This window comes from Burkholderia sp. SR8, from assembly GCF_052851275.1.
On sequence record NZ_JAULUC010000013.1, the window covers coordinates 114413 to 169510 of the forward strand.

Genomic DNA, 55098 nt, shown 5'->3' on the forward strand with positions numbered 1-55098 from the left:
CGACGGCACGACCGCCCACACGACGACGGCAACGATGGCTGCGAACGGAATCGCCGTGTAGCGGAGGACGAACTTGATCGGGGTCATGGCGCGGATATCGAGGTGGCGGCGAGGTGGCGGCACGCGTGCGCCGTGTTGAACCGGAAGCAGCCGGCAAGCGGTTGCGCGGACGATGCCGCCAACCGGCAGCATCGGACGACATTGTACTCAAAGCGCAATACGACTAACAGAGTATGATAATGTCGTTATCATGATTCGCAGACGATGCGAGCCCGCCCGGCCCCGTTTCCGCCGGTCGATGCACGTGCGCGGCCCGGGCGTCTGCCGTCCTCCCGTGCCTGAAGTCCGGCGATCCGGCAATCCGGCAATCCGGCGATTGAGCGAAACCGAGACCCTATGCCAGCGCAGTATTTTCGAAGCCTGACGGGAAAACACCGCAGCGCGACCGCGAACCGTCAGCTCGGCTTCTCGCTGGCGTTCGTCGCCGGCGCTGCCAACGCCGGCGGCTTCCTCGCGGTCCGGCAATACACGTCGCACATGAGCGGCATCGTGTCGGCGATCGCCGACCAGACGGCGCTCGGCGAGCTTCCGCTCGCGCTGGCCGGCATCAGTTCGCTCGCGTCGTTCCTGATCGGCGCCGGCTGCTCGGCGATTCTCGTCAACTGGGGGCGCCGGCGCGCGCTGCAGAGCCAGTTCGTGCTGCCGCTGCTGGTCGAAGCGGTGCTGCTGCTTCTGTTCGGGCTGCTCGGCAGCCATCTCGCGCTGTGGGAGGCGTTCTTCGTGCCGGTCACGGTCACGCTGCTGTGCTTCATCATGGGGCTGCAGAACGCGACGATCACCAAGCTGTCGGGCGCGGAAATCCGCACGACGCACGTGACCGGCATCGTGACCGACCTCGGCATCGAGCTCGGCAAGCTGTTCTACTGGAACCGGACGGCCATCGACGTGGACGCGCACGCGGTGATCGCGAACCGTTCGAAACTGAGGATTCACGCGACGATGCTCGCATCGTTCTTCGTCGGCGGGCTCGCCGGCGCGATCGGCTTCAAGCATGTCGGCTACGTGTCGACCGTGCCGCTCGCCGCGCTGCTCGTGATGCTCGCGGCGATACCGGTGATCGACGACCTGCTCGCGTGGCTCGAACGCCGGCATTGAGCCGGCACCCGCACCGCTCGAACGCCGGCATTGAGCCGGCACCCGCACCGCCACGGCGCTGCGCCAGAAGCCGATGGATTATAATTTGATTAACATATCGACCACCCCCGCCTGACGATGGAAACGAAAACCGCCCGCCTGACCGTCCTGATCGATCCCGCGAAGAAGGAAGCGTTCGAAATGCTCTGCGCGGAGCAGGATCTCACGCCGTCGCAGGTCGTGCGTCAGCTGATCCGCGAATACCTGGACAAGCACGGCGTCACCTACAAGACGAAGAGCGCACTCGGCAAGCGCGTGAAATAACGATTCAGGCAAGCGCGTGCGCCTCGCGGCGCCATCACGCGCAGATTTCCCATCGTGCATGTTCGCGCGCGCGCCAGACGAGCCGCGCGGGATCGATGCCCTCTCCCGCCTTCATGCGTCGCGCCGTGGACGCGAGCTTGAGCTCGCCGGCCGACCCGAACCCGAGCGCACGCTCGAGCAGGATGCGCAACGACGGCAACGGATTGCCGTTCTTCCACGCGAACGCGATGAAGTTGTTGTCGTCGCCGCACGGCACGAGCGCATACGAATCGTCGAATACCGCGCGCAACTGCGCGAGATGCCGCGGCAGCGCCGGATCGTCGTCCATGAAATTGATCGCGAGCACGCCCGTCTCGCTCAACCGGGCGCGGCACGCGTCGAGGAATTCGGTGCCCGTGCAGCGGCCGGGCGTGCCGTCGGCGACGAATGCATCGTGCAGGATCACGTCCGCCTGCACGTCGGGCCTGGCGACGTAGTCCGCGCCGTCCGCGCACACCACCGCGAAGTGCGCATCGTCACGCGGAATCCGGAACACGTCGCGCAGCGCGATCACGTCCGGGTTGATCTCGACGGCGTCGATCGCGGTGCCGGCCAGATGCCGATAGCAGTACTTCGCGAGCGATCCGCCGCCGAGCCCGATCATGCAGATGCGCGCGGGCGCCGGCTGCAGCAGCAGGAAACCCATCATCACGCGCGTGTAGCCGAGCTCGAGCCGCACCGGATCCTTCAGCGACATGAAGCTCTGCGTGCCGAAGTGATCGAAATGCAGCGACACCGCGTGCTTCGTCTCGAGCACGAACGGACGGCCGTCGTTCAACGGCATCGCCAGGAAACGCAGGAATGCATCATAGGATGTCCGATCCTCGCTCATGTTCGGCAGTCCGGTTGGTCGGAGAACGGTGAAACCGCGCGTCAGACCTTCTTCAGGTAGCAGGCCTTCAGCATGAAGCCGCCCATGTCGGTCTTGCAATCGACTTCGTGATCGCCGCCGACGAGCCGGATGCTCTTGACCTTCGTGCCCATCTTCAACGTGATCGACGAGCCCTTCACGCGCAGATCCTTGATCAGCACGACCGAATCGCCGTCCGACAGCACATTGCCGTTCGCGTCCTTCACGACGTCGCCCGCCGGTTCGTCGCCCGCTTCGGCGCCGGCGCCGGCCGACCATTCGTGGCCGCAGTCCGCGCACACGGTCAGCGTGCCGTCCGGGTAAGTGTTTTCCATCGCGCATTGCGGGCAGGCGGGGGCGGCGTTCATTGCAGCTTCCATTCGGTGGGGGTTCGGGTCAATCGATAAAAAAATGCCGGGCGCGCAAGCGCGTCGCCCGGATCGCGTGCCGCGCCGCCCCGGCGAAATGGCCGGATCGAGCGTCATGCACACAACATTATAATGCAATACACATAACCTGGCTCTCGTATTATAATCGTCCACTTTCGGTCGTTCGCCGGACTTGATGGCGGTTTCGCTGAGGATGTCGACATGTTCGTGATGAATGATGCGCCGGCGCCGTCCGGTCAAGGCCGGGCACCCTATCGGGAAGCCGCCCGCCGTGCGTTTGCGGCGGGTTGGTCGTCGGCCGGCGCACGCCGTTCCGGCGACTTGCCGCGAGGCTGACGCGCATCGTGGCAACCGTCGTCTACGTCGAAATCGGCGCCGCGTGGAACCGCAGCCGCGCCAGCGCGGCCCGCGAGGCGCTCGTCGCGGCGGCACGCCGCTTCGACAGCGACATCCTGCTGATCGCCAACGGTCTCAGCGGCAGCGCGAAGGACGCGAGCGCCGTCGCGACGCTGCAGTTGCACGGCGGCACGTCCGCGCAGATGCTCGCCAGCGGCCCCGACGAAGGCATCGCGCTGCAGGCGCTGTTGCCGTTGCTGCAAGCGGGCTGACCCTGCGTCGCCGCCCGATCCCGCGGTCTCGTGCCGTTCACCCTGAATCACCACTCCCGGAGGAAGCAATGAACGACAACGTCACGTCCAACACCCCCAACCTGTCGGCCTCCGCACTCTGGGCGCTCGAGCGGCTCGCCGACGTGCGCTATGGCCGCGATGCGCCGGCGCTCGGCTGGTCGGTCCAGCAGGAACTCGTCGGCGCGGGCTTCGTCAGCCATGCGGCGCACGGCCGCTCCGGCGCGTCGATCACCGCGCACGGGCGCAGCTTCCTGAAAAGCCGCAAGTAGCAACCGGCCGGCACGAACGCAATGCCGCCGGATGCGACGGACGCAGCCGGGCGGGACGCGTCCATGACGAAATCCGCCGGCAGCCCGCAGTGCGTCCCTTTCCCGATATCTTGCAGGCCTGCGTACCGCATCCGGCGAACGCATGTGCGTCCATCGGGACGATGCGGTTCAAGCGCCGCGGCGGCATGTATCGATCCGCTCGTACGGCGGCAGCGGCCACCGGCGCGACCGTATCCCCCGACGCACGCGGGGCTTTCCGGCGCACCGCGATTTCCGCGGTATCGTACGGCACCGTTGGCGCGGCGCCGTGCGTCGCATTCGCTCCCCTTCCCGATGGAACGCCCGATGACCTCCAGCGCGCTGCCGCCCGTCACGTCCCCGCCCGTTCTCGACACCCCGCGCCTGGTGCTCGAAGGCCACCCGCTCGGCGACTTCGACGCGCTCGCGGCGATGTGGACCGAACCGACCGTCGTCGCGCACATCCTCAACGGCAAGCCGTCCGCGCCGCGCGACTCGTGGATGCGCATGCTCGCGTATCGCGGACTGTGGCCGCTGCTCGGCTACGGCTACTGGGCGATCCGCGAGAAGGCGACGGGCCGCTACGTCGGCGATCTCGGCTTCGCCGATTTCCACCGCGCGGTCGAGCCGTCGATTCGCGGCGTGCCCGAAGCCGGTTGGGCGCTCGCGAGCTGGGCGCACGGCAAAGGCTATGCGACCGAAGCGCTGGCGCACGCACTCGAATGGCTCGATGCGCAGAACCGGTTCGAACGCAGCGTATGCCTGATCGCGCCGACCAACGTCGCATCGATCCGCGTCGCGGAGAAGGCCGGCTATGCCGATCCGGTGCGCATCCGCTTCAACGACGCCGATTCGCTGCTGTTTTCGCGCGCGTGCCGGTCGGCATGACCGCGCACGGCCGCTGCCGTCGCGGCACGCTCGCTATGGCGCGCGGGTCGTTGCGTCAGCCGATGCCGATGCCGATGCCGACGGTGATGGCGATGGCGCGCTGACCGCATCCGCATTCGCGCCAGGAGCCGCGCCGGTCTGCCATCCGCCGCCGAGCGCCTTGTACAGCGCGACGAGATCGGTCGTCGTCTGCAATGCGCCCTGCACCGCCTGCTGCCGCCCCTCCGACCATTGCCGTTGCGCATCGAGCACGTCGAGGAACGGCGACAGCCCCTTCCGGTAACGATCTCGCGCGAGTTCCAGCGCGCCCTGCTCGGCCTTCACGGCATCGTCGAGCGCGGCCGCGCGCGTCTGGTCGGTGCGGTACACGGCCAGCGCGTTGTCGACGTCGCGCAGCGCGACGAGCACGGCCTGCCGGTACGCGAGCGCCGCTTCGGCCTGGCGCGCCTGCGACAGCCGCAGGTTCGACACGAGTTGCCCGCCCGAGAAGATCGGCAGCGATACGGCCGGCCCGAACGAATAGAACAGATGCGACCAGTGCGCGAGCTCGCGCACGTGCGACGCGCGCAGCCCGACCTGGCCGGTCAGCGAGATGTCCGGATAGAACTGTGCGACCGCGACGCCGACGTCGGCCGTCGCCGCATGCAGTTCGGCTTCCGCGCGGCGAATGTCCGGCCGGCGGCGTGCAAGCGTCGACGGCAGGCCGACCGGCACGGTCGGCGGCACGCCCGGCAATGCGTGCGGCGCGTCGAGCCAGTCGTCGAGCGCGCCCGGCGCACCGCCGACGAGATACGCGAGGCCGTTGCGCAGCAGCACGATCTGCTGGTCGAACTGCGGCAGCTGCGCGCGGATCTGCGCGAGCCGCGCGTCGGCGCTGCGCACGTCGAGGTCGCTCGCGAGCCCGTGCGCGGCCTGCTCGCGCGTGAGATCGAGCAGGTCGCGCTGCGCGCGCTGCAGGTCGTCCGCGAGCGCGCGCTGAGCTTCGGCACCGCGCAGTTGCAGGTACGTCTGCGCGACTTCGGCCTCGAGCGACAGCAGCGCATCGTCGCGGCTCGCGACCGCGGCGCTCGCCTGCGCACCGGCCGATTCGACCGAGCGGCGCACGCGGCCGAACAGGTCGAGCTCCCATGACGCGTCGAAGCCGGCCTGCCACAGGTTGACCGGCGCTTCGAGCGCATCGATCGCGCCGCGCGCGCCCTGCTGCACGCTCGCGCCGGTGCCCGGCCCGAAGCGATCGAGCGGCGAGCCCGGCGCACCGAGACGATCGACGCGCTGGTCGAGGCCCTGATCCTCGATGATGCCTTTCAGGCCGAGCTGCTCGCGCTGGTAGCTCGCGCTCGCGCGCACGTTCGGCAAACCCTGCGCAGCGGCCGCGCGCACCTGCGCCCGCGCCTGCGCGATGCGCAGCACGGCGGCCTGCACGTCGAGGTTGTCGTGCGCCGCGCGCTCGACGAGACGATCGAGCAGCGGATCGCCGAACGCGCGCCACCAGCGCGGGTCGGGATCGGCGCTCGTCACGGGCGACGAGCGCGTCTGCGCGGCGGCGGCCGATGCGGCTGATCCTGCCGATGCCACCGATACTGCCGATGCCGCCGATGCCGCGGTCTGCATGTCATGCCAGTTCGCCGGCACGTCGGCATGCGGCGGCTTGAAATCCGGCCCGACGGTACAGCCGGCGCACACTACGAGCACCGCGCTCGCCGCGAGCGCCGCCGCGATCCCGCGCGCCGGCATCCGATGTCGGCGCACGCCATGCCGTCGATGCATCGTCGTCATCGTCAATGCCCTCCCGTGCCGCGTGCGGCCTTCACCGGCGAGAACAGGAACGTCAGCGGAATGCTGAACGCGCAGAACACCGCGAGGATCGCGAACACGTCGATATACGCGAGGATCGTCGCCTGCGAGATGAAGGTTTCGTAGAGCCGGCCGGTCGCCGTCTGCAGCGCGGCCGGCGGCGGCACGCCCGACAGCGCGCCGATCGTGCGCGCGTTTTCGTGCAGCGCATCCTGGAAGTTCTGCGACAGCGGCGACATGTGCGTGGACAGATGCGCCATCCGCGCCTGCGTGCGCTCGCGGATCAGCGCGGTCGACACCGAAATGCCGATCGAGCCCGCGACGTTGCGGAACATCGTGAACAGCGCCGATGCATCATCGTTGAGCCGCTGCGGGATGGTCAGGTACGCGAGCGTCGTGATCGGCACGAACATGAAACCGATCGCGAGCGACTGCGCGCAGCGGATCATCACCAGGTGCTTGTAGTCGATGTCCGGCACCAGCATGCGCGAATAGATCAGCGCGCCCGACAGCAGCACGAAGCCGAACCCGACGAGGTAACGCGTCTGCACGTGCGGCATCAGCCGGCTCACGAGCGGGATTTCCATCGTGATCAGCAGCGCGCCGGGCGACAGCACGAGGCCCGCGAGCGTCGCCGTGTAGCCGAGATGCTGCTGCGCGAGTTGCGGCACGATCACCGCACTGCCGTACAGCACGGCCGCGAACGTCGCGATCGTCACGCAGCCCAGCGCGAAATTGCGGTCGCGCAGGCACGACAGGTCGACGACCGGTTTCTTCGTGCGCAGCAGCCACAACGTCGCGCCGATCAGCCCGAGCGCGGACAGCACCGCGAAGATGCGGATGAAGTTCGAGCCGAACCAGTCTTCGTCCTCGCCGCGATCGAGCATCACCTGCAGGCAGCCGAGCCCGATCGCGATCAGCCCGATGCCGACATAGTCGACCGAAATCCCGCGCTCGGCGCCGCGCCGCCACGGCGGATCCTCGACGAGCTGCATCACCGCGAGCACGGTCAGCGCGCCGATCGGCACGTTCAGCAGAAACACCCAGCGCCACGAGAAATGATCGGTGATCCAGCCGCCAAGCGTCGGCCCGAGCACCGGCGCGACGACGATCGCGACGGCCGAGATCGAGAACGCGCGATTGCGCTGCTCGGGCGGGAACGTGTCGAGGATGATCGATTGCTGGTTCGGCTGCAGCCCGCCGCCGAACAGCCCCTGCAGTATGCGGAACACGATCAGTTCGCCGAGGTTGGTCGCGATGCCGCAGAGGAACGAACACACGGTGAATGCGGCGATGCACAGCACGAAGTAGCGCTTGCGGCCGAGCAGGCGCCCGAGGAAACCCGAGATCGGCAGCACGATGCCGTTCGCGACGAGGTACGACGTGAGCGTCCAGGTCGCCTCGTCGTAGCTCGCGGACATCGTGCCCGCGATGTGCGGCAGCGCGACGTTGACGATCGTCGTGTCGAGCACCTCCATGAACGCGGCGAGCGTGACGACGATCGCGATGACCCACGGGTTCGCGGCCGGCCGCCATGCGCCGCCGGACGCGCGCGACCGATCGGCCGGCCGGTTCATCGGCGGCCCTCGCGCAACGTGTCGGGCATGCGGAGGTCGGGCATCGGTTCGCTCCGGTGAAGGCGGGCCGCCGCGCGGCGGCCGGTCATTTCAAGTGCACGGTCGGTTCGGCCGACAAACCGAGACCGAGCGGCGGATTGTTCGGCAGCGGGCCGTCGAGCACGATCTTCACGGGCACGCGCTGCACGATCTTCACGAAATTGCCGGTCGCGTTTTCGGTCGGAAACGCGGAGAAGCGCGCGCCGCTGCCGAGCTGGATGCTGTCGACGTGGCCGTGCAGGTCGAGATCGGGATACGCGTCGACCGACACGTCGACGCGATCGCCGATCCGCATTCGTTCGAGTTGCGACTCCTTGAAGTTCGCGGTGATCCACACGCGCGGCGTGACGATCGAGAAGACCGACGCGCCGGCCTGCAGGTACGACCCGAGCTGCACGTTGCGCCGCGTGACCCAGCCGTCGGACGGCGCACGCAGTTCGCAGTACGACAGGTTCAGGTTCGCGGTATCGAGTTGCGCGCGCGCCTGCAGCACCTGCTGGCGGCGCTCCTCGACGGCCGTTTCGGCCTGGCGGATCTGCTGCGGCACGAGGCTCGCGGTGCGCGCCTGCGCCTGGGCCATCGCGACGTTCGCATCGGCGCTCGCGCGCTGCGCGTCGGCCGCGTCGATCGCCTGCTGCGACGTCGCGCGCGCATCGACCGCGCGCTGCCGCTCCTGCGCGGCGAGCGCCTGGCGGTACGCGGCTTCCGCCGATTCGATCTGCGCGCGCGCCTGCCGGTACTGCGCCGGATACTGCACGCGCGCGATGTCGAGTTGCACGCGCGATGCGTCGAGCTGCGCCTGCGCGAGACCGAGCTGCGCACGTGCCGCGTCGACCTGCGCACGGTAGTCGCGCGGATCGATCTCGACCAGCACGTCGCCGCGATGCACGAACGTGTTGTCGTCGACCGCGAGCCGCGTCACGTAGCCGGACACGTGCGGCGCGACGGCCACCGCGTTGCCGTCGGTATACGCGTCGTCGGTGCTTTCCTGGTTGCGCGTCATGAGCCACCAGACGAGCCCCGCGATCACCAGCACGATCACCACCGCGCCGAGGACGATCAACGGTTTCTTGCCCGGCCGCTTGCGTTCGCCCTCGCCGTCGTCGCCGTCGCCATCGCCGCCGGTGCGGCCGCCGCGATCGTCGTGCGGATGGCCGTCGCCTCCGCCGCCGCCCGGCGCGTCGGTGTCGTGTTCGTCGTGGCGGCCTTGTGCGGTGCCGCCGCCGCGGTTGCCGTCGGCGTTGCCGTCGCCGGCGCGGGCGAGTGTCACGAGCGCCGCGAGTTCGGCGGGCGCTTCGCAGAGCGGCGACGCCGGCTCGGCAACCGCGGACGAGAACGTCGCAAAACTGCGCGCCTGCACCTGTGTCCGCCTGCCGCGCCGCCCGGGCGTGAACGCGCGCGCGAGCACGTCGCGCAATCGCTCACTCATGGGCAACGGGAACAGGGTCGCATCGGGCATCGGGTCGCTCTCCAGGCGGGGGCCGCGTGCGGCATTGCACGCGCCGGCCTCAGCCGCGCGTGCAAGCAAACGGCGCGCCCGGCCCGCGTCGTGGTCCCGGCCCGGCACGAATGGCCACGCATCGCCCCGCAAGTTCGGCCGGCACGCGCGATGCGCCACACGAGATCCGATCATCACGACAGGAAACCGGCTCCGATGACACGCTCGAGCTCGCTGGACACCGATTCGCAAGGACAAGACCGCGGCGACAGCACGCCCGGCCCCGAAGGCAAGCGGCACGGCACGGACACGCCGCCGCCGCGCAGTGCGCGCGATCCCGCCGAAGGCAAACCGCCCGAACCCGACGACCATGGGCCGGCACAGCAATCCGGCGAACCGCAGAAGCGGCCGCCGGGACGCGAACGCGAACGCGGCGAACCGCGCTGAGCACGCGTGTTCGGCGTGCAGGCCGGGAGCGGCGGCGTGCGCCCCGCGGCAGAAATGACAACGCGTTGAAAAATCGCGGACGATCGCGCGGCGCGCGGCACGGCCGATGCGCGAGGCCGGTGTAGCCGCGCGACCGGCCATTGGCATCAGCCATCAGCCGTCAGCGGTCAGCGGTCAGCGGTCAGCGGTCAGCCGTCGGACTCTCCGCGCGCCGCGAATACCCGCACCGCACCCCGCACCGCACCGCACCGCACCGCACCGCACCGCACCACCACTATAGGCGCGCCCTGTGCTCAGCCCCCGTCGCAGGTGCCGTCCACTTCTTCACACGGAGGTTTCATGTTCATCCACAACACACGGCTTCAGTACACGGTGCGCGTCGCCGCGCCGAATCCGGGCCTCGCAAACCTGCTGCTCGAACAGTTCGGCGGACCGCAGGGAGAACTCGCCGCCGCGATGCGCTACTTCACGCAGGCGATCACCGAAGAGGATCCCGGCCGCAAGGACATGCTGCTCGACATCGCGACCGAGGAACTGAGCCACCTCGAGGTGATCGGCTCGATCGCCGCGATGCTGAACCGCGGCGCGAAGGGCGAACTCGCCGAAGCGGTCGACGAACAGGCCGATCTGTACCGCAAGCTGCACGGCGCGGGCAACGACAGTCACGTGACGCAGGTGCTGTACGGTGCCGGTTCGCCGCTGACGAATTCGGGCGGCGTGCCGTGGTCGGCCGCGTACATCGACACGATCGGCGAACCGACGGCCGACTTGCGCTCGAACATCGCGGCCGAAGCGCGCGCGAAGATCATCTACGAGCGGCTGATCAACGTGTCCGACGATCCGGGCGTGCGCGACGCGCTCGGTTTCCTGATGACGCGCGAGGTGTCGCACCAGATGTCGTTCGAGAAGGCGCTGTATGCGATCACCGCGAATTTCCCGCCGGGCAAGCTGCCGCCGAAGGCGCCGTACGACCGCGTGTACTTCCGGATGCAGGACGGCGAACCGGTGCCGGGCCCGTGGAATCGCGGCGATTCGCTGTCGCTGCGGCGCGGCGAGCCGGCGGTCGACGGCGGCGACGGTGCGGCGAAGGGCGCGGTCGAGCCGCAGCAGTCGCAGGCGCTCGAAGCGATGACGCGCCGGCTGACCTCCGATCCGCGCTGCGATCCGGTCACGGGCGCCGAGCTGGGCGCGGGCGCACCGCGCGACAGCAGCGCTTCTGCGCCGGGCACCACGCCGCCCGCAAAGCCTTGAGCTCCGCACCGCGCCGCGCGCGGCGGCGCGGCGCGGCGGCCGTGCCGGCCGGGCCTCTCGCGCGATGCCGCGACCGGGCGCCGGCCGCGGCCCACGCGGGCACACCGGTTGCTGCAGGTCGTCATGGATCTCGCCCTTCTCTGCCGCCTTCCGGGCATGACACTCCCAGACCCGTCCGATTTTCCCGTGCGCACCGTGCCGCTGGCTCCGCTGGCGAAGGAACGCGCGACGATCGTCTGCCATCGCAACAACCGCGTGCTGCTGGTCGCGCGCCGGCCGTCGGCCCGCTGGACGCTGCCGGGCGGCGTGATCCGGCGCGGCGAATCGGCGCTCGACGCCGCGCATCGCGAACTGCACGAGGAAACCGGGCTCGTCGACCTCGAACTCGCGTATTTCTTCTACGTCGACGGCAGCGTGAAGCGCCATCACGTGTTCGTCGCGATGCTGCCGCCCGGCCAGCATGCGTGCCCGGGGCGCGAGATCGCGCTGTGCCGCTGGGTCCATCTCGACGCGGTGCCGCGCTGGCCGGCAAGCGCGCCGACGCAGCGCATCGTGCAGCGGATCGCGAGCCTGATCCGCGCGCAGGACACGCGCGGCACCGATCCGGTCACGCGTCCGTCGGCTTCCCGCTGAACGTCGCGCTCGGCTGCCCGGGTTCGCGCGCGAGGCCCTGAGCGAATACCTTCAACCCTTCGAGCAACGGCGTCAGCGCGTCCCACAGCGCTTCGTCGTGCAGCAGCCGGTACACGCCGCGCACGCCGGGCGCCGCATGCTCGTGCTCGGACGGCTGCCACGCGCCGACGTGCCGCAGCGCGTCGGCGGCCGCGAACATGGTCTTGCCGAACTGCTCGGGCGGGATGCTCGACAGCGCCATCACGAGCGCCGCGAGATTTTGCACGCCGGTTTGCGTGCCGGGCTTGTCGAACGCGCCGACGAACGTCTCGGCCATTCGCGCGTTCGCGCTGACGACTTCGTTCGCAAAACGCAGAAAGCCGTGCCGGTGCAGGCTGCCGAGCAGGTTTTCGAGCGCGTGATGCGCATCGGGCGACGGCGCCGGAGGCGTCGTGTCTGGGAGTGGGCGATCGGTCATCAGTTGTTCTCCGGATGGGGCGTCGCACGGCGCTCGTTGCGGCCGCCACGTGCGCGCCGCATTCGTGTCCCGGTTCGTTCTCCGCGCCCGCCGGCGCGACGCCGGTTTCGCCGTCAGTGCATCGGGCCGCCGGGCGGCGCCTTGTACTCGCTGCGCGCGCCCATCGCGTCCTCGACGGCCTTTACGCCGTGCAGCGCGGCCACGCCGTCGACGACCGCATGCCGTTCCGTTTCTTCCACCTGTCCGCTCAGGCGCACGTTACCGTGCTCGACCGTCACGTCGACGTCGCGCGGATGGGAAACCAGATGGCCCAGCGCGGCGCGTACGCGCTCGGTGACCTGCGCGTCGTTCGCGTCGCCCGCCAGCCAGTCGGCGCGCAGTCCCGCGATCGCGCCCCGCGCATGGTCGGCCGCGCGCTTCGCCTGCGTGGTCGCGTAGTCGGCGACACCGTGCCGGCCGGCGATCGCCTTGTCGCGCAGGTAGGCGCGCCGACGCTTGCCGGACGCCGGGTCGAAGAAGTACATCGCCGCCGCGCCGCACGCGACGGCCACCGCCAGATTCAACAGCGGATTGTTCGAACGAGTTCTGGAAGTCATGGGAGCACCGTAGTCGATACCCGGAACCGCCGGGCTTCGTCGGTGGGTGCAGCACGTGACGTTCCTCCTCCGTACCGCCAGACGGCACGGCGCGCGCGCGCCGTGCCACGTACGACGGGCGGAGCGCGTTGCGCGGCAGCCGTGCAAGCGAAATGACAAGCGGTTGAAAAATCCGCGGTACGGATGCTGCACGTGCGAAAGCGCCGGACGTGCCGGCATGTACCGGATGGGCCGCGCGGCTCGCCGGCGGCTTGCGGCCAGCGTCCTCCGTCGTTCCGGCGTGGCACGCGTCGGCACGCCGCGCCAGCCCGGCGTGTCGCGAAGCGGACGCCAACGCGCATGCCAACGCGACCGCCCCCATGCCGGCACGCCAGCCAGGCCCGCCCCCGCTCACCGCGGCGCATGCGTATCCTCGTCGTCGGGAAAAAAGCGGATGTCCGTTAGTTGCGCAATGCCGTCGAGGTCCGGAAAGATCGTCCCGATGCTGACGCCGACGCCCGCCAGTTCCCGGCGGATCGCGGCAAAGCGGTCGCACGGCACGACGATCCTGGTCAGACGGCCGGCGAGATCCGGATCCTCGTCGAGCGGCGCGAAACCCTGCGAATCGGCGTCGTAGCGGTGGATGGTGAACCAGCCGTCCTGCGCGGTGATTCTCGGCATCACGTGGCGCGGCCGGAACACCTTCGTGCGGTCGACCTGCAGCGGCGCGCGCCGCTCGGCGGCCGTCGCGATGTCGTCGGCGTCGTGCGACAGGCACCATACCGCGCCGTCGGCGCCGGTGCCGTTGTCGGTCCTCACCGCGAACCACAGTGCGGCCAGCGCATTGCCCGACCAGTCGAGCAGTCGCGTGCGCATCCCGTGCTGCTGCGCGAGCGCGAGCCAGTCGCACGCGTCGAGGTTCGGCGCCGGGTCGAGGTGCGGCAGCGCACGCCGCGTGAATTCGTCGAGCATCCGCGCCTCGACGTCGGGCGATGCGCATTGCCGCGCGATGCTCGGCACGAGCGGCCAGCCCGCGTTGCATTGTCCGCGGAACAGCCGCGCGGCCGTCGCGCCGTTCGCCGCGCCGATCGCGGTCATGTAGTCGGCGATGCTGCCGATCGACTCGTTCGTCGCGCCGCGTTCACGTCCCATCGTCGCCGCCTCCCCGGTTCGCCGCCGTCACATGTGCTCGTAGCCGATATCGCCGCGCACCTTGCCGCGAAACACCCAGTACGACCAGCACACGTACAGCAGCAGCACGGGCAGCATGAACGCGGTGCCGATCATCAGGAATTCCTGCGACATCTGCGCGGATGCGGCCGACCACAGCGTGATCGACGGCGGCGCGACGTGCGGCCACAGGCTGATCGTCAGGCCGGTGAAGCCGAGAAAGAACAGTCCGATCGACGCGATGAACGGCAGCACGTCGCGGTCCCGCCGCAGCGCCCACTCGGCGAGCCACGCGAGCACGGCGGTCAGCACTGGCACCGGCGAGAAGAACAGCAGGTTCGGCCACGCGAACCAGCGCGCGGCGATGGCGCGGTCGGCCAGCGGCGTCCATACGCTGACCACGACGATGAACACGATCACGCCGACGAGCGCGTAACGCGCGCTGCGTTGCGCGGCCGCGCGCAGCGGCCCTTCGGCCTTCATCACGAGCCATGCCGAACCGAGCAGCAGATAGCCGACGACGAGCCCGGCCGCGGTCACCAGCGGGAACGGCGCGACCCAGTCCCAGCTGGTGCCGGCGAACCGGCCGTCGACGACCTTGAAGCCCTGCACGAACATGCCGAGCACCGCGCCCTGCCCGGCGGTCGCGACCAGCGACCCGCACGCGAATGCGCCGCTCCACAGCCGCTTGCGCGCACCGGTCACGCCGCGAAACTCGAACGCGACGCCGCGAAACAGCAGCCCGAGCAGCATCAGCAGCACCGGGAAATACACGCCCGGCACGACCACCGAGAATGCGCCGGGAAACGCCGCGAGCAGCAGCGTGCCGCCGAGCACGAGCCACGTCTCGTTGAAGTCCCATACCGGCGACACCGACGCGATCATCCGGTCGCGCTCGGCTTCGTCGGTGCGCCAGAAGAACAGCATCCCGACGCCGAGATCGAAGCCGTCGAGCAGCACGTACATCAGCACCGACAGCGCGAGCACGCCGGCCCACAGCGGGACGAGGTCAAGTGCGGTCATCGTTCGCCTCCTGTTGTGCGGCGCCGCTGGCCGATACGGCCGACAGCGGTCGCGCCGAGCGCGCGGACGCGTCGCTCTCCGGCTCGCCCGCATGCGGGCGCACCGGCGCGGTCGGCCCGATCCGCACGAGCCGGCGCAGCAGCACGAAGCCCGAGCCGAAGATCACGATGTAGCTGATCACGTACAGCGCGAGCGACAGCGCGACGTCGCCGGTCGTCAGCGACGGCGTGACCGAATCCGCGGTCCGCATCAGTCCGTACACGGTCCACGGCTGCCGTCCGGCCTCGGTCGTCGTCCAGCCGGCCAGCACCGCGAAGAAGCCGATCGGGATCGCGACGCGGCACGCGGCGAGCCAGCCGCGCCTTTCGTACAGCCGCCGGCCGCGCCACAGCGTGAGCCCGCGCACGATGATCAGCAGCATCACCACGCCGAGCCCGACCATCAGGTGGAACGCGAAGAACACGACTGCGACGGGCGGGCGCCTGTCGCGCGGCCAGTCCTTCAGCCCGTGCACGAGGCCGTTCCAGTCGTGCGTCAGATACAGGCTGCCGAGCTTCGGGATCGACACCTCGAAGCGGTTCGTCTCGCTCGTCTCGTCCGGCAGCGCGAACAGCGTCGCGCGCACGCCGCGCCCGGTATCCCACAGCCCTTCCATCGCCGCGAGCTTGGTCGGCTGGTGTTCGAGTGTGTTCAGCCCGTGTGCGTCGCCGAGCGCGATCTGCACCGGCACCGCGATCGTCAGGAAGAACAGCGCCATCTTCACCATCACCCGGCTTTCCTCCAGCGCGCGCCGCTGCAGCAGGTAATGCGCGCCGACGCCGAGTATCACGAACGCGGTTGTCACGAGGAACGCGGTGACGGTGTGCGTGAGGCGAAACGGAAACGACGGGCTCAGCAGCACCGACAGCATGCTGTCCGGATAGAAGCGGCCGTCGACGATCCGGTAGCCGGTCGGCGTCTGCATCCAGCTGTTGACCGCGAGGATCCAGAACGACGACAGCAGCGTGCCGAGCGCGACCATCACGGCCGACATCGCATGCGCCCACCGCGGCACGCGCGTGCGGCCGAACAGCAGCACGCCGAGGAACGCCGATTCGAGGAAGAACGCGGTCAGCACCTCGTAGGCCATGAAGCCGCCGACGACGTTCGACGTCGCCGCGACGAAGCGGCTCCAGTTCGTGCCGAACTGGAACGGCATCACGATGCCCGACACGACGCCCATCCCGAACGACACCGCGAAGATCCGCAGCCAGAACCGCGACAGCCGCGCATACACGTCGCGTCCGGTCGCCCAGTGCAGCACCTCGAGCGTCGCGATGTAACACGACAGTCCGACCGTGAACGCGGGCAGCAGGATATGCAGCGCGATCACCCATGCGAACTGGAACCGCGACAACAGCAATGCATCGATTTCCATACGGTGCTCCCTCCGGTCTCGATGCGCGGCATCGAGCAAGCGCGATACCGCATCGGCACGCAGCGGCGCAATCGCTGCTCCGCGATCACCGCCGCGCGATCGGCATGGTTCCGTTCACGGCGTCGCGCCATGCTCCTTCTGCCAGCGCTCCATCAACGCGATCTCGTCGCGCTGCGCGGCGATGATGCGGCTCGCGAGCTTGCGCAGCGTCGGATCCTTGCCGTACTTCAGTTCGACCTGCGCCATGTCGATCGCGCCTTGATGATGCGGCGCCATGTGCGACACGAAATCGCGATCGGCGTCGCCGGTGTAGCGCGCGCCTTCCATCGCATCCATCATCCTGCGGTCGGCGCGCTTGTACGCCTGCGTCGACGAGTCCGGAACGGTCGCCGGGGCGGGCGGGCGCAACTGCGCCCACCCGGGCGATGCGACGACGGTGGCGGCCAGCAGTGCGCACGCGGCGCAATAGCGGGTCGCGCGCGCTGGGCAGCGGGTGAAAACGGCCATGTCTTAACTCCTCGAGGTTGATTGCAGGGACGCTGCGTGCGGCACACGGCGCGCAGCGCAACGGCCGCACCTACCGCCACCGCGCGCGCGCATGCGCTTCACCGCGCGCGACGAGCGTGCGGATGCGGTCGGCCGTGCGGCACGCGATCGCCTGGATCGTCAGCGACGGGTTCACGCCGCCGACGGTCGGAAACACCGAGCCGTCGCAGACCCACAGGTTCGGGATGTCCCAACTGCGGCAGTCGGCATCGACGACGCTCGTCGCCGGGTCGTCGCCCATCCGCACGGTGCCCGCGAGGTGGCACGTGTCGTCTTCCTCGTGCCAGATGTCGCGCGCGCCGGCGAGTTCCAGCGAACGGTCCATCTGCGCGAACGCATGGCGCAGCATCCGGCGGTCGTTGTCGTCGTACGAATAGGTGACGCGTGCAACCGGCAGCCCGAACGCGTCGCGCTCGTCCGCGAGCGTCACGCGGTTGTCGTCGCGCGGCAGCGTCTCGCCGACGATCTTCAGCCCGGCCTGGAAGTTGTAGCGCGCCATCTCGCGCTTTAGCGCGTCGCCCCACAGCCCGCGCCCGGCAATCTTGCGCGCCCATTCGATCGGCAGCGGCCCCTGGCTCATCCAGCAGTAGCCGCCGAAGAAATCCTTGCCGTCGTCCGCGTAGTTCCAGTGCTCGGTGATCGACAGCGACGGCGGCCCCTTGTACCAGCGCACCTCGTCGTCCATCGTCCCCCACGACGCCTGGTTCAGCTGCGCCATCATGTAGCGGCCGACGAGGCCCGAGCTGTTCGCGAGTCCCTGCGGATGACGCCCGTTCGCGGACAGCAGCAGCAATCGCGGCGTCTCGATCGCGTAGCCCGCGACGACGACGTTGCGCGCGCGCTGGAAATGCGTGCGGCCGTCGCGCCGGTAGTGGACGCCCGTCACGCGATCGCCTTCGGCTTCGATCCGCAACGCCATCGCGAGATCGCGCACTTCGGCGCCGGCCGCGACCGCGCGCGGGATCCACGTGATGAGCGCGCTCTGCTTCGCGTTGGTCGCGCAGCCGGCGATGCAGAAGCCGCGATATACGCACGGATGCGCACGGCCGCGCGGCGCGGACAGCGTCGCGAGCGGGGTCGGCGTCCAGCCGATGCCGAGCGCGTCGGCGCCGCGCGCAAGCACGAGCGCGGCCGCATTGAGTTCGTGTGCGCGGTACGGATAGCGCGGGCGCGGCGGCCCCCACGGATAGTTCACCGGCCCGCTGATCTTCAGCGCCTGCTCGACCTCGCGGTAGTAGCGCCACATCTCGCGCCAGTCGAGCGGCCAGTCGACGCCGTAGCCGAGCAGCGTGCGCGAGCGGAACCATTCGGGCCGGAAGCGCAGCGACACCATCGCGAAGTGCACGGTGCTGCCGCCGATCGCGCGGCCGCTGTTGTTGGTGCCGAGCGTCAGCGGGTTCGCGCCGTCGCAGATCCGCTCGTCGGTCCAGAACAGCTTGCGCTGGTGCGCTTCGTCGGATGCGAATTCCTCGAGCGGCCGCCACCAGGCGCCCGCATCGAGCGCGACGACCGAAAAGCCGTGCTCGGCGAGCCGGCACGCGAGCGTGCCGCCGCCCGCGCCGGTGCCGACGATCACGAAGTCGACCGGCTCGTCGTCGCGGAACATCCGCATCGGCGACCAGCCGCCGACCCGCAGCGGATCGGGCGCGCGGCCGTCGCAGCCGCGCGGCTTGTCGGCGTACAGCGAATCAGCGCCCATCGCGATCGCCCTCCGCATCCACCTGCGCTTCCCACGGGTCGCGCCGGTTGAAATCCATCCGCACGTAGCCGCGCGGGCTCGCCGGGCCGCCGAAGCCGATCTCGTTCCATGCGAACGGGTGGCTGTAGTACGCACCGCAGATGTCCATCAGCACGCGCTTCGAGAAGAACGTGCGCGGGTCCATGCCGGCCCACGCGGCTTCGACCTGACGATCGATCCGGCCATGCTGGACCGCGCGCAGCAGCGCATCGGCGTCCTTCCCGTCGAGCGACGCGAACGGACGGTCGTGCGCGTGGCGCGCCATCGCGTCGAGCGCGGCGAGCCCCGTATGCCACGCGGCGCGCAACGGCGGCAGCCGCGCGTCGCGAAAGCCGTCGCCTTCGTCGCTCGCGAGTCGCGCGTCGATCAGCGCGGCGGTCGGCACCGGACCGGCACCGCCCTTCTGCTGCGGGACGATGCGGTCGCACAGCGCGCCGAGCGTCGCGTACTGCTCGGCGTTGAAGTGGCGCGGCGCGGTCGCGGCGACGCGCAGCCGCGCGTCGATCGCGCGGCGGGTCGCGTCGTTCCACGATGGCGTGTCGCGCTTCGCGAGCACGTCGTAACTCGAATAGCGCGGCAGCGCGACCGCGTTGTCGTCGGGTTGCTTCATCGTGCCTCCCGTTCGGCGAGCGCGGTCGCGGCAAGGCCGGCGATCGCGAGTGCGGTGAAGCTCGGCGGCGCCGGCAGCGGCGGCCCCGACAGCACGTTCTGCGACCAGTTGCGCCAGCCGCCCATCTGCCGCGCGACGCCGCGCGCATGGAACGCGACGCCGACGAAGCCGAGCACGGCCGTCGCGCGCATCCACCAGCGGCAGAAGCGCCGGTCGCCGGACGGACGCGACATCGCGATCTGCGCGGCGCTCAGTGCAGCAATCGGCGGCACGATCAGCGGCACGAACATCGCACGATGCTGGAATGCGCCGCGAAAATGCAGCAACCCGACTTCGCCGAGCGTGCCGACGAGTCCGGCCGCGACCAGTCCGGACAGCGCACGGCCGGCCGGCAGTCCGGCGAGGCGCGGTGCGTCGGCCGGACACGCGCGCAGCCGCTCGCCGGTTGCGCCGAGCAGCCCGGACAGCAGCAGCGCGAACGGCGCGCCGAGCGGCGCCCCGTAGAACAGGTTGTGCCAGCTGAAACGGCCGGGCCGCTTCGTCACGTTGTACAGATGGAACGCGGAACCGGCGAGACCGACTGCCGCCGCTGCGACGTGTACGGCGTCGCGCAGCTTGTGGCGCTCGGGCGTGTCGTCCGCATGGCCGTGCACGCTCGCGAGCACCGACAGCGTCGACGCCACCAGCGGCGCGACCATCGCGCGGTTGTGGAACGTGCCGCGATAGTGCTCGACGCCGCTGTCGGCGAGCACCGATCCGGCGAGCAGCAGCGCGCTGCGGTTCAGCAGCCGCGCGGCATCGGTCATCAACCGGTCGTGCTCGTCCGCGCGGGGTCGGGAGTGTCGCATCGGTCCTCCTTGCCGTGATGGTCGTCCGTCGCGCCGCATCGACGCAAAACAAGCGGATGCAGCCCGACGCGTTCAGATCGCGAATGCCGCGACGTCGGCCGCGCGCAGTTCGAGGCCGAGGCCCGGGCGCGTCGCATCGATCTCGAGCGCGCCGTCGACGAGCGCCGGTGCGCCGTCGAACATCATTCGCTCGATCCGCACGTGATCGTGAAACCACTCGACGTGGCGCATGCGCGGCGCGACGCAACCGACGTGGCGGTGCAGCGCGGGCGCGCAATGCGCGGACACGTCGACGTGATGCGCATCGGCGAGCGCAGCCGCCGCGAGAAAACCGCTGACGCCGCCGCAGCGCGTCGCGTCGGCCTGCAGCACGTCGACCGCGCCGCCTTCGAGCAGCCGCCGGAAATCGTCGGGCGTATACGCGTATTCGCCGGCCGCGACGTCGACCCGCGCACCGACGTGCTCGCGCACGAACCGCAATCCTGCGACGTCGTCGCTGCTGACCGGCTCCTCGAACCAGCGGATCGCGCAATCTTCGACCGATTCCGCGAACGCGAGCGCGGTGCGCGCCGCATACGCGCCGTTCGCGTCGACGAACAGCTCGACGTCGGGCCCAAGCGCGTCGCGCGCCACGCGCACGCGTGACGGATCGCGCGCATCGTGCGCGCCGATCTTGATCTTGCATGCACCGACGTGTTCGCTGCGCCAGCCGTCGAGTTGCGCGGCGAGCGTCGCATCGTCGTAGGTCGTGAAGCCGCCGCTGCCGTACACCGGCACGCGTTCGCGCAGGCGGCCGAGCAGGATCGCGAGCGGCACGCCGGCGAACTTCGCCTTCGCGTCCCACAGGGCGGCGTCGAGTGCGGAGATCGCGGTCGCCGCGATGCCGGCGCGCCCGACGTTGCGCACCGCGCGCCATAGCGCGTCGACGGCGGCCGGAATGTCGGGAAGCGGCCGGTTGCGCAGCACGTCGGCCAGCATCGATGCGACGAGCGACGCGGCGCTCGCGTCCGTGTACGTGTAGCCGAGCCCCGTCACGGGCCCCGCGTCGATCTCGACGACGACGATCGTCGTCGCGTGCCATGCGTAAGTGCCGTCGGCTTCGGGCCGGTCGGTCGGCACGCGGTACGCGCTGGCGCGCACGTCGTCGATCGCCGGTGCGTCGGAAAGTGCCATCGTCGCGCTCCGGATTGCTTGCTGTTTGCTTGCAACCCCCGCGTGCAACGCCCGTGCCCGGCACGGTCGCGCGGCGCCGCACGGCACGCGACTTGCGCGCCGCCGGGCAGCGCCGCGCACGGCGACGGCCCGCGCGCGGCTCATCGGCTCATCCGGAACCAAGGAGAAACGGCATGGCGACAGTGGCGGATTTCATCGTCGAACGGCTGTACGACTGGGGTGTGCGTCGCATATACGGCTACCCGGGCGACGGCATCAACGGCTTCTTCGGCGCACTCAACCGGGCCGAGGGCAAGATCGAATTCATCCAGGCGCGGCACGAGGAGATGGCGGCGTTCATGGCGTCCGCGCATGCAAAATTTACAGGCGAGCTCGGCGTGTGCGTCGCGACATCGGGCCCCGGCGCCGCGCACCTCGTGACCGGGATGTACGACGCGCGGCTCGACCACATGCCGCTGCTCGCGATCGTCGGCCAGCAGGCGCGTGCGGCGCTCGGCGGCCACTATCAGCAGGAAGTCGATCTGTCGGCACTCTACAAGGACGTTGCGGGCGCATTCGTCCAGCTTGCGGTGGTGCCGGGCCAGGTGCGCCATCTGGTCGACCGCGCGGTGCGCATCGCGCTCAGCGCGCGCACGGTCACCGCGCTGGTGCTGCCGAACGACCTGCAGGAGCTCGACTACGCGCCGCCGAAGCGCGCGCACGGCACCGTGCACTCCGGCGTCGGCTACACCGCGCCGAAGGTCGTACCGTATGCGGACGACCTGCAGCGCGCGGCCGACGTGCTCAATGGCGGCAAGAAGGTCGCGATGCTGGTCGGCGCGGGCGCGCTGCGCGCGACCGACGAGGTGATCGCGGTGGCCGACCGGCTCGGCGCGGGCGCCGCGAAGGCGCTGCTCGGCAAGGCCGCGCTGCCGGACGACCTGCCGTGGGTGACCGGCTCGATCGGTCTGCTCGGCACCAAGCCGAGCTACGAGCTGATGACCGAATGCGACACGCTGCTCGTCGTCGGCTCCGGGTTCCCGTATTCGGAATTTCTGCCGAAGGAAGGCCAGGCGCGCGGCGTGCAGATCGACCTGAAGGCCGACATGCTGAGCCTGCGCTATCCGATGGAGGTGAACCTCGTCGGCGACAGCGCGGAAACGCTGCGCGCGCTGCTGCCGCTGCTGAAGGAGCGGCACGATACCGGGTGGCGCGAGCGGATCGCGAAATGGAACGCCGACTGGCACGACACGCTCGCCGCGCGGGCGGCCGCAAAGGCTTCCGCCGGGCGCGGCGTGAATCCGCAGCGCGCGTTCACCGAGCTGTCGCCGCGGCTGCCCGACGACGTGATCCTGACGAGCGATTCGGGCTCCTGCGCAAACTGGTACGCGCGCGACCTGATGATCCGGCGCGGGATGATGGGCTCGCTGTCCGGTGGCCTCGCATCGATGGGCGCGGCGGTGCCGTATGCGATTGCCGCGAAGTTCGCGTATCCGGTGCGTCCGGTGATCGCGATGGTCGGCGACGGCGCGATGCAGATGAACAACATGGCAGAACTGATCACCGTCGCGAAGTACTGGCGGCAATGGCCCGATCCGCGCTGGATCTGCATGGTGCTGAACAACGAGGACCTGAACCAGGTCACGTGGGAGCAGCGCGTGATGGAAGGCGATCCGAAGTTCGACGCGTCGCAGCAGATTCCGAACGTGCCGTACTATCGCTTCGCAACGCTGCTCGGGCTGAAAGGCATCTACGTCGACGATCCGGAACAGCTGGGCGCCGCGTGGGACGAGGCGCTCGCGTCCGACCGGCCGGTCGTGCTCGAGGTGAAGAGCGATCCGGAGGTGCCGCCGCTGCCGCCGCACGTGACGCTGCAGCAGGCGAAGCATTTCGCCGAGACGCTGGTGAAGGGCGATGCGCGCGAAGCGAACGTGATCGTCGAGACGGCGCGGCAGGTGCTGTCGGCCGTGCTGCCGGGCAACGGCGAACACGGCGGCAAGGGCGGCAAGCACGAGTCGTAGCGAACGCCGGCGGCAATCCGCGCGGCGCGACTGCGGCGCCGTGCGGTGCGGCCCGGTGCGTCAGCCGATATCGACGTCGTCGCGCCCGTCGCCCTGCAGCGCGAGCGCCGCGTTCACGAGCCCGACCTGTCCGAGCGTAAACGGAAAATTGCCGCACATGCGCTGCGCATGTACGTCGTATTCCTCCGCCAGCAGGCCGACGTCGTTGCGCAGGCGCAGCAGCCGCTCGAACTGCGCATGCGCGTCGTCTTCGCGGCCCTGCATCTGGTAGACCTGCGCGAGCCAGAAGCCGGCCGCGACGAACGCACCCTCGTCGCCCTCGCAGCCGTCCGCGAAGCGCTGCGGCCGATAGCGGAACGGCAGCCCGTCCTCCACCAGCTCGCGCTCGATCGCCGCGACCGTCGCGCCGACGCGCGGATCGGCCGCATCGAGCATCCCCGTCAGCGGAATCAGCAGCAGGCTCACGTCGAGCCCGTCGCCGTCGTAGCGGTCGACGAAGCGCCCCAGTTTCGCGTGATAGCCGCGCGCCAGCACATCGGCGCGCACCGCCTCGGCCCAGCGGCGCCACACGTCGAGCGGCGCGTGATGGCCGAACGTTTTCGCGGAGCGGTACGCGCTTTCGACGGCCGCCCACACCATCACCTTCGACGACGTGAACTGGTGCCGGCCGCTGCGCACTTCCCAGATGCCTTCGTCCGGCTCGCGCCAGATCGTCGCCAGATGTTCGAGCAGGCGGCGTTCGAGCATCCACGCGTCGTCGTCGGGCGGCAATCCGTGCCGGCGCGCCTGGTACAACGCGCCGAGCACTTCGCCGTACACGTCGAGCTGCAGCTGGTCGGCCGCCGCGTTGCCGAAGCGCACCGGCTGCGCGCCTTCGTAACCGGCCAGGTGCTCGGCGTGCCACTCCGCCGCGCGCCGGCCGCCGTCGGCTGCATACAGCACCTGCAATTGCGACGGATGATCGGCGATCGCGCGCACCAGCCAGTCGCGCCAGCGCGCTGCCTCGTCGCGGTAGCCGCAGCGCACCAGCGCGCGCAACGTGAAGCTCGCGTCGCGCAGCCAGCAGAACCGGTAATCCCAGTTGCGCTTGCCGCCGAAGCGCTCGGGCAGCGAGCTCGTCGGCGCGGCGACGATGCCGCCGGTGCGCACGCTCGACGCCAGTTTCACCGTGATCAGCGCGCGCTCGATCGCGTCGCGATACGGGCCCTCGGCCGCGTTGCAATCCGCCCACACGCGCCAGAACGCCTGCGTGTCGCGCAGCGACGCGTACGCGTCGGGCACGGCCGGCGCCCGGTCGAACGAGCGCGCGTAGCTGATGCAGAAATCGACGCGCGCGCCCGCCTCGACCTTGAGCGTGCCGACGAGCCGGTCGCTCTGCACGTCGAGTGTCGCGTCGGTGTCGAGCCACATCGCGTCGCCGCCCGTCATCATCCGCCAGCGCCGGCCGAAGCGGCGGCACCACGGCAACGCGCTGCCGTAGTCGAAGCGCACGCCCAGATCGACGTCGATGTCGACCGACCCGTGCTCGCCGCTCACGCTGCGGATCAGGCACGGATCGGGCGCGTTCCAGCTCATCCAGTCGGTAATCGCGATGCAGCCCGACGCGGTTTCGAAGCGCGTTTCGAGCACCGCGGTGCCCGGCAGATAGCGGCGCGTCGCGCGTGCATCCGGGTCGTGCGGCGCGATGCGGAAGCGGCCGTTGTCCGGCGTGCCGACGAGCGCCGCAAAGCATGGCGGCGAATCGAAGTCCGGCCAGCACAGCCAGTCGATGCTGCCGTCGAGCGCGACGAGTGCGGCACTGCGGCCGTCGCCGATCAGCGCGTAGTCCTCGATCCGCATCGCGCTCACCGGTCGATCTTGCGCGCGGCGACCCACGCGGCGGCGAGCATCGCGAAGACTGCGCCGTACGCGAGCGCGCGCGTCGTGCCGAGGCCGGCCTCCGCGCCGGTGCGGCGCGCTTCGGCAGCGAACGCGCCGCGCGTCGCATGACGGCCCGGCACCGTATGCCACAGGTTCGAGTCGCGCGGCACGGCGAGCGTCTCGCGCTGCTGGCCGCGCACGGCCGTCAGCGCGAGATAGCGGTCGAAGCACGCAGGCGCGAGCGCATTCGCGACGATCGCGGCGAGCGACGACCAGCCGACCCAGCGCTCGCGGCCCGGATGGCGCGCGGCCGCCACGATCGCGTCGGCCGCGACTTCGGGCGCATAGACGGGTGCGACCGGGCGCGGCTCGTGCGGCAACTTCGATTCGGCCCAGTCGAACTGCGGCGTGTCGATCGCGGGCAGCTGCACCATGGTCACGTGCACGCGGCTGTTCGCATGCAGCAGCTCGCAGCGCAGCGCGTCGGTGAAGCCGCGGATCGCATGCTTCGCGCCGCAGTACGGCGACTGCAGCGGAATCGAGCGGTACGCGAGCGCGGAGCCGACCTGCACGATCGTGCCGCGATTGCGCGCGGACATCCGCGCGAGCGCCGAGCGCGTGCCGTTCACGCAGCCCAGATAGGTGACGTCGGTCACGCGCGCATAGTCTTCCGGCGAAATCTCGTCGAACGGCGCGAACACCGTCACCATCGCGTTGTTGACCCACACGTCGAGCGGGCCGAGCTCGTTCTCGATGCGCTCGGCGGCCGCATCGAGCGCGGCCGCATCGCTGACGTCCACGGCGATCGGCAGCGCTTCGACGCCATAAGCACGCACTTCGCTCGCAGTGTCGTCAAGCGCACGCGGATCGCGCGCGAGTAGCGCGACGTTGGCGCCGAGGCGCGCGAACGCATGGGCGGTCGCGCGACCGACGCCGGCACTCGCGCCGGTAATCGCGACGGTCTTCACGGTGAATTCCTCCCGTTTTTCGATAGGGGCCGGTGCGCCGCCGGGACAGGGCCGAAACTGCGTGCCGGAACGCGATCGACCTAGCAAGCGGCGTACCGCGCAACGGGAGAACCGCGCAATTCGCGCGCGCGGCGTGAACGGGCGCCAAATTTACAAGGCCGCTGTAACGCGCCGGATATCGCGCATGCAGCGCCGGCGCCGCATGCGCGCGCGCCGCGCACGCATGGAACTTGCTCCGCCGCGAACGGCTTGTCGTCGTGCCGTCGAATCCGGCAAGGAGTCGTATTGCTCGTCCCGCCGTTCCTGAAAGCGCATCGTATGGTTCGCCACGCCGCTGCCGCGTGCAGCGTCGCGCCGGCGCTCGCACGCGCTGCCGCCGCGTCCGACGCATCGACCGCGCCGGCCGGGCCGCTGCCGCTCGCGTACGTCGCCCATGCGGCGGGCCCCGCCGCGCAGCCGGTGTTCGTGCTCGGCTGGGCGCTGCTCGCACTGTGCACGTTCGTGTGCGTCGCGATCGCCGTGCTGCTGCTGATCGCCCTGTTTCGCCGCCGCGCGCAGGCAGGCGGCCACGGCAGCGGGCTGACGATCGTGGCGGTCGGCACCGCGATCTCGATCGTGCTGCTGTTCGGCGCGCTCGTGTACATGCTGCGCGTGCTCGGCACGGTCGCGTCGCCGCCGAGCCCGCCCGCGCTGACGATCGTCGTGACCGCGCACGACTGGTGGTGGTCGGTCCGCTATCCGGACGACGCGGGCGGCGCCGCGTTCGTCACCGCGAACGAGATTCACATCCCCGTCGGCGAGCCGGTCGCAATCGACCTGAAGAGCGCCGACGTGATTCACGCGTTCTGGGTGCCGCAGCTGGCCGGCAAGACCCAGACGATCCCCGGCCAGACCAATCATCAGTGGCTGCAGGCGGACCGGCCCGGCGTCTATCGCGGCCAGTGCTCGCAATACTGCGGCGCGCAGCATGCGCACATGGCGTTCGAAGTCGTCGCCGAACCGCCGGACGCGTTCCGCGCGTGGCTCGCCGCGCAGCGGCAGCCCGCGCCCGTCCCGGCGGCCGGCGCCGAACAGCGCGGCTGGCGTGTATTCGCCGCGCGCTGCGCGGGCTGCCACGCGGTGCGCGGCACCGACGCGGCCGGCGACGCAGGCCCCGACCTGTCGCATCTCGGTGCGCGCCGGCTGCTCGCGGCCGGCACGCTCGACAACACGCCGGACAACTTGCGGCGCTGGATCGCGCATGCGCAGCAGATCAAGCCGCTGACGCTGATGCCGTCGTTCGCGCTCGCCCCGCGCGACGCCGACGATCTCGCCGCGTATCTCGCCACGCTGCACTGAACGGAGGATGACGATGGCCGTTGCCCGCGACACGCCCACGCCGCTCAGCCGCGTGCCCGATCTCGGCGAGGCGCCGCCGGGTTCCGCGCACGAACGCGAACTGGCCGAGCTGTGGGAATCGGCGCCGGGCTGGCGCGGCTGGCTCGGCACCGTCGATCACAAGCGCATCGGGCTGCGCTACATCGTCACCGCGTTCGCGTTCCTGCTGCTCGGCGGCGTCGAGGCGCTCGTGATGCGCATCCAGCTCGCGCGGCCGAACGCGACGGTGCTCACGCCCGCGCAATACGATTCGCTGTTCACGATGCACGGCGTCACGATGATTTTCCTGTACGCGCTGCCGGTGCTGTCCGGCTTCGCGAACTATCTGTGGCCGCTGATGCTCGGCTCGCGCGACATGGCGTTCCCGCGCCTGAACGCGTTCTCGTACTGGGCGTTCCTGTTCGCCGGGCTGTTCCTGTATGCGAGCTTTCCGCTCGGCGCGGTGCCCGACGGCGGCTGGTTCAACTACGTGCCGCTCACGTCGCTCGACTACAGCGCGGGCGCAAACATCGACATCTATGCGCTCGGGATGATCCTGCTCGGCATCTCGACGACCGGCGGCGCCGCGAACTTCGTCGTCACGCTGCTGCGCATGCGCGCGCACGGGATGTCGATCGACCGGCTGCCGATCATCGTGTGGGGCACGCTGACCGCGTCGGTCGCGAACCTGCTGGCGGTCCCGTCGGTCAGCCTCGCCTTTCTGCTGCTGTGGCTCGACCGCAATGCCGGCACGCACTTCTTCGACGTCGCGAACGACGGCCGGCCACTGTTGTGGCAGCACCTGTTCTGGATGTTCGCGCATCCGTGGGTGTACGTGGTCGTGCTGCCGGCGATGGGGATCGTGTCGGACGCGCTGCCCACCTTCTGCCGGCGACCGCTCGTCGCATACGAGGCCGTCGCGGTGTCGACGGTCGCGACGATGCTGATCGGCTTCGAAGTGTGGGTTCACCACATGTTCGCGACCGGCATCGCGCCGCTCGCGCTCGCGTTCTTCGGCGCGGCCAGCATGCTGATCTCGATCCCGAGCGCGGTCGCGGTGTTCGCATGGCTCGCGACGATCTGGACCGGCCGCCCGGTATTCCGCACGCCGTTCCTGTATTTCGCGGGCTTCGTGCTGATGTTCGTGATCGGCGGCGTGTCGGGCGTGATGACCGCCGCGGTGCCGCTCGACTGGCAGTTGACCGACACGTACTTCGTCGTCGCGCACCTGCATTACGTGCTGCTCGGCATCAACGTATTCCCGGTGCTCGGCGGCATCACGTACTGGTTCCCGAAGTTCACCGGGCGAATGATGAACGAGCGGTTCGGAAAACTGACGTTCTGGGTCGTGCTCATCGGCTTCAACGTCGGCTTCTTCCCGATGCACATCTCCGGGCTGCTCGGAATGCCGCGCCGCATCTATACCTATCCGTCCGGGATGGGCTGGGACACATCGAACCTGCTGACCACGGTCGGTTCGTTCGTCTTCGGGATCGGCATCGTGATGTTCGTCGTCAACGCGCTCGTCAGCGCGCGGCGCGGTGCGCGCGCCGGCGAGAATCCGTGGGGCGCGCCCGGGCTCGAATGGTCGGTCGCGTCGCCGACGCCCGTGTACAACTTCGCGGTGCTGCCGCTGATCGCGTCGCGGCACCCGCTGTGGGAAACGCGCGACGATCCGAAACGCACCAGCCTGCGGGTCGGTTACCGGCTCGCGGACGGGCGCGAGGCACTCGCGGTCACGCCGCTCGCGGCGCAGCCGAGCGCGATCCTGAAGATGCCCGAAGACAGCTGCGTGCCGTTCGTGCTCGCGCTGCTCGCGACCGCCCTGTTCGCGGCGATGCTCGCGCGCTCGCCGACGCTCGTCTGCGCGGCAACGGCCGGCTGCGCGATCGCGACCGTCGCGTGGCTGTGGCCGCGCCGCCCGCTCGGGCAGCGTGCGCGGCTGCCGGGCCGCGACGCCACCCAGGCGCCGTCGGCCGCTGCCGGGCCGCATCCTGACGAACCGCCATCGGAGGCGGTGCCCGCCGCCGCGCCGGCCGCATGCGTCGAGCCGTTGCCGGTCGGCAGTTGCGGCGAGCGCGCGGGCGGATGGTGGGGCGTGCTGACGCTGATCGCTACCGAGGCCGGGCTGTTCGGCTACCTGCTGTTCTGCTACTTCTACCTGCAGTCGCAATCGGCCGCGCCGTGGCCGCCCGAAGGCATGCCGAAGATCGGCCTCGCGGCGGGCAACACGGCCGTGCTGCTGTCGAGCAGCGTGTTCGTGTGGCTGGCCGAGCGCGCGGTGCGCGCGGGCAGGCGGCCGCACGCGGTGGCCGCGCTCGTCGTCGCGCTGGTGCTCGGCATCGCGTTCGCGCTCGTGCAGCTGCACGAGTGGCGCGATCATCCGTACGGGCCGACCGCGCACCTGTACGGCAGCCTGTACTTCACGATCACCGGCTTCCACCTCGCGCACGTCGTGGCCGGCCTCGTGATCCTCGCGCTGCTCGCCGGCTGGACCGCCGCCGGCTTCTTCGGCCGCGAGCGGCGCGTCGCGCTCACCGTCGGCGGGCTCTACTGGCACTTCGTCGACATCGTGTGGCTGTTCATCTTCACCGCGCTGTACGTGTCGCCGTACTGGCTCAGGAGACCGGGATGAACGGCACACGACGCGCGTGGACCCCGTTGCTCGCGATCGCGGCCGGCCTGGTCGGCGCGCCGGCGCTGTGGTTCGCGCAGATGCTCGCGTCCGAGACGCTCGCGTCGACCGCATGCTATCCGCTCGGCGTCGCGCAGGCCGCGCCGCGCTGGGCGCACGTCGGCGTGTGGCTGGCGCTGATTGCCGCATGCACGTTCGCGCTGGCGGCCGTGTTCGCCGCGTGGCTCGCGCGCACGTGGCAACGCAGGCACGACGCGAACGTGCAGGCCGCGACGCGCGACGACAGCACGCGATTCCTCGCGCGCTGCGGGATGCTCGCCGCGCTCGGCTTCGTGATCGGCCTCGTGTTCACGGGGATCGTCACCGCTTTCGTGGGGCCGTGCAGTCCATGGCGATGATCGGGTCCGGTACGATCTTCAATATGCGCCGCCGCGCGGGCGTCGCGTTCGCGCTCGCGCTCCTCGCCGCGCTCGCCGCTTGCGACGTGCATGAGGACGATCGTGCCGTATCTGCCGGCGATACGGCGGACGCCGCGTCGCAGGCGGAAGCGCCCGAGCCCGCGTCGGGCTGGCGGTTCGTGCGGATCCGCGCGTCGGCGGCCGATGCCGGTGCGTCGATGTCGGCCCGCGTGAACGGCGATCCGCGGCTGGCCGCGTCGCCTGCCGCGGCGTCGCCATCGTCGGGGGCCACCGCGCCACCGAACGCGTCGTCAGCCGCTGCCGCCCGGCGCCCCGTCGTGGCCGCTGCGGCCGCGAGCGCCGACGCCGCGACGATCGCGCGCGGCCGCTACCTCGCGCTCGCCGGCGATTGCGCGGCGTGCCACGACGCGGCCGATCACACGCCGTACGCGGGCGGCCAGCCGGTGAATTCGCCGTTCGGGCCGATCTATGCGCCGAACATCACGCCGGACCCGACGCACGGCATCGGCAACTACACGCTGCGCGAATTCGACGATGCATTGCGGCGCGGCGTGCGCGCGGACGGCAGCCGGCTGTATCCGGCAATGCCGTATCCGTCGTTCGCGCGCATGACCGACGACGACGTGCGCGCGCTCTATGCGTACTTCATGCGCGGCGTCGCGCCGTCCGCGAACGCCGCGAAGCGCACGGCGCTGCCGTTTCCGTTCAACCAGCGCTGGGCGCTCACGCTATGGAATCTCGCGTTCGCGAACCACGACCGCTTCGTGCCGCAGCCGTCGCAATCGTCGGAATGGAATCGCGGCGCGTATCTCGTGCAGGGGCTCGGCCACTGCGGCGCGTGCCATACGCCGCGCGGGCCGGCGTACAACGAGCGCGGCTACGACGAGCACAGCCCGGCGTTCCTGACCGGCGGCATCAACGATCACTGGTTCGCGCCGAACCTGACCGGCGCACAGGCGGACGGCCTCGGCCGCTGGAGCGTCGACGACGTCGCCACTTTCCTGCGCAGCGGCCATGCGGCGCGCGGCGCCGTGTTCGGCGCGATGGGACCGGTCGTCGGCGAGAGCACCGCATTGCTCACCGATACCGACCGACACGCGATCGCCGTCTACCTCAAATCGTTGCGCGCGCAACCGACTGCCGCGACGAATCCGCTCGGCGTCGGCGTAGCGCGGCTGACGCCGGCCGGCCCGCGCCCGGAAGGCGGTCAGCAGGCGCCGGGGGCAGGCGTGTATGCGGGGTTCTGCGCACGATGTCACGGCGCGGACGGTGCGGGCGTGCGCGATCACGGGCCGGCGCTCGCCGGGAATTCGGCCGTGCTCGCCGCGGACCCGACGAGCGCGATCCGGATCGTCGTCGAAGGTGCGCGGCCCGCGCCGGGTACGCACGGCCCCGTGCAGCGGATGCCGGCGATGCGCGGCGCGCTGACGAGCAGCGAAATCGCCGCGGTTGTCAGCTACGTGCGCGGCGCGTGGGGGAATCGCGCCGCGCCGGTGTCCGAGCAGGACGTGAGGCGGTTGCGGGCGGCGATTCATCGATAGCGGCGTAGCGCGCGCACTGCATGTCACCCGTGCACGCCCCCGCGCCGGTCGACGGAATGCGTGCCCGGTGTCGTCCGGACATGCTTGCATCGGCAACATCGTCGTGGCCCTGCCGGATCGACGAGCCCAAGGACCGGCCGGCGCTCGTACCGGTGCGCGAGCGCGACATCGCGACCCGCGAAGAGGCCCGGGCGACACACGCTGCCATCGCACCCGATGTTCGGACACCGGCTCGCAAGCGCGACCGGATGCCGGAGCAGTTCGCGAGGCTCGGTGCCGATCCCCGTCACGACGACGTCGTCGCGATGAAGCGCGCGGCAAACGCGGTCGACGGCTGTCATCCGCAATGAACGATGCGGGCGACGGCGGCGACGCCGTCCGCCACCGCATGCTCAGAACATGTGCCGGATCCCGGCCATCACGCCGATCTGGTTCTGCCCGGGCGCGGGCGTCGTGCCGCCACCGCCGGCGCTGACCGTAAACGCCGCATGCGCGCTATTCGCGAGATACGCGCTCTGCAGATACACGGCCGTCTGCTTCGACAGCAGGTACGTACCGCGCAGCACGCCGAGCGTCGCACGCGCATCCTGGCCGGACACGTTCACGTGATAGACGCCGCCATCGACGATGAACGCCGGGCTCACGTAGTAGTTCGCGGTGAGGTAATAGATGTTCGAGTGCAGGTTCGGGCCGCCCGATGCGCCCGCGTCGGCCCAGCGGCCGATCCAGCCGCCGCCGAACTTCATGCCGAAGGCGTTCACGTAGCCGTTGACCTGTGCGCGGTCGTCGCGGTCGCCGTTCGAGGTGAGCGGCACCGGCTTCACGCCGTCGAAGAAGTTCGCGGCCGCGGTCGCGCTGCCGCCGCGCTGCTCCTCGTACGATGCGGCCAGCCCGAACGCGGTCGAGTCGTACTTGAGCATCGCGGACCACAGCCGGCACACGGTCGTCTCGCCGGGCGTCGGGCCCGCGCAGGTGCCTTGCCCCGGCGAGTTGCCGGTGCCGGCCGAATCGCGGCCGAATGAATACATCGCGCCGGCCGTGAAGCCGCCGAACTTGCCGCGCCATGCGACCGCGTTGTCCGCGCGGCCGTTCGGAATGTACGCGTCGAGCGACGGCAGCCCGTAGATGTTCGGGCCGAGCAGATCCGCGTCGAGCACCGCGTAGTACGTCATCGTGTACTGCCGGCCGAACGACAGCGTGCCGTACGGGCTTTCGATCCCGACCCAGCTCTGCCTGCCGAACAGACGGCTGCCCTGCCCCATCGTGCCGTTGCCGACGTTGAATCCGCTTTCTAGCGCGAACACGGCCTTGTAGCCGCCGCCGAGATCCTCGGCGCCGCGCAGCCCCCAGCGCGACGGCAGCTCGCCGGTGATCGACGGCATCCGCACGATCCTGTTGCCCTGCGCGTTCGCGTGCGACACGTATTCGACGCCCGTATCGATAACGCCATACAACGTCACGCTGCCTTGTGCGAAACCGGTCGTCGCGAATCCGAGCAACGCTCCGCCGACGAGATGCTGAAATCTCATGCTGTCTCCAAATTTTTAGGGAAGCGATCCAGATTGCTACGTATCACTAATCGATGAACGCAGACCGGATCGGTATTTTTTGAAAGGCACGACCGGGCCGGACGTCAAGCGCGCCGTGCGATGCGCGGCATTCCGGCCGACGAGAAATGTGATCGGGGGATGTCTCCTTGTTGCCTGGTTACATTCGTCGCGGCTGCAACCTGTTTGTGCCGATACCATCGGCCGCCATAACTCGCGTCCAACACCGAATGGGTATCAGTTGATATCTGGAGGTATGCATCGGCATTCCGCCCCGCTCTGGTGCAGTGCATCGCTCGCCATACGACACACCACGTCGCACGATGTCCACGTGCCGCGTCAGTCCGCGAGCACCGCCACCGCCTTGATTTCGACGATGTAGCCCGGCGAGCCGCCGAGCATGTGTGCGCCCACCGCGGTCCAGGCCGGCCGCGGATGCGCATGGAAATAGCGGTCGCGCACCTGCATGAACAGCGGCAGATCGCGCATGTCGGTATGGAACGTCGTCAGGTCGACCACGTCGTCGAGCGACGCGCCACCGGCTTCGAGCACGCGCTTCAGGTTCTCGAACGCCTGCACGATCTGCGCTTCGCGGCCCTCGACCAGTTGCATCGCGGCGTCGCGGCCGATCTGGCCGGACACGTACACGGTATCGCCGGCCTTGATCGCCGGTGCATAGCCGATTTTTTCGTACACGGCTTCCATTCCAGGCGGAATGATCGCTTCGCGTTTGCGCATGAGTGTCTCCGTGGCCGGGCTGATTGCACCGGCCGGTTATCGTTCGATGATCGTCGGACGCGCGCCGCGTTGCGACGCGCGCATGTCGGAAGAAGCTTGCAGCGCGACACGCAGGCCGCTCAACCCGTATCGCCGCCGGCGACCGGCAGCACCGTGCCGGTGATGTAGCTCGCGTCATCGGACGCCAGGAACAGGATCGGCGCGATCTGTTCGTCGAGCGTGCCGTAGCGCTTGAAGAACGTCGAATCGGTCACCTGCCGCACCGCTTCGGCCATCCACGCCTGTTCCTGCGCGTTGTCGCCGGCAGCGTTGCGCGGTACGCGGCGCGGCGGCGCCGTGGTGCCGCCGGGTGCGGTCGCGACCACGCGGATGTCGTGCTCCGCGTATTCCATCGCGAGCGCCGCCGTCAGCGCATTGACGCCGCCCTTCGCCGCCGAGTACGGCACGCGGCGAATTCCGCGCGTCGCGTTCGACGACACGTTGACGATCGTGCCGCCGCCTCCTGCCAGCATGTGCGGCAGCACCGCGTGACAGCTGTAGAGCGTCGGCATCAGCGAGCGGCGGATTTCGGCGTCGATCTGCGCGGGCTCGAACTCGGCGAACGGCCGCATCCGGATCGCGCCGCCGACGCCGTTGATCAGCACGTCGATCCGGCCGAACGTCGCGACCGCACACGCCATCGCCGCATGCGCGCCGTCGTAGGTCTCGAGATCGGCGACGAAGCCGGCCGTGTTGCCGCCCGGCGCTTCGGCCGCCACCTCGGCGACGAAATCCGCGCGATCGACGAACAGTACCTTGCCGCCCTCGGCCGCCGCGCGCAGCGCGACGCCGCGGCCGATGCCCTGCGCCGCGCCGGTGACGACGACGACCTTTCCGGAGAATCGCTGCATGATCATGCCGCCTTTGCCGTCACGTTCGGCGTGAACTTCTCGTAGTGGAAGCTGTTGGGCTTCACGCCCTCGTCGTCGAAATACTGGCGCACCGCATCGACCATCGGCGGCGGCCCGCACAGATAGACGTCCACGTCGCCGTCGTTCAGCGCGTCGGCCGGAATGTGCTGCGTGACCCAGCCCTTGCGCGCGTGGCTCGATGCCGCATCCGCCACGACCGTCGCGAAGCTGAAGTTCGGCAACTTCGCCGCATACGCTTCGATCGCGTCGACCAGCACGAGGTCGAGATCGCGCGTGACGCCGTAGATCAGGTGCACCTTCTGCTGCGACCCGCTGCGCGCGAGCACTTCGAGCATCGACAGGAACGGTGCGAGGCCCGTGCCGCCCGCGAGGAACAGCAGCGGCCGCTCGACGTCGCGCAGGTAGAAGCTGCCGAGCGGCCCGTTCAGTTCGAGCGTGTCGCCGGGCTTCGCCGATTCGAGCCACGTGCTCATCACGCCGCCCGGAATCTTCTTGATCAGGAACCCGACCTTCGTGTCGCCCGGCGCGGACGAGAACGAATACGAGCGGTGCTGGCCGCTGCCCGGCACGCGGATGTTCACGTACTGGCCCGGCAGGAACGCCGGTGCGGCCGCATCGACGTCGAGCTCGAGCACGATCGCCGCATCGTTGTGCTGCTCGACTTTCGTCACGGTCGCGGCGAACGCGCTGTGACCGGTCTTGCACGCGACCGACGACGTCGGCACCGCGATCACGCAATCGCTTTGCGGCACCATCTGGCACGTCAGCACGAGGCCGCCGTCCTTCTCGTCCTCGGTGAGCGCATCGTCGATGTAGTCGTCGCCGAGGTCGTAGCTGCCGCTTTCGGCGCGGCACTTGCAGGTGCCGCACACGCCGTCGGAGCAGTCCATCGGCAGGTTGATCTTTGCGCGGAACGCGGCATCCAGCACCTTCTCGCCGGCCTTGCAGTCGATGAAGCGGGTGACCCCGTCCTCGAAGTTCAGTGCAATCTTGTAGGTGGACATGACCTCGTCTCCCTGTATTACGTGTCGAAACAATCGGCGTCAGACGTGGTACACGTCGAGCACCTGCCGGATGTAGTCGTTCTTCAGCACGATCTTCTTGTTCGAGATCAGCAGCGCGTCGCCCACCTGGCGCAGCGTGACGAACATCGTGCCGAAGTAGTGATCGGTCACGCGGTAGCGGTGGTTCAGCGTGTTGAAGTTGTAGCGCACGTCCACCTCGCCGTCGCGTTCGGCCAGCACCTCGACGTTCGTCACGTTGTGGCTCGTGCGCGGCTCGGGCGTCGACGCGCCGCTGCGCTCGGTCTTGATCCGGAACACGCGATCCTCGAGCCCGCCGCGATCCGCGTAATACATCAGCGAGATCTGGCTGTGCGGATCGTCGGTCGGCCGGTCGTCGTCGTCCCACGCGGGCATCCAGTACGTGACGTCCTCGGTGTAGCAGGTCAGCCACTCGTCCCACTCGCGATCGTCGAGCAGGCGCGCTTCGCGGTACAGCGTCGCGCAGATGGTCCGGTAATCGATGCTCATGCCTCCACCTCCCCGCGTTCCTTCTTCAGTGCATCGCGCATCACGTGCACCCAGTGTTCGTGCTGGCACACGAACAGCCCTTCGTCCTCGCTGCGCTCGCCCGAAATGCGCGGGTTCAGCCCCATCTTCTTCGCGTTCTCGTCCGGCCCGTCGATCCACAGCGGCGCGCCGCGCGACAGGTCGTTCCACATCGCCGTGATGCCCGCGTAGCCGGCCTGGCACGCGCGGAACTCTTCGAGGTCGTCGGCCGTGCCCATCCCCGTCACGTTGAAGAAATCCTCGTACTGGCGAATGCGCGTCGTGCGGTCGGCATCGCTCTCGCCCTTCGGCGCGAAGCAGAAGATGCTGACTTCGGTCCTGTCGACCGCGAGCGGGCGCACCACGCGGATCTGCGTGCTGAACTGGTCCATCAGGAACACGTTCGGGTACACGCACAGGTTGCGCGTCTGGTTCACGATGAAGTCGGCCTGCACGTCACCCACGCGCGCCTTGATCTCGTCGCGATGCTGGTACACGGGCCGCACTTCCGGGTTCATCGTCTTGGTCCACAGCAGGATATGGCCGTTGTCGAAGCCGTACACGCCGGCGACCGACTTGCTCCAGCTGTTCGCGTCGACGGCCTTGGTGCCGTCTTCCTTGCGACGGCCCATCGTCGCCGCGTAGTTCCAGTGCACGGTGCTCACGTGATAGCCGTCGCAACCGTTCTCCATCTGCATCTTCCAGTTGCCTTCGTAGATGTAGGACGAGTTGCCGCGCAGCACTTCGAGACCGTCCGGCGCCTGGTCGACGATCTGGTCGATGATCACGCGCGCCTCGCCGAGGTAGTCCTCGAGCGGCAGCACGTCGTCGCTCAGGCTGCCGAACAGGAAGCCGCGATAGTTCTGGAAGCGCGCGACCTTCTTCAGGTCGTGCGAGCCGTGCGTGTTGAACTGCACCGGATACTCGGTCGTCTTCTCGTCCTTCACCTTCAGCAGCTTGCCGGTGTTCGAGAAGGTCCAGCCGTGGAACGGGCACGTGAAGCTGCCCTTGTTGCCGTGCTTGCGGCGGCACAGCATCGCGCCCTTGTGCGCACAGGCATTGATCACCGCGTGCAGCTCGCCGGTCTTGTCGCGCGTGATGACGACCGGCTGGCGGCCGATCCACGTCGTGTAGTAATCGTTGTTGTTCGGGATCTGGCTCTCGTGCGCGAGATACACCCAGTTGCGCTCGAAGATATGCTTCATCTCGAGCTCGTACAGTGCCTCGTTCGTGAAGATGTCGCGGCGGCAGCGGAAGATGCCGGCCTCCTTGTCGTCCTGCACGGCGGTCGCGAGCAGGTCGTCCAGTTCGGTGGTCGGGTCGATCGTGGTGGACATGGTGGTTCCTCCTGCGCGCGTGACGCGTCCTGCAAGCACGCTCGCATCTGTATCGATTGAATCCAGGGGACCGGCCGGCAGCAGCAGCGCACGCGCGCCGCCGCGCCGTCGGGCGGGTTATGCCGTGGCGGAAGCGCGCAGGCGTTCGACGATCTGGTTGTCCTTGCCCGCGACGCGCGGGGTCAGCACGAAGTCGAACTCGATGTCCTGATATGCGTCGGCCTTCATCCCGAGCGCGGTACCGCCGGTCTTTTCGGTCACGGGCGGGATCAGCTCTTCGCGCGTCGCGTATGCGAAGTCATCCCAGATCAGCGGGTCGCCGTCGATGTTGAACTGCGTCGTCAGCTTGCGATGGTCGTCGCTCGTCACGAAGAAGTGCACGTGCGCCGGACGGTTGCCGTGGCGGCCGAGGCGGTCGAGCAGCTGCTGCGTCGCGCCCTGCGGCGGGCAGCCGTAACCGACCGGCATCAGCGTGCGGAATTCGTATTTGCCGTCCGCGTCCGTCTTCACCGCGCCGCGCAGGTTGAAGTCGCTTTGCTTGCCGGTCGGGTCGAAGTGCGAATAGAAGCCATGCGAATTCGCGTGCCAGCATTCGACCAGCGCGCCGGCCACCGGCTTGCCGTCGAGATCCTTGACCGTGCCGTGGATCACCAGCGGGCCGGCGCCTTCGTCCGCGTCGAGGTCGATCTTCGCGACGCCGTCGCGCACCGGCGCGCCAGCGACGTACAGCGGACCTTCGATCGTGCGCGGCGTGCCGCCGTCGAGGCCGAGCGCCTCGTCCGCGGCGTCCATCCGGATGTCGAGATACTTTTCGAGGCCGAGGCCCGCCGCGAGCAGCGCGGCTTCGCCGTCCTGGCCGAGCTTGTTCAGGTAGTTCACGCCGGCCCACACTTCGTCGGGCGTGATGTCGAGATCGTCGATCGCCTTGAAGAGGTCGCCGAGCAGCCGCAGCACGATCTGCTGCGTGCGGGCGTCGCCCTTCGCGCCGTTCGCGCCTGCGTTCGACGCGGCCTTCAGCAGATCCTGCACTTCCTTCGTTTCGAAAACTTTGACGCTCATGATGGTGTCTCCACGTGTATTGGGGGAATGGTGACCCGGGGTGCTCGCTGCCGGCGCAGCGGCGACGCCGTGGCTCAAACGTCGTCGTCGCGTATCGACGACGGGTGGCGACACAACGGCGTCACCGAAATCTTCATGTACGGGAACAGCGGCAGGCCGGTCAGGATCTCGTGCAGCTCGGCGTTGCCCGACACGTCGAACACGCTGTAGTTCGCGTATTCGCCGGCGATGCGCCAGATGTGGCGCCACTTGCCGCTGCGCTGCAGCTCCTGCGAATACGCCTTCTCGCGGGCCTTGATTTCGTCGGCCACCGCAGCCGGCAGATCGGCCGGGATATTGACGTCCATGCGTACGTGGAAAAGCATCGTGATGTCCTGATACGGTGTCGGGTTACGCGGGTTGGCGGGAAACTTTCGTCAGCCCGTCGCGGGTAAAGCGTGCGACCTTCGCTTCGTCGAGTTCGATGCCGAGGCCTGGTCCGCTCGGCACGGTCAGTTCGAAATCGCTGTAGTCGAGCGGGGTCGCGAGGATCTCTTCGGTGATCAGTAGCGGTCCGAACAGTTCGGTGCCCCACTGCAGGTTCGCGAAGCTCGCGAACAGGTGCGCGGAGGCGACGGTGCTGAATGCGCCTTCGAGCATCGTGCCGCCGTACAGCTCGATGCCGGCCGTATCCGCGATCGCCGCGACGCGCTGCGCGGCAAAGAGGCCACCGCTCTGCTCGATCTTGATCGCGAACACGTCCGCGCCGTGATGTTTCGCGATCTCGAACGCGCTGTCGGGGCCCTGCAGGATTTCATCGGCCATCAGCGCGACCGGGAAGCGGCGCATCAGCCGCGCAAGCGCGGCGGCGGACGCCACCGGCTGCTCGACCAGTTCGCAACCGGCATCGGCGAGCGCCGGAATCGCGCGCGCGGCCTGCGTTTCGCTCCAGGCCATGTTCACGTCGACACGCACCGATGCGCGGTCGCCGACTGCCCGCTTGATCTCGGCCACGTGCCGGATGTCCGCGTCGAGCGCCTTCGCGCCGATCTTCAGCTTGAACACGTTGTGGCGGCGCAGCTCGAGCATCCGTTCGGCTTCCGCGATATCGGTCGCCGTGTTGCCCGATGCGAGCGTCCATGCAACCGGCAGACGATCGCGGCGGCGGCCGCCGAGCAGTTCGCTGACCGGCACGCCGAGACGCTTGCCGTGCGCGTCGAGCAGTGCGGTTTCGAGCGCGCTCTTCGCGAAGTGGTTGACCTTCGCGAGCTTGCCGAGGAATGCCATCAGCGTCTGGATGCGCGTGGCGTCGTGGCCGATGATCGCCGGTGCGAGGTATGCGTCGATCGCAAGCTTCATCGCTTCGGGGCTTTCCGGGCCGTACGCCATCCCGGCGATCGTCGTGCCTTCGCCGATGCCCGTCACGCCGTCGCTGCAGGTCACTTTCACCAGCATCAGCGTCTGGCCATGCATCGTGGCGACCGACAGCTTGTGCGGACGGATCGTCGGCAGGTCGACGAGGCGGGTTTCAATGCGTTCGATGGTGACTGGGGACATGGGGCACGCTGCGTGTGGGGAGTTCATGGGACGGATTTATACGCGGCGGCGAAATGGGGCGTCCAATACTTTTGGTCTCGTTTTTTGATACCTGGCAGGTATTGAAATCGGGTTTACAACGCGAAATATTGCGGTGCGCCATACCTTTTTTGGCTAGGTATGCGCGCTGAGAGGCTTGATGGAGTGGGGTTGCGGGTGTTTGAGGTATGGCCTGGATGCCGGTGCGATGCCGCTGCCTGCGGCGACGGGAAATCGGCTCGAGTCCGGTGGTCTGTCGACGGGAATCAGGGTTTTCCTGAGGGGAAAACGAAGGGGAACGCGGCCACATTCGGCCGTTGGCACTCGGTGCCGGACTCGTCCACAATCCGACGATGGGGCGCGCAACGAACGGACTGGCCCAGCCGACCTGCGACCCGGCAACGGTGCGACCCATTTGGCTGCCCGCCCCTCACAGGCGTGAGCAGCGCGTATCAGCCCTTCAACTCACGCGAACCTTCCTGCCATGCCAGAAGATTTCGAAGTTCACGGCCCGCACGATCATGCAGTCGAGCACCCTGCGGCGCATGGAGAAGACCACGGAGCGGCGCGCATCGCGGTGATGACGGCAATCCTCGCCTGCATCGGCGCGATTTCCGCATACCAGAGCGGTGCGGACGAGAATTTTGCGCTGCTGCACAAGAACGAGGCCGCGATCCAGAAAACCGAGGCGGCCAACCTGTGGGCCTATTACCAGGCAAAGGGCGAAAAGCAGAATCTCGCCGAGCTCGGTGCGGCCTTGAGCCAGGAAGCGTCGCCGCAACGAAAGCGTTTCGAAGCAGACGCGGCGCGGTATCGCGAAGAGAAGGAGCCGATCCGCGCTCACGCCGAAGCGCTTGAGCAAGAAGTCGTGAAGAGCAACGCCGCAAGCGAGGAACGGCTACACCGGCACCACCGTTGGGCGCAGGCCACGACCATCATCCAGATCTCGATCGCGCTTGCCGCGATCACCATTCTCACGCGGCGGAAATGGATGCAACGCTTGTCGATGGGGGCTGCCGCGATTGGGGTCGTGCTGGCGGGGCTGGCGTTTTTTGGGGTGTAGCGGCGTGACCAGGGGGCGCCTGCGGCCACGAACGGCCGTTCGACACAGCTTTTTAGATCGTCGACAATCGGTGCGGATAAGGGCGTAGCCTTTAGCGGTTACCGTCGATCAGATCGTTTAGCAGCGCATCGAACGCGGCCTGTGCGTCTTCAAGTTCCTGCAGGGCGGCATCAAAGGTTTGCAGCGCGAACGGCGAAGGCTCGCCACTGCCTTGCGGCGGAAATTGCTTCTGCATCGAAGCGAACGTACTCTGCACGCGCAGCGTGGCGGCCACCATGCGCTCCATCGCCTGGGTTTCTTCGGCTCGGGCCTGTTCCGGATTCATTCCTCTCTCCTTGGATGATTTTCTTGAAGACCAGATCGTACACGCTGTGTCCGTTCTTGCCGCCCTTGGCAGAACGACTCCGTTGAAGGTTCCAACGGCACGCTGCGGGAGAAGCGATTTAATCGGGGATGATTCCGCAGTCGCGCCTAGGCCAAGATACTCATCGAGCGTGGCTATAAAATCCCGCCGCAGGTCGCAACGATTGGCCGCTTTGGATAAATCTGAAGGGCCGCTCCGGGTCGATAACGGCCAAACGGGTGAATGCAGGTCTTAGAATCGCTTTGTGTGCTGCGCGGTGTCAGTGAAGCGCAGATGATGCTGCATCAGCAACTGTTCAGTTTCCGCACACAGAACCGCAAACGCCGCCGAATCCACGCGCCGCCCGCGGGTGGGAAAAAACCCGGATAGCCGCGCTCCCCCGCCCCGTCTACCTTCGCGCGCATGCCGGTCGGGCTGCCCAACGCCCTCCCGGTCGATCCGAATTTCCCCAGGAGCGCAAATGGATAGCAGCAACACGGCACTGTTCGACACCGACATCTGGCGCGGCAAGACCTTCACCGGCCGCTGGCACACAAGCCCGCACACGGCCGACGTCATCGAGCCGGCGACCGGCACCACCCTCGGCCGCATCGGCCTTGCCGACGCCGCAGCCATCGCCGAAGCATCAGCCACCGCCCGCCGCACCCAGCCCGCATGGTTCGCCCTGCCGTACGACGAGCGCGCGGCGGTGCTGCGCCGCGCGGCAGCCGTCGCCGAAACGCATTTCGACGCGATCGTCGACTGGCTTGTCCGCGAAAGCGGCTCAACCCGTGCAAAGGCGTCCTTCGAAACCGCCGTCACGATCAAGGCGCTGCATGAAGCGGCCGGCCTGCCTTCACGCGCGGCCGGCGAAGTGCTGCCGTCGACAGCCGGCCGGCTGTCGCTCGCGCGCCGCCGTCCGCGCGGCGTCGTCGGCGTGATCTCGCCATTCAACTTCCCGCTGTACCTGGCGATGCGCGCCGTCGCCCCGGCGCTCGCGCTCGGCAACGCGGTCGTGCTGAAGCCCGATCCGCGCACCGCCGTGTGCGGCGGCGTCGCGATCGCCCGCGTGTTCGAGCTGGCCGGCCTGCCCGAGGGCGTACTGCACATGCTGCCCGGCGACGGTGCGGCCGGCGCGGCGCTCGTCGCCGATCCGCACGTCGCGATGATCCAGTTCACCGGCTCCACCGCGGCCGGACGCAAGGTCGGCGAAGCGGCGGGCCGCCATCTGAAAAAGGTATCGCTCGAACTCGGCGGCAAGAACTCGCTGATCGTGCTCGACGATGCCGACCTCGACCGCGCCGTCGCGAACACCGCGTGGGGCGCATATCTGCATCAAGGCCAGATCTGCATGGCGACCGGCCGCGTGCTCGTGCAGCGCGCGATCCACGACCGCTTCGTCGCGAAGCTCGTCGAGAAGGCGCGAAGCCTGCGCGTCGGTAATCCCGCGACCGAGGACGTCGGCCTCGGCCCGCTGATCAACGCCGCGCAACGCGACCATGCGGCGAGCGTGGTCGACGCCGCGCGCCGCGCGGGCGCACGCATCGAGACGGGCGGCACGCATCGCGACCTGTTCTTCGAGCCGACCGTGCTGAGCGGCGTCGCACCCGGCAATCCGGCGTTCGACGAGGAGCTTTTCGGGCCGGTCGCGATCGTCGTGCCGTTCGATACCGACGAAGACGCGATCGCGCTCGCGAACCGGACCGAATACGGGCTGTCGATGGCGATCCTGTCCGCCGACGTCGGCCGCGCGCTGAGAATCGGCGAACGCCTGAACACGGGGCTGCTGCACATCAACGACCAGACGGTCAACGATGAAGTGATCAACCCGTTCGGCGGCGTCGGCGCATCGGGCAACGGCTCGAGCATCGGCGGTGCGGCAAACTGGGAAGAATTCACGCAGTGGCAATGGCTGACGATCAAGGGCGACGCGCCGCTGTACCCGCTTTGACGAGGAGACCGACCATGTACACCGAAAACGATACGCGCGCCGTCACCGCGGCCGTTGCCCGCGCCGCCGGCGCGCCTTTCTCGATCGAACCGGCGCGGATCCGCGCGCCGCGCGGCGACGAGGTGTTGGTGCGGGTCGTCGCCACCGGCCTGTGCCATACCGACCTGATCGTGCGCGACCAGTACTACCCGGTGCCGCTGCCGGCCGTGCTCGGTCACGAAGGCGCCGGCGTGGTCGAGGCGGTCGGTCCGAACGTGAAGACGCTTGCCGCCGGCGATCACGTCGTGCTGACCTACGGCGCGTGCGGCCACTGCACGTCGTGCGTCGGCGGTCACGGCGCGTATTGCCGGCAGTTCTTCGCGCTGAACTTCGGCGGCGCCGATGCCGACGGGCAAACCGCGCTCCGCGATGCAGCCGGACAACCGCTGCACGATCATTTCTTCGCGCAGTCGTCGTTCGCAAGCTACGCGCTCGCTCGCGAGAACAACGCGATCAAGGTGCCGGCCGAAGCGCCGCTCGAACTGCTCGGCCCGCTCGGCTGCGGGATCCAGACCGGCGCAGGCGCGGTGATCAATTCGCTCGCGGTCCGCACCGGCAGCAGCTTCGCGAGCTTCGGCGCGGGCGCAGTCGGCATGAGCGCGGTGATGGCCGCGCGCGTCGCCGGCGCGACGACGATCATCGCCGTCGACATCGTGCCGTCGCGTCTCGCGCTGGCGCTCGAGCTCGGCGCGACGCACGCGCTCGACAGCAACGAAGTCGACGTGGTCGACGCGATCCGCGAGATCACCGGCGGCGGCGTCGACTACGCGCTCGAATCGACCGGGCTGCCCGCGGTGCTGTCGCAAGGCATCGACGCGCTCGGTTCGCGCGGCACGATGGGCGTAGTCGGCGCGCCAAAGCTCGGCACCCGGGCCGACTTCGACGTGAACAGCCTGCTGCTCGGCGGGCACACGATCCGCGGGATCGTCGAAGGCGACAGCGTTCCGCAGACGTTCATTCCTCAACTCGTGCAGCTGTATCTGCAAGGGCGGTTTCCGTTCGACCGGCTGGTGAAGTTCTATTCGCTCGACCAGATCAACGAGGCAGCGGAAGACAGCATCAAAGGGATCACGCTCAAGCCGATCCTGCGCTTGCCGGATTGAACGCGGGGGGCGCCGCCGGCCGTCTGCCACGCGGATGCCGAGGCCGATCGGCGGCACCCCGCGGCGCGCTTGCCGGGACGAAAACACCGCGCTTCGGGCGCCGGGCTATATTACGCATTCGCGCGACACGCCGGGCCGCCACGCCCGGCCCCGGACATTGCCCCCAAATGGAACGCAGCGTGAACACGACTCCCGACTCTCCAGCATGGCCGGTCGACCTCGACCGGCTCCGCGCCCGCTTCGCGGCGGGCGAGCCGTTGCCCGACTCGGCGTTGCCGGCCAGTGTCGCGCGCTCGTGGCTGCGCTCGCGCGATGCGGGCCTCCGGCCGTGGGAAACCGCCCGCTACGAAATGCAGCGCGAGCTCGACGAGTCGCGCGCGGACCGGCGGCTTCGCCGCTGCATCGCGCAGGAAATCGAGCCGCTGTGGGCCGCGTTCGGCGGCGCCGCGTGGACGATCATGTGCGTCAATCCGCACGGCACGATCGTCCATGCGCGCCGCAGCCCGCAATGCGACGACGCGCTGCTGACGCCGATCGTCGCCGGCCGCCGGATCGTCGAACCGAACATCGGCACGACCGCACCGAGCTGCGTGATTCACGACGGCGCCGAGACCGTCGTCGCGGGCGCGCAGCACTATCTCGACGAATTGTCGCGGGTGTTCTGTCTCGCGGTGCCGCTCGTCGGCTTCGACGGTGAAGTGATCGGCGCGCTCGACATCACCGGCATCGGCCGACGCAACGTCGTGCAACTGCGCGAGCAGTTCCGGTACGCGGCGCTGTCCGCCGAGCAGCGGCTGTATGCGATGCTGCGCGACTGCCATCTGCTGCAGGTCCAGCACGATCCGCGCTGGCTCGGCACGCCGCTCGCCGGGGTCGTCGCGCTCGACGAAGCGGGCCGCGTGCGCGCCGTGAGCCGGCTCGCACGACAGACGCTCGATCTCGCGCCCGACGGGCCGGTCGCGCCGCACGACGTGCGCCAGCTGTTTCCCGGCGCGACGCCCGCGCAGCAGCGGCGCCTGCTCGCGCCGGCACGCACGCCGCAGCGGATCGCGCGCGACGATGGTAGCCACGTATGGGTGCGCACCGTACGTGCGCCGCTCGATCGGGCGACGCTGCTGAGGCAGTCCGATACGCTGGAAGACGCGGCCGACGTGTGCGGCGTGACAGCGGCCGGCACCACGCCGCAGGCCAGCCTGCACGAACAGTCGCTCGACGCGATCCGCCGGGCGCTCGCCGAGCACGACGGCAACGTGTCCGCGGCCGCGCGGCAGCTCGGCATTTCACGCACGACGCTGTATGCGAAGCTCAGGCAACTCGACGCGGCGGGCCTCACGCGCGGGCCGCATTGAAGCGGCGTAACGCGTACGCCGAACGCGCTTACGCCACTGCCCTTCGCTCGTGCAGCCGCAGCGCGGCCCACGCGATCCCGGCCGACAGGATGCCGACCACGCCGCCGAACGTGCCGATCCACGACAGCCCGAAGTCGCTGGCAATGTGGTTGCCAAGCAACGCGCCGGCGCCGATTCCGACGTTATACAGCCCGGAAAAGATCGACACCGCGAGGTCGGTCGCGTCGGGCGCGAGCTTCAGCACCCACGCCTGCATCGCGAGACCGAAGCACACGATCGCGCCGCCCCACACGAGCGTATGCACCGACAGCGTGACGATGTTCAGCGCGCACGGAAACAGGATCAGCAGGCACGCCGACAACGCGACGATCGACGCGAGCAGGAAATCGGCCGGCCGCTCCGGAAACACGCGATTGAAGCAGACCGCGGCCGGCATGCCGGCGACGCCGAACAGGATCAGTACGTAGGTAATCCGGCTGCTGCTCGCGTGATTGACGCTCTGCACGAACGGTTCGATGTACGTGTACGACGTGAAATGCGCGGACACGACGAGCACCGTGATCGCGTACAGCGCGACGAGCGCCGGCTTCCTGAGAAACATCCCGATACTGGCGAGCGATCCGGCGCCCGCGCTCGGCAACGTCGGCAGCGTCACGCGCAGCAGCAGCAACGCGACGGCCGCCGCGCCGCCGATCACGAGGAACGTCACGCGCCAGCCGAGCGCTTCGCCGATCACGCGCCCGAGCGGGATGCCGGCGACCATCGCGATCGCCGTGCCCATCGCGAGCAGGCTGAGCGCGCGGCTTTTGCGGTCGCTCGGTGCGAGGCGCACGGCGAGCGGCACGGAAATCGACCAGAACACCGCATGCGCGCACGCGATGCCGAGCCGGCCGAGCATCAGCACCGTGAAATTCCACGCGATGCCGGTCACGACATGGCTGCCGATGAAGACGAGCAGCGCGACGCTCAGCAGCTTGCGGCGCTCGACGTGCCGCGTGAAGAACGTCAGCGGCAGCGACACGACGGCGACGGCCCACGCGTAGATCGTCAGCATCAGGCCGACGGCGGTCGGCTGCATCTGCAGGCTGTCGCCGATCGCGCTCAGCAGCGCAACGGGCACGAATTCGGTGGTATTGAAGATGAAGGCGGTGATTGCCAGGGCCAGAACGCCCCACCACGATTGTTCGGAACTGACGGCGTCGGGGGTTGCCATACTGGGAGTGCGGGGATTCGACGAAGGTTGGGGCGCGCGCGGGCGGCCCGCCCGGCGCATCGGCGCGATTGTACCAGCGGTGTTCGACACGCTGCCGCCGGGCGCGGCGCGTGCGGCGCGGGACATGGCGGTGACACGGCCGCGCGCCGATAATGTGACGAACCGGGTTTTGCCGACGACTTGAAATGCCCGAACGCGATCGGGCCAGGAGATTCACATGCGCATTGAAACGTCATTTCTGTTCGATCTCGACGGCACGCTCGTCGACAGCGTCTATCAGCACGTGCTCGCGTGGAAGGAGGCGCTCGACGCGGAAGGCATCGAGCTGTCGGTATGGCGCATTCACCGCAAGATCGGGATGAGCGGCGGCCTGTTCCTGAACCAGCTGCTGCGCGAGACGGCCGGCGACATCGACGCCGAGCGCGTCGAGCGGCTCGCACGGCTGCATGCGGCCGCGTACCAGCGGCTGCGCGCGCAGGTCCGGCCGCTGCCGGGCGCGCGCGAATTGCTGGCCGCGCTGTCGAATGCCGGCATCCGGTGGGCGATCGCGACCAGCGGCCGGATGGAAACGGCGGCGATCAACCTCGAAGCGCTCGGCGTCGATCCGGAGAAGAACGTGGTCGTCACGCGCGACCAGGTCAAGTACGCGAAGCCGGATCCCGATCTGTTCCTGACCGCCGCGGCGAAGCTCGACGTGCCGATCGAACACACGGTCGTCGTCGGCGACAGCATCTGGGACATGCTCGCCGCGAGCCGCTGCCGCGCGCTCGGCGTCGGATTGCTCGCGGGCGGCTATGGCAGCGACGAGCTGGAGCGTGCGGGCGCGCTGCGCGTGTACGACGATCCGGCGGATCTGCTGTGGCACCTCGACGAGATCGCGGCGCGGCCGTAACGCCGGCTAAACCGTCCGCCTCACCAGCATCGTCCGGATCTCCGAAATCGCCTTCGCCGGATTCAGCCCTTTCGGACACACGTCGACGCAGTTCATGATCGTCCGGCAGCGGAACAGCCGATACGGATCCTCGAGGTTGTCGAGCCGCTCGGCCGTCGCCTGATCGCGCGAATCCGCGATGAAGCGGTACGCCTGCAACAACCCGGCCGGCCCGACGAACTTGTCCGGGTTCCACCAGTAGCTCGGACACGACGTCGAGCAGCACGCGCACAGGATGCATTCGTACAGCCCGTCGAGCTGGTCGCGCTCTTCCGGCGACTGCAACCGTTCGCGCTCCGGCGGCGCCGAGTCGTTGATCAGGTACGGGCGGATCGAGTGGTACTGGTTGAAGAAGTCGGTCATGTCGACAATCAGGTCGCGCACGACCGGCAACCCCGGCAGCGGCCTGAGCACGATCTCGCGCGGCAGCGTCTTCATGTTGGTGAGACACGCGAGCCCGTTCCTGCCGTTGATGTTCATCGCGTCCGAACCGCAGATCCCCTCGCGGCACGAACGCCGGTACGACAGCGTCTCGTCCTCGCGCTTCAGCCGGCCGAGCACGTCGAGCAGCATGCGGTCGCCGGGATTCACGTCGATCTCGTAGCGCTGCATGTGCGGTTCGGCGTCGCGATCGGGGTCGTAGCGGTAGATCTGGATCGTGCGGGGATCGTTCATCTTGTCCTCCCGGCGCGGCGCCGGCATGGGGTCACGAAAATGGCAACCCGCGCGCAAGCACCGTGCCGGTCGGCGCTGCGTCAGTCGTCGTCGACGCGCTTGTCCACCAGATAACGGCCGCGCTCCACCCCCGCGCGCAGCGCCTCGTCCTCGGTCACCCATTCGGGATGCGTCGACTCCGGCACGAACAATTCGATGCGCGCGCCATCGACATACACCTGCACTTCGTCCGCCCAAGCGCCGCGTTCGTTGCGCCGCGCCCATACGCGAATCTCGTGGCCGCGATACGGGTCGCGGACCTGTGCGTCCGGTTGATGCTGCATGCTGGCCCCCTGTGCTTATCTGCGATGACATGAAAAAAATGCGCGCCGCATGATCGGCGCGCACGCCGCCGGCCGCACGCGCACAAGCCGTGCCCGGTCGCGCCGGCCCGGCACGGCCCTTGCGTCCCCATTGCGCATCGAACCGCTCCGGTCCGCCAGATAAAAGGGAGGGCACGATGATCGCCCATATCGAACTCCTCGGACGCCTGCTGCTCGCCGCGCTGCTCGGCAGCGTGGTCGGGCTCGAACGCGAACGGCTCAACTGGGCCGCCGGATTGCGCACGCACATGCTGGTGTGCGTCGGCTCGGCACTCGTGATGCTCGTGTCGATCTTCGGTTTCGAAGACGTGCACGGGCAGAGCGGCGTGATGCTGGATCCGTCGCGGGTCGCCGCGCAAGTCGTGTCGGGCATCGGCTTTCTCGGCGCCGGCTCGATCCTGTTACGCGGTGAAGTCGTGCGCGGGCTCACGACGGCCGCGAGCCTGTGGGCGGTGGCGGGCATCGGCCTAGCGGCGGGCGGCGGCATGTACGTCGCGTCGATCGGCGCGACGGTGATCGTGCTCGCGATCCTCGCCGGCGTGAAACCGCTCGAGCGGCGCTTCATCGCGCAACGGCAGCAGCGCACGCTGCGGCTCGTGGTCGAGCGCGGCGGCCTTACGCTCGGCACGCTGCACGACGCGCTCGGCACCGGCCGCGTGCGCGTGAAGCGCTTCATCGTCCAGCAATCGGACGACGATCCGGACACCGACGACATCTCGGTGTCGTTCTCGCGCACGAGCGGAGCGGAATTTGCAGCGATCTGCCGGACGCTGCAAGGCATCGCCGGCGTGCGCGCCTGTTGTCCCGACAACTCGTCAAGGAGTTTCGCGTGACCCAGACGGACCTGCTCTCGTATCTCGTGACGAGCCAGCTCGCCGCGCGCATGCGCGGCGGCGCATGGCTCTCCACCAGTCAGCTCGTCGGCGCGCTGCGCGCGTGGCTCGCGTGCCATCACGCCGAATGCGACTGGCTCGACCGGATCAGGATCGCGCACGCGTCGGTGCTGATCGCGGAAGGCATCTACGAGATCGCGTCGTTGTACGGCGATCCGCACAGCGGCGAGCGCATCCGGATCGATCTCGATTCACCGGAACTGCAGGCACTGCGCGCGCGCTGCGACGTGCTGTTGCAACGCATCGACGGCGACCGGGACGTCGACGCGCGATGATCGCGCCGGACCGCACGACGCACGCCGCGTTCGCGACGGCAGGCCCCGACGGCACCGCGGCGGATCCCGCACGTGCGGATGCGCCGCAGCGCCACGGGCTGCTCGAACGCGGCCGCAATTGCGACACGATCCGCCATGCGGACCGCTTCGCGATGCTGGTCGACGGCGACGCCTATTTCGCGACGCTGCGCGCCGCGCTGCGCCGCGCGCGCCATACGGTGTTCATCGTCGGCTGGGACGTCGACAGCCGGATGCATCTGTCGCCCGCGGGCACCGGCGACGGCCTGCCCGACACGCTCGCCGCGTTCCTGCACGCGCTTGCATCCACGCGGCACAACCTGCGCATCTACGTGCTCGCGTGGGACTTCGCGATGATCTACGCGCTGGAGCGCGACTGGCCGCCGGTCTATCGCGCCGCATGGCGCGCGCATCGCGGCATTCGCTTCCGGCTCGACGACACGCATCCGCGCGGCGCGTCGCATCATCAGAAGCTCGTCGTGATCGACGACCGGCTCGCGTTCGTCGGCGGGCTCGACCTGACGCGCGCACGCTGGGACACGCCCGCGCACGCCGCCGACGATCCGCGCCGCCGCGACCGCAACGGGATGCCGTACGGGCCGTTTCACGACGTGCAGGCGATGTTCGACGGCGACGCGGCCGCCGCGATCGGCGAACAGGCGCGCGTGCGCTGGTTCAATGCGTGCGGCCGTCCGATCGCGATCCGCGCGCGGCGGCATCTCGATCGCGAGGAAGACGTCGATCCGTGGCCGGCCGACGTGCCCGTCGACGTGCGCGACGTGCAGCTCGGCATCGCATACACGGCGCCGCATCACCGCGGCCGCGAACCGGTGCAGCAGGTGCGTGCGCTCGTCGAGGACACGATCCGCAGCGCGCGACGCCATCTGTACATCGAGAACCAGTACTTCACCGCGGCGGTGGTGCGCGACGCGCTGTCCGCGCGACTCGCCGATACGCACGGCCCGGACGTAACGGTCGTCGCGCCGCGCGTGCAGAGCGGCTGGCTGCAGGAAGCGACGATGGGCGTGCTGCGCGCGCGGCTGCACGAAACGCTGAAGTCCGCCGACCGCTTCGACCGCTACCGGCTGCTGTATCCGCACGTCGACGGGCTCGGCGACGCATGCGTGAACGTGCACAGCAAGATCGCGATCGTCGACGACGAAAGCATCGTGATCGGCAGCGCGAACCTGAACAACCGGTCGATGGTGCTCGACACCGAATGCTGCATCGCGCTCGTCGCGGCCGGCGATGCGCGCATTCGCGCCGCGGTCGCGCGCATGCGCGACCGCCTGCTGGCCGAGCATCTCGATACGACGCCGGCGGCCGTGGCGGCGGCGTTCGAGCATGCGGACCGGCCGAACGCCGTGCTCGACCGGCTGCGCGCGAAGTCCGGCCGCACGCTGCGCACGCTCGACCCGGTGGTGACGCCGCAGCTCGACGCGCTGGTGCCGGTCAGCGCGCGGCTCGATCCCGAGCAGCCGATCGAGCCGGACCGCTTCGTGCGCGAATTCGTGCCGCAGGAACAGCATCGCTCGCTGACCGCGCGCTTTTTCGTGCTCGGCACGGCGGTGCTGCTGGTCGCCGCACTCGCGCTCGCATGGCGCTTCTCGCCACTCGGCAAGGAGCTGAACGTCGCGTCGCTCGCGCGCGCGGCCGCGCACGCCGCGCAGCTGCCGGGCGCGCCCGCGCTGCTGCTCGCCGGCTACGTGATCGCGGCGACGCTGTCGGTGCCGATCACGCTGCTGATCACCGTGACGGGGCTCGTGTTCGGTGCATGGCCGGGCCTCGCGTACGCGGCCGTCGGCACCATGGTGGCAGCCGCCGCCACCTACTGGATCGGCCGCTGGCTCGGCCGCGACGCGGTGCGCCGGCTCGCCGGCGCGCGCGCGAACCGGCTCAGCGAACACATCGGCCGGCGCGGCGTGGTCGCGATGGCCGTGCTGCGGCTGCTGCCGATCGCGCCGTTCACGATCGTAAACCTGGTCGCCGGCGCGTCGCACATCGGCCTGCGCGACTACCTGATCGGTACCGCGATCGGGATGCTGCCCGGCATCGTGCTGACGGTCACGTTCGCGCACCAGCTGACCGCCGCGTTCAGCCATCCGGGCCCCGGCGCGTTCGCGTGGCTCGCGGCGATCGGCATCGTGCTGGTCGGCGTGTCGGTGCTGCTCGTGAGGGTGCTGCGACGATGGCGCTGAGCCGGCAGCCGGCCCCGCCGCCGGACATCGTGACGTCGGACGGCCCGCCCGCCGCCGCGCCGGGCGGGCGCGACCTGCGGATCGCGACGTACAACATCCACGGCGGCTACGGCGCATGGCCGGCGCGCGCGGTCGACCGGATCGCGGCGGTGATCGGCGAACTCGACGCGGACGTGATCGCGCTGCAGGAAGTGCCGCTCGGCGGCACGCGCGCGCCCGACGTGCTCGCGCACCTGCGCGATGCGACCGGAATGCACGCGGCGGCCGGCCCGACGATCGACACGCCGGAGCGCCGCTACGGCAACGCGGTGCTGTCGCGCTGCCCGATCCGCGCGGCGCGCACGCTCGATCTGTCGTTCCATCAGCGCGAGCCGCGCGGCGCGCTGGACGCGGACATCGACTGCAGCGTCGGGATGCTGCGCGTGGTCGCGACCCATCTCGGGCTGTCCGCGAACGAGCGCAGCGCGCAGGTGCAGCGGCTGCTCGCCGCGTTCGACACGGGCGCGATGCCGGTGATCCTGATGGGCGACATCAACGAATGGTTCGTGCGCGGGCGCGCGTTGCAGGCGCTGGTCACGCGGTTCCGCCGCGCGCCGGCGCCGCGCACGTTCCCGACGGTCTGCCCGGTGTTCTCGCTCGACCGGATCTGGGTCCATCCGGGCGAACTGCTGGTCGACGTGAACGTGCACCGCAGCATGCTGGCCCGGCACGCGTCCGATCACTATCCGCTGGTCGCACGCATGCGTGCGCTGCCGGCGTCGGGCACGTCGCTTGCGTGCGAAGCGCCCCGCCCTGACGGAACCTGACGGAGCCCTGCCCATGCGAACCGACGAACTCGCCGGAACTGCCCTCGATTACTGGTGCGCACGTGCATTGTGCGCGGACGACGAAGACACGCTGTGCTTCACCGCCGTCGAGCCGAAGGTGATCGTGACCGCCGCATGCGATGCGCTGCGGCGCCTCGACGCGCATTTCGCGCCGTCGGCGTCATGGGCCGACGCGGGCGCGGTGCTGGAACGCGTCGGCGACCTGCGGATCGCGCGCCGCGGCGACGGCGTCGAATGCGACGCGTGCTTCGTCGACGGCCCGTCGACCTGTGCGGCGCGCGCGCCCGACGTGCGCACCGCGCTGCTGCGCGCGTTCGTGCGCGCCCGCTTCGGCGACGAAGTCGACACGCCGCCTTCGTTTGCGCACCGGATCCAGCGCGGTGCGCCGGTGCGCTACGACCCCGGTGTGCCGCTGCCGGAAACGGACGACGATCCGGCCACCGGCGACAGCTCGGATATACGGTCGATCCCGCGGATGTGACGCGAGCGCCGGAGACCACGCACACTCGCACCGGCTGCACGGCCGGCGATGCAGGAACCGGACCGCGAATGTGACGCGGGACGCGCACCGGCGCACGGGCCGCGCCCGCTGCGCCGCCGGCGATGCAGGAACCGCACGGCGGCCATGTAAAAAAGGACAGCATGGCCCGCGCGGCGTGCCGCACGCGCATTGCTGCACCGGCCGCCGCGCAGCAGGCACGCGGGTTGCGACGAACCGCCGTCATCGTTCGCCGCCGCCCAACACCGCCATCCCATGAACGCCACACCGCCCTTCGCCCCACACCTCTACTTCTGCGACGCCCGACTCGTCGGCCCGCTCGACGCGTGGCCCGACACGTTCGCGCACATCGCGGGCATGGGCTTCGACCACGTGCTGATCGGCGGCTTCTGGGCCGCCAGCGTCGCGGGCTTTCCGCGCCACGTCGCGGACTTCCACCGGCCGGCCGCGACGTTCGCGACGCGTGCCGGCGCGCTCGAAACCTTCTCAAGGCTCGCGCAGCTCGCACGCGGCCACGGGCTGCGCGTGATGCTCGAAGTCGTGCCCGACCGCATCGCCCGCGACAATCCGCTGCGCACCGAGCACCCGGAATGGTACGTCGAGCGCGC

General features: G+C 69.3%; 56 protein-coding genes (2 of these 56 only partly in view). 25 read left to right on the forward strand and 31 right to left on the reverse strand.

The features are described from left to right. Positions 1-87: the beginning of a hypothetical protein gene (locus Q3A80_RS18235; RefSeq protein WP_446330389.1), read on the reverse strand. It extends 264 nt beyond the left edge of the window; the window shows 87 of its 351 coding nt (coding positions 1-87); the start codon lies at positions 85-87; its stop codon lies off the left edge, out of view. 309 nt (positions 88-396) lie between these two features. Between Q3A80_RS18235 and Q3A80_RS18240 the strand changes: the two genes are divergently transcribed. Both Q3A80_RS18240 and Q3A80_RS18245 read left to right on the forward strand, forming a co-directional pair. Continuing rightward, positions 397-1155: a YoaK family protein gene (locus tag Q3A80_RS18240; RefSeq protein WP_446330318.1), complete on the forward strand. Its 759-nt coding sequence runs from the start codon at positions 397-399 to the stop codon at positions 1153-1155. A 117-nt stretch (positions 1156-1272) separates the two neighbouring features. After that, positions 1273-1458: a ribbon-helix-helix protein, CopG family gene (locus Q3A80_RS18245; RefSeq protein ID WP_059452402.1), complete on the forward strand. Its 186-nt coding sequence runs from the start codon at positions 1273-1275 to the stop codon at positions 1456-1458. A gap of 34 nt (positions 1459-1492) precedes the next feature. Here the strand turns inward: Q3A80_RS18245 and Q3A80_RS18250 are convergent, their stop codons facing one another. Then, complete coding sequence (locus tag Q3A80_RS18250) at positions 1493-2329, reverse strand: spermine/spermidine synthase domain-containing protein (RefSeq protein ID WP_446330319.1); 837 nt, start codon at positions 2327-2329, stop codon at positions 1493-1495. A gap of 41 nt (positions 2330-2370) precedes the next feature. Next, positions 2371-2715: a zinc ribbon domain-containing protein YjdM gene (locus Q3A80_RS18255; protein WP_031401187.1), complete on the reverse strand. Its 345-nt coding sequence runs from the start codon at positions 2713-2715 to the stop codon at positions 2371-2373. A 365-nt stretch (positions 2716-3080) separates the two neighbouring features. Between Q3A80_RS18255 and Q3A80_RS18260 the strand changes: the two genes are divergently transcribed. From Q3A80_RS18260 to Q3A80_RS18270, 3 genes are all read left to right on the forward strand, one after another. Then, the gene (locus tag Q3A80_RS18260; protein WP_446330320.1) at positions 3081-3344 is read left to right on the forward strand and encodes an HPr family phosphocarrier protein; all 264 of its coding nucleotides are present in this window, start codon (positions 3081-3083) and stop codon (positions 3342-3344) included. 68 nt (positions 3345-3412) lie between these two features. Continuing rightward, positions 3413-3634 carry a hypothetical protein gene (locus tag Q3A80_RS18265; RefSeq protein WP_446330321.1) on the forward strand — a complete coding sequence of 74 codons (222 nt, stop codon included), beginning with the start codon at positions 3413-3415 and terminating at the stop codon, positions 3632-3634. 345 nt (positions 3635-3979) lie between these two features. Further along, the gene (locus Q3A80_RS18270; protein WP_446330322.1) at positions 3980-4540 is read left to right on the forward strand and encodes a GNAT family N-acetyltransferase; all 561 of its coding nucleotides are present in this window, start codon (positions 3980-3982) and stop codon (positions 4538-4540) included. A 33-nt stretch (positions 4541-4573) separates the two neighbouring features. Here the strand turns inward: Q3A80_RS18270 and Q3A80_RS18275 are convergent, their stop codons facing one another. The 3 genes from Q3A80_RS18275 to Q3A80_RS18285 all read right to left on the reverse strand — a co-directional run bounded on the left by Q3A80_RS18275 (position 4574) and on the right by Q3A80_RS18285 (position 9409). Continuing rightward, a complete protein-coding gene (locus Q3A80_RS18275) occupies positions 4574-6316 on the reverse strand; it encodes an efflux transporter outer membrane subunit (RefSeq protein WP_446330323.1) in 1743 nt (580 codons plus the stop codon). 2 nt (positions 6317-6318) lie between these two features. Continuing rightward, positions 6319-7911 (reverse strand): DHA2 family efflux MFS transporter permease subunit, encoded by a 1593-nt coding sequence (locus tag Q3A80_RS18280; RefSeq protein WP_446330324.1) that lies wholly within the window; start codon positions 7909-7911, stop codon positions 6319-6321. A gap of 85 nt (positions 7912-7996) precedes the next feature. Further along, positions 7997-9409 carry an HlyD family secretion protein gene (locus Q3A80_RS18285; protein ID WP_446330325.1) on the reverse strand — a complete coding sequence of 471 codons (1413 nt, stop codon included), beginning with the start codon at positions 9407-9409 and terminating at the stop codon, positions 7997-7999. A gap of 195 nt (positions 9410-9604) precedes the next feature. Here Q3A80_RS18285 and Q3A80_RS18290 point away from each other — a divergent pair, with 195 nt between their 5' ends. The 3 genes from Q3A80_RS18290 (at position 9605) to Q3A80_RS18300 (ending at position 11719) form a co-directional block, all read left to right on the forward strand. Next, a complete protein-coding gene (locus tag Q3A80_RS18290) occupies positions 9605-9835 on the forward strand; it encodes a hypothetical protein (RefSeq protein WP_446330326.1) in 231 nt (76 codons plus the stop codon). Positions 9836-10174: 339 nt separating this feature from the next. Beyond that, entirely contained in the window at positions 10175-11086 is a 912-nt protein-coding gene (locus Q3A80_RS18295) for a manganese catalase family protein (protein WP_446330327.1), read from the forward strand. A 156-nt stretch (positions 11087-11242) separates the two neighbouring features. After that, a complete protein-coding gene (locus tag Q3A80_RS18300) occupies positions 11243-11719 on the forward strand; it encodes an NUDIX hydrolase (RefSeq protein ID WP_446330328.1) in 477 nt (158 codons plus the stop codon). Here Q3A80_RS18300 and Q3A80_RS18305 read toward each other — a convergent pair. The 10 genes from Q3A80_RS18305 to Q3A80_RS18350 all read right to left on the reverse strand — a co-directional run bounded on the left by Q3A80_RS18305 (position 11694) and on the right by Q3A80_RS18350 (position 21276). Then, positions 11694-12176, reverse strand: coding sequence for a DUF1641 domain-containing protein (locus Q3A80_RS18305; protein WP_446330329.1), 483 nt, complete (start codon positions 12174-12176; stop codon positions 11694-11696). The two genes, Q3A80_RS18300 and Q3A80_RS18305, sit on opposite strands and share 26 nt — an antisense overlap. Before the next feature lie 113 nt (positions 12177-12289). Continuing rightward, positions 12290-12772 carry a BON domain-containing protein gene (locus tag Q3A80_RS18310; RefSeq protein WP_446330330.1) on the reverse strand — a complete coding sequence of 161 codons (483 nt, stop codon included), beginning with the start codon at positions 12770-12772 and terminating at the stop codon, positions 12290-12292. A 390-nt stretch (positions 12773-13162) separates the two neighbouring features. Beyond that, complete coding sequence (locus tag Q3A80_RS18315; RefSeq protein WP_446330331.1) at positions 13163-13903, reverse strand: FRG domain-containing protein; 741 nt, start codon at positions 13901-13903, stop codon at positions 13163-13165. Between the two features lie 27 nt (positions 13904-13930). Further along, on the reverse strand, positions 13931-14944 hold the full coding sequence (gene cydB, locus Q3A80_RS18320) for a cytochrome d ubiquinol oxidase subunit II (protein WP_446330332.1): 1014 nt from the start codon (positions 14942-14944) through the stop codon (positions 13931-13933). Further along, a complete protein-coding gene (locus Q3A80_RS18325) occupies positions 14931-16361 on the reverse strand; it encodes a cytochrome ubiquinol oxidase subunit I (RefSeq protein WP_446330333.1) in 1431 nt (476 codons plus the stop codon). Before Q3A80_RS18325 ends, cydB begins: the two co-directional genes overlap by 14 nt. 114 nt (positions 16362-16475) lie before the next feature. Further along, entirely contained in the window at positions 16476-16868 is a 393-nt protein-coding gene (gene copM, locus Q3A80_RS18330) for a CopM family metallochaperone (RefSeq protein ID WP_446330334.1), read from the reverse strand. A 70-nt stretch (positions 16869-16938) separates the two neighbouring features. After that, positions 16939-18606 (reverse strand): GMC family oxidoreductase, encoded by a 1668-nt coding sequence (locus Q3A80_RS18335; RefSeq protein WP_446330335.1) that lies wholly within the window; start codon positions 18604-18606, stop codon positions 16939-16941. After that, complete coding sequence (locus tag Q3A80_RS18340) at positions 18596-19255, reverse strand: gluconate 2-dehydrogenase subunit 3 family protein (protein ID WP_446330336.1); 660 nt, start codon at positions 19253-19255, stop codon at positions 18596-18598. Before Q3A80_RS18340 ends, Q3A80_RS18335 begins: the two co-directional genes overlap by 11 nt. Then, the gene (locus tag Q3A80_RS18345; protein WP_446330337.1) at positions 19252-20103 is read right to left on the reverse strand and encodes a hypothetical protein; all 852 of its coding nucleotides are present in this window, start codon (positions 20101-20103) and stop codon (positions 19252-19254) included. Before Q3A80_RS18345 ends, Q3A80_RS18340 begins: the two co-directional genes overlap by 4 nt. Positions 20104-20175: 72 nt before the next feature. Continuing rightward, entirely contained in the window at positions 20176-21276 is a 1101-nt protein-coding gene (locus Q3A80_RS18350) for an enolase C-terminal domain-like protein (protein WP_446330338.1), read from the reverse strand. Positions 21277-21449: 173 nt separating this feature from the next. Between Q3A80_RS18350 and Q3A80_RS18355 the strand changes: the two genes are divergently transcribed. Next, complete coding sequence (locus Q3A80_RS18355) at positions 21450-23276, forward strand: thiamine pyrophosphate-requiring protein (RefSeq protein WP_446330339.1); 1827 nt, start codon at positions 21450-21452, stop codon at positions 23274-23276. A 60-nt stretch (positions 23277-23336) separates the two neighbouring features. On the opposite strand, the gene Q3A80_RS18360 is transcribed toward Q3A80_RS18355, so the two are convergent. Then, positions 23337-25115: a glycoside hydrolase family 15 protein gene (locus Q3A80_RS18360; RefSeq protein WP_446330340.1), complete on the reverse strand. Its 1779-nt coding sequence runs from the start codon at positions 25113-25115 to the stop codon at positions 23337-23339. A gap of 5 nt (positions 25116-25120) precedes the next feature. Then, entirely contained in the window at positions 25121-26104 is a 984-nt protein-coding gene (locus Q3A80_RS18365; RefSeq protein ID WP_446330341.1) for an SDR family oxidoreductase, read from the reverse strand. Positions 26105-26422: 318 nt separating this feature from the next. Here Q3A80_RS18365 and coxB point away from each other — a divergent pair, with 318 nt between their 5' ends. The 5 genes from coxB (at position 26423) to Q3A80_RS18390 (ending at position 32405) form a co-directional block, all read left to right on the forward strand. Next, on the forward strand, positions 26423-27442 hold the full coding sequence (gene coxB / locus Q3A80_RS18370) for a cytochrome c oxidase subunit II (protein WP_446330342.1): 1020 nt from the start codon (positions 26423-26425) through the stop codon (positions 27440-27442). Between the two features lie 13 nt (positions 27443-27455). Continuing rightward, the gene (ctaD, locus tag Q3A80_RS18375; protein WP_446330343.1) at positions 27456-30095 is read left to right on the forward strand and encodes a cytochrome c oxidase subunit I; all 2640 of its coding nucleotides are present in this window, start codon (positions 27456-27458) and stop codon (positions 30093-30095) included. Next, positions 30092-30493 carry a cytochrome C oxidase subunit I gene (locus tag Q3A80_RS18380; RefSeq protein ID WP_446330344.1) on the forward strand — a complete coding sequence of 134 codons (402 nt, stop codon included), beginning with the start codon at positions 30092-30094 and terminating at the stop codon, positions 30491-30493. The genes ctaD and Q3A80_RS18380 overlap by 4 nt, the downstream gene beginning before the upstream one ends. Beyond that, on the forward strand, positions 30484-32055 hold the full coding sequence (locus Q3A80_RS18385; protein ID WP_446330345.1) for a c-type cytochrome: 1572 nt from the start codon (positions 30484-30486) through the stop codon (positions 32053-32055). Before Q3A80_RS18380 ends, Q3A80_RS18385 begins: the two co-directional genes overlap by 10 nt. Before the next feature lie 80 nt (positions 32056-32135). Continuing rightward, positions 32136-32405 carry a hypothetical protein gene (locus Q3A80_RS18390; protein WP_446330346.1) on the forward strand — a complete coding sequence of 90 codons (270 nt, stop codon included), beginning with the start codon at positions 32136-32138 and terminating at the stop codon, positions 32403-32405. 42 nt (positions 32406-32447) lie between these two features. On the opposite strand, the gene Q3A80_RS18395 is transcribed toward Q3A80_RS18390, so the two are convergent. The 9 genes from Q3A80_RS18395 to Q3A80_RS18435 all read right to left on the reverse strand — a co-directional run bounded on the left by Q3A80_RS18395 (position 32448) and on the right by Q3A80_RS18435 (position 40733). Then, a complete protein-coding gene (locus Q3A80_RS18395) occupies positions 32448-33584 on the reverse strand; it encodes a porin (RefSeq protein ID WP_446330347.1) in 1137 nt (378 codons plus the stop codon). A 357-nt stretch (positions 33585-33941) separates the two neighbouring features. After that, positions 33942-34340, reverse strand: a complete 399-nt coding sequence (locus tag Q3A80_RS18400; protein ID WP_446330348.1) for a RidA family protein — start codon at positions 34338-34340, stop codon at positions 33942-33944. A 119-nt stretch (positions 34341-34459) separates the two neighbouring features. Beyond that, positions 34460-35236, reverse strand: coding sequence for a benzoate diol dehydrogenase BenD (gene benD / locus Q3A80_RS18405; RefSeq protein WP_446330349.1), 777 nt, complete (start codon positions 35234-35236; stop codon positions 34460-34462). Then, positions 35233-36255, reverse strand: coding sequence for a benzoate 1,2-dioxygenase electron transfer component BenC (benC, locus tag Q3A80_RS18410; RefSeq protein ID WP_446330350.1), 1023 nt, complete (start codon positions 36253-36255; stop codon positions 35233-35235). Before benC ends, benD begins: the two co-directional genes overlap by 4 nt. Before the next feature lie 39 nt (positions 36256-36294). Further along, complete coding sequence (gene benB, locus Q3A80_RS18415; RefSeq protein WP_446330351.1) at positions 36295-36783, reverse strand: benzoate 1,2-dioxygenase small subunit; 489 nt, start codon at positions 36781-36783, stop codon at positions 36295-36297. Next, on the reverse strand, positions 36780-38138 hold the full coding sequence (locus Q3A80_RS18420; RefSeq protein ID WP_446330352.1) for a Rieske 2Fe-2S domain-containing protein: 1359 nt from the start codon (positions 38136-38138) through the stop codon (positions 36780-36782). Before Q3A80_RS18420 ends, benB begins: the two co-directional genes overlap by 4 nt. Before the next feature lie 117 nt (positions 38139-38255). Next, a complete protein-coding gene (gene catA, locus Q3A80_RS18425) occupies positions 38256-39197 on the reverse strand; it encodes a catechol 1,2-dioxygenase (RefSeq protein ID WP_446330353.1) in 942 nt (313 codons plus the stop codon). Between the two features lie 74 nt (positions 39198-39271). Continuing rightward, positions 39272-39562 carry a muconolactone Delta-isomerase gene (catC, locus tag Q3A80_RS18430; RefSeq protein WP_446330354.1) on the reverse strand — a complete coding sequence of 97 codons (291 nt, stop codon included), beginning with the start codon at positions 39560-39562 and terminating at the stop codon, positions 39272-39274. A gap of 25 nt (positions 39563-39587) precedes the next feature. Continuing rightward, positions 39588-40733, reverse strand: a complete 1146-nt coding sequence (locus Q3A80_RS18435; RefSeq protein WP_446330355.1) for a muconate/chloromuconate family cycloisomerase — start codon at positions 40731-40733, stop codon at positions 39588-39590. A 502-nt stretch (positions 40734-41235) separates the two neighbouring features. Here Q3A80_RS18435 and Q3A80_RS18440 point away from each other — a divergent pair. Continuing rightward, a complete protein-coding gene (locus tag Q3A80_RS18440; protein WP_446330356.1) occupies positions 41236-41814 on the forward strand; it encodes a DUF4337 domain-containing protein in 579 nt (192 codons plus the stop codon). A gap of 91 nt (positions 41815-41905) precedes the next feature. On the opposite strand, the gene Q3A80_RS18445 is transcribed toward Q3A80_RS18440, so the two are convergent. Then, entirely contained in the window at positions 41906-42139 is a 234-nt protein-coding gene (locus Q3A80_RS18445) for a hypothetical protein (protein ID WP_011549124.1), read from the reverse strand. Between the two features lie 499 nt (positions 42140-42638). Here Q3A80_RS18445 and Q3A80_RS18450 point away from each other — a divergent pair, with 499 nt between their 5' ends. From Q3A80_RS18450 to Q3A80_RS18460, 3 genes are all read left to right on the forward strand, one after another. Continuing rightward, a complete protein-coding gene (locus tag Q3A80_RS18450) occupies positions 42639-44108 on the forward strand; it encodes a benzaldehyde dehydrogenase (protein WP_446330357.1) in 1470 nt (489 codons plus the stop codon). A gap of 14 nt (positions 44109-44122) precedes the next feature. Further along, complete coding sequence (locus tag Q3A80_RS18455; RefSeq protein WP_446330358.1) at positions 44123-45250, forward strand: NAD(P)-dependent alcohol dehydrogenase; 1128 nt, start codon at positions 44123-44125, stop codon at positions 45248-45250. A gap of 179 nt (positions 45251-45429) precedes the next feature. Then, on the forward strand, positions 45430-46599 hold the full coding sequence (locus tag Q3A80_RS18460; RefSeq protein ID WP_446330359.1) for a helix-turn-helix domain-containing protein: 1170 nt from the start codon (positions 45430-45432) through the stop codon (positions 46597-46599). A 28-nt stretch (positions 46600-46627) separates the two neighbouring features. Here the strand turns inward: Q3A80_RS18460 and Q3A80_RS18465 are convergent, their stop codons facing one another. Next, positions 46628-47812: a sugar transporter gene (locus Q3A80_RS18465; protein WP_446330360.1), complete on the reverse strand. Its 1185-nt coding sequence runs from the start codon at positions 47810-47812 to the stop codon at positions 46628-46630. A gap of 217 nt (positions 47813-48029) precedes the next feature. Here Q3A80_RS18465 and Q3A80_RS18470 point away from each other — a divergent pair, with 217 nt between their 5' ends. Then, complete coding sequence (locus Q3A80_RS18470) at positions 48030-48704, forward strand: HAD family hydrolase (RefSeq protein WP_446330361.1); 675 nt, start codon at positions 48030-48032, stop codon at positions 48702-48704. A gap of 6 nt (positions 48705-48710) precedes the next feature. On the opposite strand, the gene Q3A80_RS18475 is transcribed toward Q3A80_RS18470, so the two are convergent. Together Q3A80_RS18475 and Q3A80_RS18480 are read right to left on the reverse strand one after the other, a co-directional pair. After that, positions 48711-49418: a succinate dehydrogenase/fumarate reductase iron-sulfur subunit gene (locus Q3A80_RS18475; protein WP_446330362.1), complete on the reverse strand. Its 708-nt coding sequence runs from the start codon at positions 49416-49418 to the stop codon at positions 48711-48713. A gap of 80 nt (positions 49419-49498) precedes the next feature. Then, positions 49499-49741 carry a DUF6566 family protein gene (locus Q3A80_RS18480; protein ID WP_446330363.1) on the reverse strand — a complete coding sequence of 81 codons (243 nt, stop codon included), beginning with the start codon at positions 49739-49741 and terminating at the stop codon, positions 49499-49501. 176 nt (positions 49742-49917) lie between these two features. On the opposite strand from Q3A80_RS18480, the gene Q3A80_RS18485 reads away from it, so the two are divergent. The 6 genes from Q3A80_RS18485 to Q3A80_RS18510 all read left to right on the forward strand — a co-directional run. Then, a complete protein-coding gene (locus tag Q3A80_RS18485; protein ID WP_446330364.1) occupies positions 49918-50613 on the forward strand; it encodes an MgtC/SapB family protein in 696 nt (231 codons plus the stop codon). Beyond that, positions 50610-50948 (forward strand): hypothetical protein, encoded by a 339-nt coding sequence (locus tag Q3A80_RS18490; RefSeq protein ID WP_446330365.1) that lies wholly within the window; start codon positions 50610-50612, stop codon positions 50946-50948. Before Q3A80_RS18485 ends, Q3A80_RS18490 begins: the two co-directional genes overlap by 4 nt. Beyond that, entirely contained in the window at positions 50945-53164 is a 2220-nt protein-coding gene (locus Q3A80_RS18495; protein ID WP_446330366.1) for a VTT domain-containing protein, read from the forward strand. The genes Q3A80_RS18490 and Q3A80_RS18495 overlap by 4 nt, the downstream gene beginning before the upstream one ends. Beyond that, a complete protein-coding gene (locus Q3A80_RS18500) occupies positions 53155-53970 on the forward strand; it encodes an endonuclease/exonuclease/phosphatase family protein (protein WP_446330367.1) in 816 nt (271 codons plus the stop codon). Before Q3A80_RS18495 ends, Q3A80_RS18500 begins: the two co-directional genes overlap by 10 nt. Before the next feature lie 13 nt (positions 53971-53983). Next, on the forward strand, positions 53984-54472 hold the full coding sequence (locus Q3A80_RS18505) for a phage protein NinX family protein (RefSeq protein WP_446330368.1): 489 nt from the start codon (positions 53984-53986) through the stop codon (positions 54470-54472). A 273-nt stretch (positions 54473-54745) separates the two neighbouring features. Beyond that, positions 54746-55098, forward strand: partial view of a maltotransferase domain-containing protein gene (locus tag Q3A80_RS18510; protein WP_446330369.1) — the start only. It continues 3040 nt past the right edge of the window; only the first 353 of its 3393 coding nucleotides appear in the window; the start codon lies at positions 54746-54748; its stop codon lies beyond the right edge, outside the window.

What these genes read in the sequence shown, in the direction of transcription:
- Q3A80_RS18240 (WP_446330318.1), top strand. Translation starts at nt 397, where the DNA reads ATGCCAGCGCAGTATTTTCGAAGCCTGACGGGAAAACACCGCAGCGCG.
- Q3A80_RS18245 (WP_059452402.1), top strand. Translation starts at nt 1,273, where the DNA reads ATGGAAACGAAAACCGCCCGCCTGACCGTCCTGATCGATCCCGCGAAG.
- Q3A80_RS18250 (WP_446330319.1), bottom strand. Translation starts at nt 2,329, where the DNA reads ATGAGCGAGGATCGGACATCCTATGATGCATTCCTGCGTTTCCTGGCG.
- Q3A80_RS18255 (WP_031401187.1), bottom strand. Translation starts at nt 2,715, where the DNA reads ATGAACGCCGCCCCCGCCTGCCCGCAATGCGCGATGGAAAACACTTAC.
- Q3A80_RS18265 (WP_446330321.1), top strand. Translation starts at nt 3,413, where the DNA reads ATGAACGACAACGTCACGTCCAACACCCCCAACCTGTCGGCCTCCGCA.
- Q3A80_RS18270 (WP_446330322.1), top strand. Translation starts at nt 3,980, where the DNA reads ATGACCTCCAGCGCGCTGCCGCCCGTCACGTCCCCGCCCGTTCTCGAC.
- Q3A80_RS18275 (WP_446330323.1), bottom strand. Translation starts at nt 6,316, where the DNA reads ATGACGACGATGCATCGACGGCATGGCGTGCGCCGACATCGGATGCCG.
- Q3A80_RS18280 (WP_446330324.1), bottom strand. Translation starts at nt 7,911, where the DNA reads ATGAACCGGCCGGCCGATCGGTCGCGCGCGTCCGGCGGCGCATGGCGG.
- Q3A80_RS18285 (WP_446330325.1), bottom strand. Translation starts at nt 9,409, where the DNA reads ATGCCCGATGCGACCCTGTTCCCGTTGCCCATGAGTGAGCGATTGCGC.
- Q3A80_RS18290 (WP_446330326.1), top strand. Translation starts at nt 9,605, where the DNA reads ATGACACGCTCGAGCTCGCTGGACACCGATTCGCAAGGACAAGACCGC.
- Q3A80_RS18295 (WP_446330327.1), top strand. Translation starts at nt 10,175, where the DNA reads ATGTTCATCCACAACACACGGCTTCAGTACACGGTGCGCGTCGCCGCG.
- Q3A80_RS18300 (WP_446330328.1), top strand. Translation starts at nt 11,243, where the DNA reads ATGACACTCCCAGACCCGTCCGATTTTCCCGTGCGCACCGTGCCGCTG.
- Q3A80_RS18305 (WP_446330329.1), bottom strand. Translation starts at nt 12,176, where the DNA reads ATGACCGATCGCCCACTCCCAGACACGACGCCTCCGGCGCCGTCGCCC.
- Q3A80_RS18310 (WP_446330330.1), bottom strand. Translation starts at nt 12,772, where the DNA reads ATGACTTCCAGAACTCGTTCGAACAATCCGCTGTTGAATCTGGCGGTG.
- Q3A80_RS18315 (WP_446330331.1), bottom strand. Translation starts at nt 13,903, where the DNA reads ATGGGACGTGAACGCGGCGCGACGAACGAGTCGATCGGCAGCATCGCC.
- cydB (WP_446330332.1), bottom strand. Translation starts at nt 14,944, where the DNA reads ATGACCGCACTTGACCTCGTCCCGCTGTGGGCCGGCGTGCTCGCGCTG.
- Q3A80_RS18325 (WP_446330333.1), bottom strand. Translation starts at nt 16,361, where the DNA reads ATGGAAATCGATGCATTGCTGTTGTCGCGGTTCCAGTTCGCATGGGTG.
- copM (WP_446330334.1), bottom strand. Translation starts at nt 16,868, where the DNA reads ATGGCCGTTTTCACCCGCTGCCCAGCGCGCGCGACCCGCTATTGCGCC.
- Q3A80_RS18335 (WP_446330335.1), bottom strand. Translation starts at nt 18,606, where the DNA reads ATGGGCGCTGATTCGCTGTACGCCGACAAGCCGCGCGGCTGCGACGGC.
- Q3A80_RS18340 (WP_446330336.1), bottom strand. Translation starts at nt 19,255, where the DNA reads ATGAAGCAACCCGACGACAACGCGGTCGCGCTGCCGCGCTATTCGAGT.
- Q3A80_RS18345 (WP_446330337.1), bottom strand. Translation starts at nt 20,103, where the DNA reads ATGCGACACTCCCGACCCCGCGCGGACGAGCACGACCGGTTGATGACC.
- Q3A80_RS18350 (WP_446330338.1), bottom strand. Translation starts at nt 21,276, where the DNA reads ATGGCACTTTCCGACGCACCGGCGATCGACGACGTGCGCGCCAGCGCG.
- Q3A80_RS18355 (WP_446330339.1), top strand. Translation starts at nt 21,450, where the DNA reads ATGGCGACAGTGGCGGATTTCATCGTCGAACGGCTGTACGACTGGGGT.
- Q3A80_RS18360 (WP_446330340.1), bottom strand. Translation starts at nt 25,115, where the DNA reads ATGCGGATCGAGGACTACGCGCTGATCGGCGACGGCCGCAGTGCCGCA.
- coxB (WP_446330342.1), top strand. Translation starts at nt 26,423, where the DNA reads ATGGTTCGCCACGCCGCTGCCGCGTGCAGCGTCGCGCCGGCGCTCGCA.
- ctaD (WP_446330343.1), top strand. Translation starts at nt 27,456, where the DNA reads ATGGCCGTTGCCCGCGACACGCCCACGCCGCTCAGCCGCGTGCCCGAT.
- Q3A80_RS18380 (WP_446330344.1), top strand. Translation starts at nt 30,092, where the DNA reads ATGAACGGCACACGACGCGCGTGGACCCCGTTGCTCGCGATCGCGGCC.
- Q3A80_RS18385 (WP_446330345.1), top strand. Translation starts at nt 30,484, where the DNA reads ATGGCGATGATCGGGTCCGGTACGATCTTCAATATGCGCCGCCGCGCG.
- Q3A80_RS18390 (WP_446330346.1), top strand. Translation starts at nt 32,136, where the DNA reads ATGCTTGCATCGGCAACATCGTCGTGGCCCTGCCGGATCGACGAGCCC.
- Q3A80_RS18395 (WP_446330347.1), bottom strand. Translation starts at nt 33,584, where the DNA reads ATGAGATTTCAGCATCTCGTCGGCGGAGCGTTGCTCGGATTCGCGACG.
- Q3A80_RS18400 (WP_446330348.1), bottom strand. Translation starts at nt 34,340, where the DNA reads ATGCGCAAACGCGAAGCGATCATTCCGCCTGGAATGGAAGCCGTGTAC.
- benD (WP_446330349.1), bottom strand. Translation starts at nt 35,236, where the DNA reads ATGATCATGCAGCGATTCTCCGGAAAGGTCGTCGTCGTCACCGGCGCG.
- benC (WP_446330350.1), bottom strand. Translation starts at nt 36,255, where the DNA reads ATGTCCACCTACAAGATTGCACTGAACTTCGAGGACGGGGTCACCCGC.
- benB (WP_446330351.1), bottom strand. Translation starts at nt 36,783, where the DNA reads ATGAGCATCGATTACCGGACCATCTGCGCGACGCTGTACCGCGAAGCG.
- Q3A80_RS18420 (WP_446330352.1), bottom strand. Translation starts at nt 38,138, where the DNA reads ATGTCCACCACGATCGACCCGACCACCGAACTGGACGACCTGCTCGCG.
- catA (WP_446330353.1), bottom strand. Translation starts at nt 39,197, where the DNA reads ATGAGCGTCAAAGTTTTCGAAACGAAGGAAGTGCAGGATCTGCTGAAG.
- catC (WP_446330354.1), bottom strand. Translation starts at nt 39,562, where the DNA reads ATGCTTTTCCACGTACGCATGGACGTCAATATCCCGGCCGATCTGCCG.
- Q3A80_RS18435 (WP_446330355.1), bottom strand. Translation starts at nt 40,733, where the DNA reads ATGTCCCCAGTCACCATCGAACGCATTGAAACCCGCCTCGTCGACCTG.
- Q3A80_RS18440 (WP_446330356.1), top strand. Translation starts at nt 41,236, where the DNA reads ATGCCAGAAGATTTCGAAGTTCACGGCCCGCACGATCATGCAGTCGAG.
- Q3A80_RS18445 (WP_011549124.1), bottom strand. Translation starts at nt 42,139, where the DNA reads ATGAATCCGGAACAGGCCCGAGCCGAAGAAACCCAGGCGATGGAGCGC.
- Q3A80_RS18450 (WP_446330357.1), top strand. Translation starts at nt 42,639, where the DNA reads ATGGATAGCAGCAACACGGCACTGTTCGACACCGACATCTGGCGCGGC.
- Q3A80_RS18455 (WP_446330358.1), top strand. Translation starts at nt 44,123, where the DNA reads ATGTACACCGAAAACGATACGCGCGCCGTCACCGCGGCCGTTGCCCGC.
- Q3A80_RS18465 (WP_446330360.1), bottom strand. Translation starts at nt 47,812, where the DNA reads ATGGCAACCCCCGACGCCGTCAGTTCCGAACAATCGTGGTGGGGCGTT.
- Q3A80_RS18470 (WP_446330361.1), top strand. Translation starts at nt 48,030, where the DNA reads ATGCGCATTGAAACGTCATTTCTGTTCGATCTCGACGGCACGCTCGTC.
- Q3A80_RS18475 (WP_446330362.1), bottom strand. Translation starts at nt 49,418, where the DNA reads ATGAACGATCCCCGCACGATCCAGATCTACCGCTACGACCCCGATCGC.
- Q3A80_RS18480 (WP_446330363.1), bottom strand. Translation starts at nt 49,741, where the DNA reads ATGCAGCATCAACCGGACGCACAGGTCCGCGACCCGTATCGCGGCCAC.
- Q3A80_RS18485 (WP_446330364.1), top strand. Translation starts at nt 49,918, where the DNA reads ATGATCGCCCATATCGAACTCCTCGGACGCCTGCTGCTCGCCGCGCTG.
- Q3A80_RS18495 (WP_446330366.1), top strand. Translation starts at nt 50,945, where the DNA reads ATGATCGCGCCGGACCGCACGACGCACGCCGCGTTCGCGACGGCAGGC.
- Q3A80_RS18500 (WP_446330367.1), top strand. Translation starts at nt 53,155, where the DNA reads ATGGCGCTGAGCCGGCAGCCGGCCCCGCCGCCGGACATCGTGACGTCG.
- Q3A80_RS18505 (WP_446330368.1), top strand. Translation starts at nt 53,984, where the DNA reads ATGCGAACCGACGAACTCGCCGGAACTGCCCTCGATTACTGGTGCGCA.